Origin of the sequence: Bradyrhizobium sp. 192 (assembly GCF_023100965.1) — a bacterium.
Classification (GTDB): Bacteria; Pseudomonadota; Alphaproteobacteria; order Rhizobiales; family Xanthobacteraceae; genus Bradyrhizobium; species Bradyrhizobium symbiodeficiens.
In genome coordinates, this window is the sequence record NZ_CP064690.1 from 4689270 (window position 1) to 4744350 (window position 55081).

Sequence of the window (55081 nt, forward strand, 5' to 3'; positions counted from 1 at the left end):
TCCCGCCAGCGCGCCGTTCTCCGATGCGCAGCGTTCCTGGCTGAACGGTTTCTTTGCCGGGCTGCTGTCGCCTGACGTGGCAACGCCCTTGTCGGCGGAGCAGGGCGCCGCCGTCATGCAAGCCGGCGACGGCGACGACGGCGAGGCGCCGTGGCACGACCAGACCATGCCGATCGCCGACCGGATGAAGCTCGCCGAGGGGCGTCCCGTGCGCCGCAAGATGATGGCGGCGATGGCGCAGCAGGATTGCGGCCAGTGCGGCTACAATTGCCACGACTATTCGGAAGCGATCGCGGGCAAGAGCGAGGCGCGGCTCAATCTCTGCGTTCCCGGCGGCAAGGAAACCGCGCGGATGCTGAAGTCGCTGTACGAGGAGCTGGACAAGGCCCCGGCGGCCGCCAAGGCGTCTGACAAGACGAACGCGGTGAGCGCGCCGGCGGTGACCGTGACGATTGCAGAGCCGGGCCGCTCGCGCGACAACCCCGTCACCGCGACCTTCCTGTCGCGCCGTCTGCTCAACAAGGGCAAGTCCGAAAAGGAAACCTATCACGTCGAGTTCGATCTTTCCGAGAGCAAGCTCGACTACGTCGTCGGCGACAGCTTTGGCGTGTTCGCGCGCAACGAGGTCGGGCTCGTCGACCAGATCATCGCGCTGCTCGGCGCCTCCCACACCACCAAAGTCAACGGCAAGACGCTGCGCGAAGTGCTGATCGACGACGTCTCGCTGTCGCCGGCACCCGACACATTGTTCGAATTGATCTCCTTCATCACCGGCGGCGCGCAACGCGAGAAGGCGCGGGCGCTGGCGCAGGGCGAGGATCCCGATGGCGATGCCGCCACCCTCGACGTCATGGCGGCGCTGCAGAAGTTTTCCGGCACCCGGCCGCATCCGGAGGCCTTCGTCGAGGCGCTGGAGCCGCTGCAGCCGCGGCTCTATTCGATCTCGTCGTCGCACAATGCGACGCCGGGAAAGCTGTCGCTGACGGTCGACTCCGTGCGCTACGTCGTCGGCAAGCGGAGGCGCCTCGGCGTCGCCTCGACCTTCCTCGGTGAGCGCATCAATGAGGGCGAAAATCTCAAGGTGTACGTGCAGAAGGCGCACGGTTTTGGCTTGCCCGAAGATCCGAAGACGCCTGTCATCATGATCGGCCCCGGCACCGGTATCGCGCCGTTCCGCGCCTTCCTGCTCGACCGCAAGGCGACCGGCGCGCCGGGCAAGAACTGGCTGTTCTTCGGCCACCAGCGCAGCGATTGCGACTTCTTCTACCAGGAAGAGCTCAACGCGATGAAGACCTCGGGGCAGTTGACCCGTTTGTCGCTGGCCTGGTCACGCGACGGCGAAAAGAAGTTCTACGTGCAGGACCGCATGCGCGAGGTCGGCCGCGAATTGTGGACCTGGCTCGCCGAAGGCGCGCATCTCTACATCTGCGGCGATGCCAAGCGCATGGCCAAGGATGTCGAGCGTGCGCTGGTCGACATCGTCGCCCAGTTCGGAGCACGTTCGACGGATGAGGCCGTCAGCTTCGTCGCCGAGCTCAAGAAGACCGGCCGCTTCCAGGCTGACGTATACTAGTCATCCGAGCCGGTTCCGATTGGGTCGGATTTGAACGAATAAGATTCTCGGAACCTGGATCCGAAGAGAATTTACGTCTTCGGTGCAGCCTCCTCACAGGAGGCGCATTGCTATTTCCTCCGGCATCTTGCCTCCCGCCCTGGTTGATCCTTCATACTCCCGCGAATGGGGCGTCGGAGATCGACCATGCGCGAATTATCGGCGGAAGCCAGGCTGCACTTTTACGCGCGTTCGCTCTCGCGTCGGACCGTGGCGAACGCCCATCACCTCGGGCTCTACAGTGCCTTTGCCGTCATCGCGGCGATCGTGTTCGGCACGCTGTCGGTGCATCCGTTCTGATCACGGGCCGCGCTTGAACGGCGCGAGCTCGATCCCCGCATCCTTCAACGCCTGTCGCAAGGTCCGCGCGATCTCGACGGCACCGTGGGTGTCGCCGTGAATACACACCGTGTCCGTGCGCATCTTAATCACCTTGCCTGTCACCGAGACCACCGCGCCGTCCTGCACCATGCGCACCACGCGGTCGGCGATCGCCTTGGCATCGTGCAGCACCGCACCTAGCTTCTTGCGCGAGACGAGGTTGCCGTCGTCCTCATAGGCGCGGTCGGCGAACACCTCGTGCACCATCGGCAGATTGGCGTCCTCGCCGGCTTTCACCAGCTTCGAATTGGCGAGCACGACGAAGATCAGGCTGGGATCGACCGCCCGGATGCCGGCGGCGATGGCTTTGGCGGTCATGTCGTCCTCGCAGGCGACGTTCGAGAGCGCGCCATGCGCCTTCACATGGGTGACCTTGTGGCCGGCCGCGGTCGCGATCGCCTGCAGCGCTCCGATCTGGTAGGCGACGAGGTTCTCGATCTCGGACGCCTTCAGACCGGCGATCGGATGCCGGCCGAAACCGTGAAGGTCGCGATATCCGGGGTGGGCGCCAACCGAGACGCCGCGCGCCTTCGCCAGTTCCACCGTCCGGCGCATGATGTCGGGATCGCCGGCATGGAAGCCGCAGGCAACGTTGACCGAGCTCGCCAGCTCGATCATGGCAGCGTCGTTGCCCATCTCCCACGCACCGAAACCTTCGCCGAGGTCGCAATTGAGATCGATCGTCTTCATGGGTTGCTCTCCGGTCGTCGTGTCGTTTATGGCTCCGCCGTCACCTGCCAGGTCCCGGCATCCACGGCGCTCACCGCATAGCCCGCGACGTTCGCATCGCTGAGCGCCTCGATGTTGAGCGCGACGCTGTCGGCGGTGCGCAGGCGATCGGGCAGGTTGCGGATCAGTTGCGCGAACTTCTTGGCCTCGTCCTGCGCCTCGGCCATGCTGACCGCCTTGAAACGGAACGCGGTTCCCGCCGAGGTCTGGGCGAGGCGGCCGACATCGGCGGTGATCACCGTTGCGATCTTGGGATAACCGCCGGAGGTGCCGCGGTCCATCATCAACGCGATCGGCGCGCCGTTGCCGGGCACCTGGATGCTGCCATTGACGGTACCGTCGGAGACGATGTTGTGGCCGTGCAGATGCTTGATGGCAGGGCCCTCGAGCCGATAGCCCATGCGATCGGAGGTCGCCGAGATCTTCCACTCGCTGTCCAGGAACAGCGCCTTGTTGGCGTCGTCGAACTCGTCGTCCTGCGGGCCCAGCAGGACGCGGATCGGGCCGCTCACCGGCTTCGGCAGTTCGATCCGAAGCTCCGGCGCACCGCTTGCGGCATCGACGCTGAATTCGTCGCCGGCCTGGAGCGGGCGCGGGTAAGGGCTGCCGAGGCCGGCGCGGGCATTGACGGCGAGACTGCCGAACACCGGCTCGCCCTTGATGGCGCCTTCGATCGCGAGATAGGTGAAGGCGCCGCCGCGGGCAAAGCCCAGCGTCAGCGTCTCGCCGTCCTTCAGCGTCACCGAATTGTCCATCGCGACCGGGCTTCCTGCGACGTCCGCATTGCGCGGCGCGCCTGAAATCGCCACGCGCACCGCGCCGTCATGCGCGGTGAAGACGGCGCCGAACGGGCCGATCTCGACAGCGGCTGCGAACGGCGCGTTGCCGACCAGCGTATTCGCCGCGGCCAGCGACAGCCGATCCATGGCGCCGCTGACCGTCAGGCCGTAGCGCTGCGCACCGTGGCGTCCGCCGTCCTGCACGGAGCTGGCCGGGCCGATGCTGGCGACGACGAGGCGGCTCATGCGATCACCTGCTCGGCGACGATCTCGCCGGCTTCCGCAGCGCGATCCAGCTCCTCGAACTCCTTGTGGTCGATGGCGAAAAACGTCACGCGATCACCGGGTTCGGTGAGGAAAGTCGGATTGCGGTGGAGCTGATAGGTTCTGACCGGCGTGCGGCCGAGCAGATGCCAGCCGCTCGGGGCGGCCAGGCACTGGATCCCGGCCTGAACGCCGCCGATCGAGATCGTGCCGGCGGGCGTCAGCAGCCGCGGCGACTGCCGGCGCGACATGTGCAGGGATTTGTCGAGGCCGCTGAGATAGGACCAGCCCGGCGTGAATCCGATCATGGCCACCTTGTAGTCGCCGCCCGCATGTCGGGCGACGATGTCGTCCGGCGTGGTGTCGAGCGCCTTGGCGACATCCTCGAGGTCGATGCCATGCTCGCCGCCATAGGCGACGGGAATGCGCCAGCGGCGCGCCCTGGTCACCGGGGGCGGCGGCTGAATGGCAATCGGCAGCAGCTTCTCGCCAAGCGCATCGAAACCGATCTTGCCGGGATCGTAATGCACCAGCAGCGAGCGATAGGTCGGCACAGTCTCGGTGATGCCATCGATGGGGCTCGCTGCAAGCGCCTTGTCCAGCGCCAGCACGCGCTGGTTGGCATCGTCGTCGATGGTGCGGCTGAACTCGACCGCGACGGCGCTGTCGCCACTGGGCAGAAGGCGGGGCGGAGGGAGCGGCACGGCCATGAGCTGTCGAAGTTGGGCCTTGAGGGAATACGCGGGCTCGATCTTGAGTTCCGCCTCGACCCTGCTTCGCGTAAATGCGCCCGCAAGTCCAATAAATTAATGCAGGGGAAGCCGATAAAGCCTTGTTATCGCGTCGCATAACGGCCCACCGGCCCTGCGTAATTGTTAGCCTCTTGGCCCTTGACGCAAGGGCTGCGGCTCGCAAGATGCGCGCGTTGTTTCCCGCATCTCCGGAGCTCGTCTGTTTCCATGTCGCTGTCCCCCGAAGCCCGCAAGATCCTCGCCGGCATCACCACTGCCACCATCACCACGGTCCTGCTGAAGAAGGGCCTGCGCAATGTGTGGATGCGGGGCGCGCGGCCGCTGCGCCCGGGCCTGCCGCGTCTGGTGGGGCCGGCCTTCACGCTGCGCTTCGTGCCCGCGCGCGAGGATCTGGCGACGCCGGAATCCTGGTCGTCGCCGATCTCGACCCGCACAGCGATCGAGGCGATGCCGGAGGGCTGCATTGCCGTGGTCGATGCCATGGGCATCACCGATGCCGGCATCTTCGGCGACATCCTCTGCGCCCGCATGATGAAGCGCGGCGTCACCGCGCTCGTGACCGATGGCGTCGTGCGTGACGTCGAGGGCGTGCTCGGCACCAATCTCCCGGTGTGGTGCGACGGCTATTCCGCGCCGCCCTCCGTGGCCGGCCTGACCTTCGTCGGCTGGGGCGAGCCGATCGGCTGCGGCGGGGTTGCCGTTTTTCCGAACGACATCGTGGTCGCCGACCAGGACGGCTGCGTGCTGATCCCGCAGGCGATGCTCGACCACGTGCTCAACGAGGGCGTCGAGCAGGAACGCATGGAAGCCTGGATCGTCAACGAGGTGAACAACGGCGCCGTGCTGCCGGGCCTCTATCCCATGAACGCCGAGACCAAGGCGCGCTACGCCGCCAGCAAGAAGTAACGGAAGCGAGGACACCCCATGGAGATCACTGTTGCAGGTACGCGGCCGACCCGCCGCGCGCCCAAGGAAAACTTCACCGGCACCGTGTGGCAGGACCCCGTGATCATGGCGCCCGCGCCGGCACGGCTGAACTGCTCGCGGGTCGCGTTCGAGCCGGGCGCGCGCACCAATTGGCATCACCATCCGCTCGGGCAGACGCTCTATGTCATCTCCGGCGTCGGCCGCGTCCAGACCAAGGGCGGCCCGGTCAGGGAAATCCGCCCCGGCGACACCGTCTGGATTCCGCCGGGTGAGCTGCACTGGCACGGGGCCTCGCCGACCAACGGCATGTGCCACATCGCCATGCAGGAAGCGCTCGATGGCGTCTACTCGACCTGGCTTGAGCCGGTCACGGACGCGGACTACGGGGCGGCGCTGGGCTGACGCCTCGTGTCCCGGTCAAGACGCATCGCCCCAAGGCGATGCGTCGCCGATCCGTGAAGCAGAATGTTCCAGCAACCAAGAGGGCTGGGTCCCGGCTCTGCGCAGCAACGCTGCGCGTTGCAGTGCGTCCTGAACACGGCAAACTTACATCCTCTCCGCCGTCCACGTGCCCTTGCACATCGGCCCGCGCCAGGTGCCGGAGCCAGAGGTGCCGCTGAGCCGGCCGAAGCCGACGGCGCGCTTGATGCCGGTGCTCAAGGTGACGTTGATGCTGCCGGCATCCGCCACGCGGCCCGACGCCGACACCGCGGCGTTGCTCGAGGCGATCTGGCCGTTGCTGATGCCGATCGAGACCGTTGCGCCGTTGCCGCAAGTCTCGCTCGATGACGAGATGCGGACATTCCATGCACCATCGAAATTGGAGGTTGCCGCGCCTGCCTGCGTCAGCGGGAAGGCGACGGCGACAATGGTGGCGAAGAGAGCCTTGCGAAAGCCGTTCATGACACGCCCCTGTGGTTGATCATGCGGGGATCGTGGCACGCGTGCGGAACCGTCGATGTGAGGGCTGTCACGCGGCGACGGGGCTGTGTGAGGTTGCGCACGTCACGATAATGCCGCGACCAAAAGCAAGGGGACCCGGATCACGGGCTCCCTTGTCTCGGTCAGGACGTCCGGCTCGAACTCAATTCACGCGCGTCCAGGTCTGGCCGCCGCAGAACATGCCGCCGAAGGCGCAGCCCTGCACGCGCAGGCGGTCGGTGCCCTTCAGCGCGATCGTCGAATCGTAGGTCGAGCCGGAGTTCGGATCGAGGATGCGGCCGGACCATTTCTGGTCCTTGCCGGGCTTCATGTTGATCAGGACCTGCTCGCCGTTCTGGTTCGATTTGCTGTCGACCGAATAGCCGCAAAGGTTGTTGCCGCATTGCTCGATGCGGACCTTGCCTTCCTTCTCCTCGGTGAGCCAGACGCCGAGCGGTGAATTGAGATCACGCGTGGGCGCGGCTGCAGGCGCTGGCGGCGCGACGGCGGCGGCCTGAACGGGGGGACGAGCCGGCGCGGGCGGAGGAGGCGGGGCTACAGCCGGAGGTGCCGCAGCCACGGTCGGGGCCGGCGGAGGTGCGGCGGGTGCTGCCTGCTGCTCGACCGGCGCGGGGGCCGGAGGAGGCGCGGGCGGCGGCAAGACGGCGGTCTCGGCCGGCGGATTGCTGGCGGTCGCTGGCGGGGGAGCCGACGGTGGTGCTGCGGCCGCGGGGGCAGGCGCGGGCACCGGTGCGGCGGCGGCCGGCGCGGTGGTCGTCGGGGCGGGGGCCGGAGGCGCAGCCGGCGTTTGCGGCTCGACCGTGGCTTGCTGCGGTGCCTGCTGGCCCGGGGTCGCCTCGTTCTTCTTGGCTTTCTTCGCCTTGCCCTGGCCGGTGTTGTCGTACACGCCCGGGATCTGCACGGTGCCGCGGTCCGGGTCGATGCGGATGGTACGCCCGCCATATTCGAAGGTGTACTGCGCCTGCGCAGCAGTGCTCGCCAAAAGGAATGCGGCCGTGGCCAACAGCTTCCTCATTTCCATCTCCTGAACAGTTGGTCCCCGCACCGACGCTTACGCGCCGGCCCGACTGCAAAAAGTGATCTAGATCACTGTCGTCCGTATGAGTCGCCGTCCTGCGGTTTCCGGTTCAATAGACCCGGGGCCGGTCCAAAGTTTGGCGGGGGCAAGCGACACGAGGACGCGGCCTGAAGCGCCGTTCCGGCGTGATCGGAGCCACGTTCCAGCTTCTCAGGTCACCGTGTTTTCCTTGGCGCGAACCGGCACTGAATTCGCGCAAAAACGCTCTAGTCGAACCAGGCGGCGTAGATCTTCTTGTAGCTGCCGTCCTCCATGGAAATGTGCAGCCACTGGTCGACGAAGGCCTTCAGCGCCATGTCGCGCTGGAGCCAATAGGCCTTCTCGGAGAAGTCGAACGGCTTTTCGGGATGCACCGCGCACAGTACGTCGGCATGCTGCTTCTGCTGGTAGCGCGTCTCGGAGGCGTCCGTCATCATCAGATCGGCGTTGCCCTTGGCGATCTCGTCGAAGATCACGGTATTGTCGGAGAAGACGGTGATCTCTGCATCCCTGACGTTGGCACGGGCAAAGCGTTCGTTGGTGCCGCCGGGATTGACGATCACGCGCGTGCCTTTCTTGTCGATGTCCGCGATGCTCTGGTACTTGCCGACATCGGCGCAGCGGGCGATCGGCGTCTTGCCCTCGCGCATGATCGGCGTCGTGAAGAAGCCTTTCCTTTGCCGGTCGAGCGTGACCGAGACGCCGCCCATGGCGATGTCGAACTGGTCGGCCTCGAAATCCTTCATCAGCTTCGGCCAGGCCGTGGGCACGAACTCGACCTTGACCCCGAGCGCCTTGCCGAGTGCTTCGGCCATGTCGACGTCGAAACCGCTGAATTTCTGCGTTGCCTTGTCCAGATAGGTGAAGGGCTTGTAGTCGCCGGTCATGCCGACCCGCAAGGTGCCGCGCTTGACGATCTCGTCGAGGCGCGAGGGCGCCTGCTGCGCGTGGGCCGAAAGATCTGCCAGCAACGCCACGGCCAACGCCGCCAGGATTCGAACAGCCATTCGAACGATCATCTCTTCTCCACCCCTGCGCGAGCTGTCATTGTGCAGCTCTTGAGGGGTGGATTTAGATCAGATGCCAGGCGCTGGCGAGATGGAATTGAAGGGAATTTCGACGTGACGATCTCGATGTACGAAGCCTCTGTCGGCCTCTTCGTCCCGCATTTGCGCAACCTGTCGGGGCTGCTCGACAAGGGCGTGGCCTATGCGGAGACCCGCAAGTTCAATCCGGCGATTCTGCTCGGTATGCGGCTGGCCCCGAACATGTACGATCTGGCGCAGCAGGTCGGCGAGGCCTGCCGGCATGCGGTGGTCGCCCCGGCCTTGCTGGCGGAGCGCGAGCCGGTGGCGCTGCCGGCGCTGGAGCACGACATGGCGGGACTGCAGGCCCGGATCGCAACCTCGATCGAGTTCATCGAAAGCCTGCCGCGCGCGGAGATCGATGCGGCGGCGGAGCGGAATGTCTTCTTCAGGCTGAAGAACGGGACCGAGCTGCCCTTCACCGGGCGAGCGCTGCTGCTGACCTTCAGTGTCCCGCAGTTCTTCTTTCACGTCACGACCGCCTACGACCTGCTGCGGCACGCAGGCGTCGAGCTCGCGAAGAAGGATTATCTCGGCAGGCGGTAGAGCTTACGCTTCGCCCTTGCGCTCGTAATCGGCGAGCGAGCTGCGGCCGGCGATCTCGCTGCGCAGTTCTTCGAAGCGACGGTGTGCCTCGTCCTCGTGCTCGTCGACGAAGCGCATGGCGGCCTCGCTCGTCATCGGGCCGCTAATCACGGGAACGGATTGCTCGCCGATGGTCTCGTGGACGTAGAACTGGTCGTCATCGCCGCGATGAACCGTCCATTTGAGCCGGATCGCGACCATCGGTCCAGGCCCGACCTTGCTATAGCCGTCGCCGTCGATGTGCTCCGGCACCAGCGGCTGCTCTTCGACCACCGGATGCTCTTCGACTGACTGATGCTCGTCGACGACCGGATACTCGTCGACGACCTGCTGTTCGTCGGAGTCCATATGCTCGCGCTCTCCGGTGACCACGATCTCGGTCTCGGTTTTGCGAATGACGAGGACGGGCTCGGGGTGCTCCAGAATGCTGGCTATGGTCGCCAGCGCATGGTCGGTCGGGTCGATTTCTGACAAGGGTCCATCCTCCAGCTCGACGCGCCAGCCAGTCTGTCCCACTGCCGCCGCGCTTCCGGCACCATTACGCGCGTTTGATTAAGGCTGAGTTGGGGCTCGATCTGCACCAAAATGGGACGCATTCTGGCCATCCGAAGGCGGGCATATTGTTCGCCCGCCGTCGGCTTGTTCAGCCGAGCACGTCCTGGTTGATGATGTTCTGCCGGATGGGATCGCCGTCCAGCACACTCAGGATATTGCGCGCGGTCTGTTCGCTCATGCGGCTCACCGCCTCGACGGTGACGCCGGCGACGTGCGGGGCGATGATGACGTTGGGCAGCGCGAACAGCGCGTTGCTGACCGGCGGCGGCTCCACCTCAAACACGTCGATCCCGGCGCCTGCGAGCTTGCCGGAGACCAGGGCGTCGTACAGCGCGGCTTCCTTCACGATGCCGCCGCGCGCGGTGTTGATGAGACAGGATTTCGGCTTCATCCGGCCGATCCTGTCGGCATCGAACAGGCCGATCGTTTCCGGCGTCTTCGGGCAGTGGATGGTGACGAAATCGGCTTGAGGCAGCGCGGCATCGAGGTCGGCGACGGGCTCGCAGCCGACGGCCTTGATCTCGGCGGCCGGCCTGTAGGGATCGTAGACCTGCACGGTCATTTCCATCGCCAGGCACCGCTTGGCGGTACGGGTGCCGATGCGGCCGAAGCCGATGATCAGCACGGTCTTGCCGTAGAGATCGAACGGCAGCATGCCGAGCCGGTCGGCCCATTTGCCGTCCTTGACGCAGGCGTGCAACTCTTTCGCGCGCTTGGCCAGCGTCAGCATCATGAACAGCGCCTGCTCGGCGACCGAGGGCGAGTTGGCGCTGCCCGCGACCATCAGTGGCACCTTGCGGCGGGACAGAGCGGGCACGTCGACGGCGTCGTAGCCGACACCGATGCGGGTGACGACCTTCATATCTTTCGCTGCTTCGAGTTCGGTCTCGCCGAAGGCGGTCGCGCCGAGCGCGACGCCATGAACCGGCGCATGGCTCTTCAGCAAGGCCTCAAAGTCTTTCGCCAAGATCAGGTTCGGAAACTCGACGAGTTCGATATCGTCGCGCTGGGTGAGGAGGGCGCGTGCCCCTTGCGACAAAGTTTGTGTAACGAAAATCTTCTTCTTGTTGGTCGCCATCGTCCCCTGCCTGCGCGAGTTTCTTGGACCGGCGTCACAACACGACGCCGGTCGCCTCGTTTAGCAGGTGCATGTTATTGAGGTCCATCGCCAAACGCATGGGTGCCCCGTCCTTGGCGCCGGCATTGGGATCGACGCGGCCACAGACCGGCGTGCCCTCGAGGCCGAAATAGACCAGCGTCTCCATGCCCATCGGCTCGGTGACGTCGAGCACGGTGTCGAAGGTCTCAACGCCCGGTCCGAGATGCGCGTGCGCCTCGGTGAGATGCTCGGGGCGGAGGCCGAGCAGCAGCTTGTCGGTGCGCGGCAGCGAATTGTAACGCGCCGCGCGGGCCGGCGGCAGCGCAAAGGCGATGCGGTCGGTGAGGCGGATCTGAAGCGTGCCGCCGAGATCCTCGAGCCGGCACGGCAGGAAGTTCATCGCGGGCGAGCCGATGAAGCCGGCGACGAAACGCGTCGCCGGCCTGTGGTAGAGCTCGTTCGGCGTGCCGATCTGCTCGATGCGCCCCTTGTTCATCACCACGACGCGGTCGGCCAGCGTCATCGCCTCGACCTGGTCGTGGGTGACGTAGACCGTGGTGGTGCGGACCTTCTGGTGCACCTTCTTGATCTCGATCCGCATCTGCACGCGCAGCTTGGCGTCGAGATTGGACAGCGGCTCGTCGAACAGAAAGACTTTCGGATTTCGCACGATGGCCCGGCCCATCGCGACGCGCTGGCGCTGGCCACCGGAGAGCTGCTTCGGCTTGCGGTCGATCAGGTCGGTGATGTCGAGCAGGCGGGCGGCTTCCGTCACCCGCGCCTTGATCTCGGCCTTGGGGTAGTGCTTGAGCCGGAGCCCGAACGACATGTTCTCGGCGACCGTCATGTGCGGATAGAGCGCGTAATTCTGGAACACCATCGCGATGTCGCGGTCTTTCGGCGGCACGTCATTGACGACGTCGCCGCCGATCATGATGTCGCCGTCGGTGATGTCCTCGAGGCCTGCGATCATCCGCAGCGTCGTCGACTTGCCGCAGCCGGAGGGACCGACCAGCACGATGAACTCGTGGTCGGCGATATCCAGGTCGATGCCGCGCACGGCTTCGACGTCGTCGTAACGCTTAACCACTTTCCGCAAAGCAACGTCAGCCATCGAACTTCAGCTCCTGGTCATCAACCCTTTGTCGCACCGGCGGTCAGGCCGGCAATGTAATAGTCCATCAGGAAGGCGTAGATGATGAGCGGCGGCGCCGCGCCGAGCAGCGCGCCGGTCATGATCTGTCCCCAGTTGAAGACGTCGCCCTTGATCAGCGTGGTAATGATGCCGACCGGCAGCACGAGTTGATCCGTGGAGGTCGTGAACACGAGCGGATAGAGGAATTGCGCCCAGGACACGGTAAAGGCGAAGATGGTCGCGGCGATCAGTCCCGGCAGCGCCACCGGAATGAAGATCCGGGTCAGCGTCTGGAACCAGGACGCCCCATCGATGATCGCGGCCTCGTCGAGCTCCTTGGGGATCGATGCGAAGTATCCGATCATGATCCAGGTGCAGAACGGGACCGTCAGCGTCGGATAGATGAAGAGCAGCACGTACCAGCGGTTGATGAGCTGGATGCCGGTCCAGTCGCCGAACTGGGCGAACACCTTGAACAGCGGAATGAACAACAGGCTGTCCGGAATCAGGTAGGTCAGGAACACGCCGGTCGCCAGCGTGGCCGACCCCCAGAACCGCATCCGGGCGAGGGCAAATGCCGCGGGCACGCTGATCAGCATCGTGATGGTGACCACGAAAATCGAAACCAGCGCGGAATTCAAGAAGAACCGCAGGAACTGGTTTGACGTCAGCAGGCCGACATAGTTCTCGAGAGTCGGGTGGAAAACCCACCATGGATTGGTCGCCGCCGAGATTTCAGCGCTGCTCTTGAGAGAGGTGATCAGCATGTAAATGGGCGGCAGCAGCGAGAAGATCGCAAACAGCGTCAGAAAGAAGTACGACCATCGCAGCGCCCATTTGCGGTCGCGGCTCATGCTTCCCAACTTGACGGTGCGCCTCGGCGCGGCCTTGTCTATCGTGACTGAGCTCATCAGGCTTCATTCCCGCGCTTGTTGACGTCCCGCAGGATGAATATCGCTGCGACCGCCAGGATCGGCACCATGAACAGGGAGACGCTTGCGCCAAGCGGAATATCGCTTCCTTCGATGCCGATCCTGAAAGCCCAGGTCGCAAAGATGTGGGTGTGGTCGAGAGGGCCACCGGCGGTCAGGATTCTCACGATGTCGAAATTGGCGAAGGTCACGATCAGCGAGAACAACGTCGTGATCGCTATGATGTTGCGCATCATCGGCAGCGTCACGTACCAGATGCGCTGCCACCAATTGGCTCCGTCGATCGCCGCGGCTTCATAGAGCTGCTCGGGCACCGATTTCAGGGAAGCCAGATACATGATCATGAAGAATGGCGCGCCGTACCAGACGTTGACCAGGATCACGGAAAAGCGCGCCCAGTCGGCATCACCCGTCCACGGGATCGGCCCGATCCCGAAAAACGACAGCGTATAGTTGAACGCGCTGTAGGAGGGATCGAACAGCCAAAGCCATGCGAGCGTGCTCATCGCGGGCGGGATGACCCAGGGCACCAGCAGCATGCCGCGCCATTTGCGCTGACCTTTGGCCGGAATGTTATGGACGAAGTGGGCGACGATGAACCCGATCAGCGCCTTGAACAAAACGGCGGTGATGGCGAAGATGCAGGATTGCTTGACGACAAGCCAGAACGTGTCGCGCTTGAACAGGAACTCGAAGTTACCGAAACCGACGAATCTTTGCATCGACTTGTTGAGGGTCGCCAGATGCAGCGAATAGAACGCAGGATAAAGCACCAGAAGTGCAATGAGGATGATCAGCGGCAACGTCATCAGGAACGCCGCGGTGGATTTGCGTTTGAGTGCCTTTTTCAAACCGGAGCGTTTTCGCACCGGTTGCGCTGCGCCGACCGTGTTCGGCTGCAATGCGACATCCGCCATGATGCATTTTCCTTGCGCGATTTGGGCGATCAACCCGACTCTTGGAAGGTGCGAGAACCGAAGCTGCCGGTTCTCGCCAAGTGAGTGAGACGGAGGACTCGCCGCGGACGGCTTCATGCCGTTGCGGCGAGCCTGTCCGGCTTAGCTCCGCATGAAGCCTTCACACTCGCCTTCGGCCCAGGCGAGCGTCTTTTCCATCGCTTCGCCCTGATGATACCGCAGGCACATCTTGGTGAGCGTGGCTTGCGCGTAGATCTGCTGTGCGATCTTCGGCGGCGCGGGAGAGGCTGCAATCGACAACGTCTGATGCTTGTAGGGATTTGGATAGTGAAAGAGCGTCCCTTTCGGCGGACCCTCTTCCTGCCAAACCTTCAGCGTTGTGAGCTTCTCATAAGCGGGCAAATCGTAGCCTCCGCTGGCGTTGACCATCTTTTCGATGGCTGCCGGCTTCGACAACGCGATGAGCAGGCTCTTCGCTGCCTCCTTGTTCTTGGAGAAGTTCCAGATGCTCCAGAAATAGGGCAGGTAGGGTGCAAAGCGCCCCTTCGGCCCTTTCGGGAATCCGTGCGTCCAGCATTGCTCCGCAACCTGCGGCGCGTCGCGTTTGGCGACCGCCCAGGCGCTCGGCGGATTCATGATCATCGCACCTCGGCCGGAGACCAGCCATTTATTGTTGGATGCGTCGTCCCAGGCTGCGACATCGGGCGGCAGGAAGCCGATCAGCTTCTTGTAGAAATCGAGCGCCTGACGAACCGCATCGGTCTTGACGGTGAGATTGCCCTTGGCGTCCACGAGCTGGGCGCCGAACGAAAGGAAAATCGCGCCCGCCGTATCGACGTTGTCGGTGGTCTCGCCGAGGCCGATACCGAACGGGACGCCGGCCTTGTGACAGGCTTCGGCAGCTTTCAGGAATGTTTCGAGCGTCCAGTCATCCGCTTTCGGTTCAGAGCCGGCCGGATACATCGCCTGCACGTCGATGCCGGCGTGCTTCTTCATCAAATCGATGCGGGAGCAGGGCCCCTTGATTTGACTGCCGACGCAGGCCGGGACGCCGAGCCATTTGCTCCCGGACATGCCCAGATATTTGACCGTGCCGTTCACCTCGCCGTTCTCCGCGATGATCGGCCCCATGATGTCGGCAACGTTCTCCAACTGGTCGGCGTTGGAATGGGCCCACCACGTCGGCATCGCGAAAATATCATGACCTGACTTTGCCTGCGCTTCCGCGGCGATGGTCAGCAGGTTCTTGTTGCCCTGGCTTGGGATGTAGTCGATGGAGACTTCGACCTTCTCCTTGGCGGCCCATTCATTGACCAGATCGGTCGAGGCCTTGTTGGCGCCTGGCACCCAATGGTCCCAGAAGCCGATCGAGAGCTTGCCGGCGGCGTTAGCGCCCCGGACGTAAGGCGCTGTCACCAGCGCCGCGGAGGACAGTGCAGTGGCAGCCACAAATTGACGTCGCGTCAGTTTCTTGCGTGACATCTCGTTTCCTCGCCTGGGTGTTTGTTGTTGGAGTTTCCTCTGAGACTTCTTTTCAAGTTTCTTGTGGTTGGATTTTCTTATTGACGCCGTCGGCCCAGGTGAGCAAATCACGCAGGCCGCAGCAAATTGGTAGCGCGATCAGATCATGATTGATCGCGTCTGTCGAGAAAGCCGAACGGCTCACGCCTAGAACTTACGTTGTGTGCTGGATCGCGGGAGCGCTGAGCCGCCCGTCAGTTGCGATCGCTTGTTTTTTGCAACGCACACGTCGGATGAACCGGTCTGGAACGATCGGTGCGCAATTACGCCGCAGTTTCGAATAAGCCTGCATAACCGCTTCGCGCGAAAGCGTTTTCGGGCGTGGACAGCGCTCGGCTGCGTCTGGACCGCGAAGGGACGGAAACGATAGTGTCGCACTTGGCGGGTGACCTCGCCCCAACAGGCCAATCAGATCGACGATGGAGACGAGAATGATCAACCCGGCGCCGTCAGCGCGGCTTCACTTGCGGCGATGGCTCGCGCTGGGGGCCGTGCTTACGCTGCTGCTCGGCGCGCCCACAGTGGCCCATGCTCAAGGCTTGGTCAAAGGCGTTCAGGACGGCGCTGCGGCCGGAAACAAGGCAGCAGGTCCGGTCGGTGGCGTGCTCGGCGGTGCAATCGGCGGCGTGGTCGGCGTCTTCACCGGCGTGCTCGGCGTCGGCAACAATGGCAATCAGGCCCCGGCCGCCAAGGATGCCGGCAAGGATGCCAAGCAGCAGGGCGCGGCCAAGGACAAGGATGCCAAAGACAAGGATGCAAAGGGCGCCAAAGCGGGCAAGGGCGCCAAGGCGAGCAAGGAGGCCAAGAACGCACCTAATCAAGGCAAGGACAATAAGGACGTCACGGTCCTCACCCAGCCCGGCGCGCCGCAGCAGAGCGCGGAACAGATCGTCGCCAACAGCGATTCTTATATCGAGCGGATCAAGACCCAGCTGAACCTCACGGCTGATCAGGAGAAGCACTGGTACGGCTTCTCCAGCGCAATGCACTACCTGGGACATAATGGTGCGGAGCGGCTCAACTTGCGGGTTGCGCGCGCCAAGCGGGATCCACCCGACGACATCATCGAGCAGATGCGCAACGAGGCGCAGTTCCTGATCGATCGCGCCGCCGATCAGCGCAATGTCGCCGACGCTGCCGAGCCGCTGTTTTCGAGCCTCGATGACAAGCAGAAGCAGGTCTTCATTCAGGAGATGGTGCGGCTGAGCCACGAGCGAGGATTGGATTGATCCAGTTGAATCGGATCGGGCGGGCGTGAATTAACGGCGCCCGCACGAATTCGTGAATCTTCTCCGCAATTGAGTTATGATCAACTCTGGAATCTGACTGCGGGGTTGATATGGCGGACGGACTCTCCGTTTTCCTGGTCGAAGACGAGGCGTTGATCCGGATGATGATGGCCGACATGGTGGTGGAACTCGGCCACCACGTCGTCGCGGAAGCGGACAATGTCCGGGACGCGAGCGCGTTCGCCATGACTGCGCAATACGATATGGCCATCCTCGACATCAATCTGATGGGCGTCTACGTCGATCCCGTCGCCGACCTGATCGAACGGCGTGGAAAGCCGTTCATGTTCGCCACGGGGTACGGTCCGGAATTGTTGCCGTCCTTGCTCCGGCGCAGGCCGATCCTGCGCAAGCCGATCGCAATGGATCAGCTCAAGGCGATGATCGATTCCTTGTTTCCGGGAGCCTCGGTCAAAGCGCCGCACTGAGCGACGGCGAAGACGCCGCACTGGTGACGGCGAAGACACCGCACTCGTGACGGCGAAGACGCCGCACTGAGATAGTCCAATGAAAATGGCCGCCCGTCAGGGGCGGCCATTTGGCGACGGAATTTGTCGCGGTCTCACATCAGGCCGGCGCTGAGGTCAATGCCGTACGCCATCAGGCCGAACGAGGTGACCAGGCCCGTGCAGCAGAACAGCAAAATGGTCTTGAAGGACGATTCGGCGAAACGCGTTTCGACGACGGCCGGCATCGCGGCGATCGAAATCATGCTCATGTTTCATTGCCCCCTTGTTGACCCTGAATTGCATCAGGTGGGGGAACGCTAGAGCAGAGAGTTTGACATCGGATTGCGAGGCATCCTTAACGAAATCCGAGTTGGATCCCGCGTTCTCGGGCGCCGCGGGCCGGATTGCAAGTCTCAGTTGCGGCCGTTCTTCAGCACGGTGGCGATGGTGTGGGCCGTCATCGCCGCGCGGTCCGAAGCGCGCTGGGCGGCCAGCCGGTCTCGCGCCTTTTCCTCGATCAGAAGGTCGATCAGGGCCAACCGCTTGCCTTCGTCATCCGCCTGGCTCAGCAGGCGGTGATAGCGGTGATAGTCGAAACCAAAATCCTGCTTACGCATGTCACGCCCCCGCAACTACGCCACACACACGGCAGGATTGTTTCTCATCCGGAACACCCAGGCAAGCACGTTCATGCCTGGAACCGCACGTGCGCCGCAATCAGCTGTGCATGACTGCAGCCGTGAGCGGGGAGGACACCCCAAGTTCAATTCGGGTTGGAGTCGGCGAACATTTTCAGGCCGACGAAGCTCGCATCCGGCTTGATCACGAGCCTGGTCGGGATATTGCGTAGATAATCCCGGAAGCGTCCCTTGGCTTCGAAGCGCGCCCGGAACGCGGAGGCGAGAAGGAACTCGGGAAAGCGCGGCACGATACCGCCGGCGACATAGACACCGCCGCGCGCGCCGAACGTTACCGCGAGATTGCCGGCGACCGAGCCAAGGATGGCGCAAAACATCTCCAGCGCCGCGCGGCTAACGGAACAATTGCCCTCCAGCGCCGCCTTGGTGATGGCGGCAGCCTCGCGATGCGGCACCTGAGCGCCGTCGACTTCGGCCAGGGCTTCGTAGAGGTTTTGCAGTCCTGAACCCGAGAGTGCGCCACGCTCGATGGAGACGTGGCCGAGGCGCCGGCGCAAGCACGCGATCACACGTTCCTCGCGCTCGTTCTCCGCCGGAAGGGTCGCGTGTCCGGCTTCGGTAACGACCGCCAGCCGCGCGCCATGGCGCTCGACCAGGCAGGAGACGCCAAAGCCGGTTCCGGGTCCGACCACCAGGAGCGGCTCTCCGGGCAGGCCATCGCCTCCGCCGAGCGGGATCAGATCGGCGAGCTGCAGGGCGGGCAGGGACCAAGCCACCACCTCGAAATCGTTCAGCACATGGACGCTGTCGAAGCCGAGAGCCGGCTGCAACTCGTTGCCGTCGATGACCCAGGGGCTGTTGGTCATGACGCAGCGGTTGTTGGTGACGGGACCCGCCACGGCCAGCACGGCTCTTTGCGGCGGCGCGCCGCCTGACCGGCGCGCCAGCACGTCTGCGATGGCTTCCCGGACGGTCGGGAAGTCGGCGACCTTGACGTAATCGATCGGCCCGGTCTGGTCGACGTTGCTCAGGTCGCCGTGGCCGAATTCGCTTCGGATCAGCGCGAAGCGCGCATTGGTGCCGCCGATATCGGCGAGAAGAATCTGTCCTGTCTTGCCGATATTCATGACCTCGTGGCTGCCGCCGCCTTGTGGCCCGGCAACCCTGTCCTCCACATCTTCGACCCGCTCCGCGTAGTCGCGGACAGTGCGAGAATCCGCCCTTGGGTGCGCCTAGTCAACACGGACGAGGCCAAACCGTTGCATCCTGGCGGCCGTCCGGTGACCAATTCGCGCGGGGCGTTGCACGGCGCTGGCGGTTGCGAAGCGGCCCGGGAAGGCCGACACTAAGGAGACCTGTCCGGCGCCGGCGCGCCGGGCACATCGAATGAGCCCGACGATGCAGATTTCCGACCGCGACGTGCTGCTGGTGATCGACGTGCAGAACGATTTCTGCACCGGCGGTGCGCTCGCCGTTCCCGGCGGCGAGAAGGTGGTCCCCGCCGTCAACCGGATCGCCCAAAAATTCGCCAATGTGGTGCTGACCCAGGACTGGCATCCGCGCGACCATGTCTCGTTTGCGCCGAATCATGCGGGCAAGCATCCGTTCGAGATCATCGAGCTCGACTACGGCACCCAGGTACTCTGGCCGGCGCATTGTGTGCAGGGTAGCTCGGGCGCGGAGTTCCATCGCGATCTCGATGTGGTCAGGGCGAACCTCGTGATGCGCAAGGGCTTTCGCCGTGGCATCGATTCCTTTTCGGCGCTGTTCGAGAACGACAAGCGGACGCCGACCGGCCTGCTTGGATATCTGCGCGAACGTGAGCTGAAGACCGTGTTCGTCGCCGGCCTCGCGCTCGACTTCTGCGTCCGCTTCTCGGCGGAGGACGCCCGCAAGGCAGGATTCGAGGTCGTCGTCATCGAGGACGCCTGCCGTGGCATCGATCTCGACGGCTCGGTCGCCGCGACCCATCGGAGTTTTCGGGACCTCGGCATCTCCATCGTGAGCCTGGAGGCGTTCCTGTGACGATCGTGAGATAGCCATGGTAAACCAGGCCGGCAAACAGAGCGGTGCGAAGGGGTCCGTCCCGGACGACCCGCTGCTGTGGCCGTTTGCAGCCGCGCGCCTCGCCATGGACAGCTGCTTCTGGTGGCTGGAGCGCGGTCCGGCGGAGCAGGACGAGAGCACCTTGTCCTGGACGACCCCGAGCACCGTGGCGCTCGAACTGGCGACGATGCGCTTGCGCGATTGCTCGCAGACGCGGTCCGGCCAGCCGGCGCTGGTCTGTGCGCCCTATGCGCTGCATCGGGCCCTGATCGCCGATTTTGCCCCCGGTCACAGCGTGGTGCAGTCGCTGCAGACCGGCGGTATCGACCGGGTCTATCTCACCGATTGGCGTTCGGCGACGCCGGATATGCGCTATTTCTCGATCGACAGCTATCTCGCCGATCTCAACGTCGCCATCGACGAGATCGGCGCGCCGGTCGATCTGATCGGCCTGTGCCAGGGTGGCTGGCTGTCGCTGCTTTATGCGGCGCGCTTTCCGGCCAAGGTGCGGCGGCTGGTGCTGGTCGGCGCTCCCGTGGATTTGTCGATCGAGTCCTCGTTGTGCCGGCTCACCCGCAACGCGCCCGAGATGGTCTACGACCAGCTCGTCGCACGCGGCGGCGGCAATGTCCGCGGCGAGGAGATGCTCCACTTCTGGTCCAAGGCGCCGAACCGCGACGACATCATAACGGCGTTGCAGAGAGATCTGTCGGGCGCGGAGGGCGCGGCGCTGCTCGCGCGTTTCGAGCGCTGGAACGCCGAGACGCTCGATCTGCCGGGCAAATATTATCTGGAGATCGTCCACCGGATTTTCCGGGAAAACCAGATCGCCGGCAGCAGTTTCGTTGCTCTTGGCCGCAGGGTCGATCCGAAGGACGTCAAGGCGCCGGTCTTCCTGCTGGCCGGGCTCGACGACGAGGTCGTGCCGGCTGCGCAGGCGCTCGCCACCGCGGCTCTCCTCGGCACGCCGCCGGCTTTCATCGCGGCGGCGTCCGAGCCGAGCAATCACCTCGGCCTGTTCATGGGTGCGCGCACCCACGCGCACGCCTGGCCGCGGATTGCAGAATGGCTGCGCGGCGATTTGTCCGGCGTGCTGGCCCGCAGCGCCTGAGCCAAAGGCGCAGGGCAGACCACCGCGCAAATCCGTTATGCATGACGGCGGATGGCCTGCACGGGACGGGGGCGATGGGCTACATATGGTCTGGAACTGACGGCTTCGGCAGCGAAGATATCAAGGGTACTGCGCTCGATGACTTTCCACTCGATCTACGCCCACGGATTTGCGCGCGTGGCGGCCTGTGTCACCACCTCCCATGTCGCCGATCCCTCGGCCAACGCGAAGGCTGTGTTGGCGGCGGCCAGCGCCTGCCATGAGCAGTCGGTAGCGGTCGCCGTGTTTCCCGAGCTGTGCCTGTCCGGCTATGCGATCGAGGATCTGGTCAAGCAGGATCCACTGCTCGATGCGGTCGAGCGCGGCCTCGCAGGGCTCGTCGAGGCCTCCGCGGGACTGACGCCGGTCCTGATCGTCGGCGCGCCGCTGCGCTTTGGCCATCGCATCTATAACTGCGCCGTCGTCATTCATCGCGGCAACGTTCTCGGCGTGGTGCCGAAGTCTTACCTGCCGACCTACCGCGAGTTCTACGAGGGCCGGCATTTCGCCTCCGGCACCGGCGTGGCCGGAGAGACGATTACATTCGGCGGGTTGCACGCGCCGTTCGGCGTCGACCTCCTGTTCTCGGCCGAGGATGTTCCGGGTCTCACCGTCGGTGTCGAGATCTGCGAGGACATGTGGATCCCGGTGACGCCGTCTGCGGAGCTCGCGCTTGCGGGCGCCAGCGTGCTGGTCAATCTCTCGGGCAGCCCGATTACGATCGGCCGGGCGCGATCACGCGCGCTGCTTTGCCAATCGACATCGGCGCGTTGCCTTGCGGCGTACGTCTATTCCGCCGCCGGCGCCGGGGAATCGACCACGGATCTCGCCTGGGATGGCCAGACCTCGATCTATGAGAACGGCGTGCTGCTGGCCGAGGGCGAGCGCTTCCGCCAGGGCGGCCAGATCACTTATGCCGACGTCGATCTCGACTTGCTCAGGCAGGAACGTGCCTCGATGGGGACGTTCGACGACAATCGCCGCCAGCGCGAGGCGTTTTTCCGCAAGGTGACATTCGCGCTGAAGCCGCCGGCCGCCGACATCGGCTTCCTGCGCAAGGTCGAGCGCTTTCCGTTCGTGCCGAGCGACGAAAGCCTGCTCGAGCAGGATTGCTACGAGGCCTACAACATCCAGGTCGCCGGCCTCGTGCAACGCATGCGCGCCACCGGCACCAAGCGCGTCGTGATCGGTGTCTCGGGCGGCCTCGATTCAACCCATGCCTTGATCGTCGCCGCCAAGGCGGTCGACCTGCTTGGCCTGCCGCGCGAGAACATCCTGGCCTACACCATGCCGGGCTTCGCCACCGGCACCGAGAGCAAGACCCATGCGCTGGCGCTGATGCAGGCGTTGCAGACGAGTTGGCAGGAGCTCGACATCCGCACCACCGCGACGCAGATGCTGAAGGACATCGGTCATCCCTTCGGCAAAGGCGAGAAGGTTTACGACGTCACCTTCGAGAACGTGCAGGCCGGCCTGCGCACGGATTATCTGTTCCGCCTCGCCAACCATCACGGCGGCATCGTCATCGGCACCGGCGATCTCTCCGAACTCGCGCTCGGCTGGTGCACCTATGGTGTCGGCGACCAGATGGCACATTACAACGTCAATGCCGGCGTGCCGAAGACGCTGATCCAGCATCTGATCCGCTGGGTCATCGCATCGAAGCAGTTCAGCGGCGACGTCAACCGCACGCTTGGCTCGATCCTGGTTGCCGAAATCTCGCCCGAGCTGGTGCCGGTGGAGCCCGGCCAGAAGCCGCAGAGCACCGAAGCATCCGTCGGCCCGTACGAGCTGCAGGATTTCAACCTGTTCTACACGCTGCGTTTCGGCATGCGGCCGTCCAAGATCGCCTTCATGGCGCAGCACGCGTGGAAGGACGTCGCCAAGGGCGAATGGCCGCCGGCATTCCCGAATGACCGGCGCAAGGCCTATGATCTCAAGGATATCCGCCGCTGGCTCGAAGTGTTCCTGCGCCGCTTCTTCGCCTTCAGCCAGTTCAAGCGCTCGGCGATGCCGAACGGGCCAAAAGTCTCGGCGGGCGGCTCGCTGTCGCCCCGCGGCGACTGGCGCGCGCCTTCGGATTCGAGCGCGGTGGCCTGGCTCGAGGATCTCGAGCGGAACGTGCCGAACTGATCGGGGCGGATTGTTGGGGAGATGATCGGATGTCGGCCGGGGATGAGGCGAAAGCGGCGGAGGCCAGGGTCGTCAACGGCCTCTACATCTTCGACATCGAAATGCGCGACGGCAAGCGCGGGCAGGCGAGGGGCGTGGTCGTGCTCTGCGACGGACGCATCATGGGCGGCGACAGCTATTTCTACTACACCGGCACCTACACCTTCCGGAACGGCAAGTGGCGTGGCGACTTGATCGTCAACCAGCACACCGAAGCAGTCGGCCGAACGCTGGCGTTCGGTGGCAGGGAGGTCACTTGCGGCTTCTCGGGTGACTATTCCGCCGGCGGCGCCGGCGTCGAAGGCATGGCGCTGGTCGGCAAGACCAGCGTGACGTTCACGGCAAGACTGACGCTAAAAGATGCAATGTGAGCGGGGCTTCAGGGGCCGCTCTCTTCAAACGACAACGCGCCGCCCGGATGCCCCAACCGGACGGCGCGTTGCTGCGTTCAATCTCAGAAAGCTTCGAGGTCCGGAGTGCCTAGGAGTCCGGACCTCGTCACCTTGCCCCAGCCTTCAATCCCCCGCCCCATGCGGTCCCCCAACCCCATGTAGCGCGATCAGAGGGTGATGCCCTTGGAAGTGGCCGCCGATCGATGCACGCGATGTACGTGACATCGCGATAGGATTCCATTCCGGATCACTACGGACACAGATACCGCTTGCGCTGTGTCCGTTCGGCATCGGCGCCGTGATCGTGACGGCACGAAACGGGAGCGCGCCAGGAGATGTCCACATCTCTTCACACTGCGGAACCCGCATTTCACCGGCCTGTCATTGAACTGGTCTAGCGCTGCTCCCGTCATCGCTGACGATCAAGGAGCAAACCATGTCGAAGCCGGTGCTGGGCGCAGCATTGTCCATCAAATCCATCCCCGCGCATCGCGACTGGCTTCTCGATCGGCAGCGCGATCTCGAGATCCAGGATTTCTTCCGCGCCGATCTTCTCGACGGCGACTGGCGCAGCACTGCCGGCGAGATCAAGCAGATGCTCTCCGGTCATACCGGCCGGCTCGGCATCCACGGTCCGTTCTGGGGCTTCAAGATCGACAGCCACGATCCCATGATCCGCCAGGCCGTGACCAAGCGCCTGATCCAGGGCCTTGATGCCGCCGAATTCCTCGGCGCGACACAGATGGTGATCCATTCGCCGTTCACGACCTGGGACCACAACAATCTCGATCTCTATCCTGACAATCGCGGCAATATCGTCGAGCGCGTCAAGGCGACGCTCGCAGAGGTGATCGCGCGCGCCGAGACGATCGGCTGCGAAATCGTCATCGAAAACATCGAGGACAAGGATCCGCGTGACCGGGTGCGCCTCGCCAAGGCGCTCGAAAGCGCCAAGGTCCGCGTCTCGCTCGACACCGGACATGCCAACTATGCCCACATCTCCACCGCCGCGCCGCCGGTCGACTATTACGTCGAGACCGCTGGCGACATGCTCACGCATGTGCATCTGCAGGACACCGACGGCTTTGCCGACCGGCACTGGGCGCCCGGCGAAGGCAACATTCCCTGGGTCGCCGTATTCCGCGCTCTCGGGCGGCTGAATTCCAACCCGCGGCTGATCCTCGAGCTCCGCAACCACGATGACGTCCGCGCCGGTGCTGCCCATCTCGCAGCGCTCGGTCTCGCCGAATAACCGCATCATCTGAGGCTACCGCCATGAGCAAATTCACCCGTCGCACCATCCTGAAAACCGGCGGCGCTGCCGCAGGCACGCTGCTGCTGCCGCGCTTTGCCGTCGCGCAGGGCGACAACCGTCCGTCAGTGACGGTCGCCGTGCAGAAGGTGACGAACGCGAACGTGCTCGACGTGCTGCGCGAGCAGTCCAACGTCGGCGAGCGCGTGTTCTTCTCCTCGATCTGGGAAGGCCTGATCTCCAAGAACTGGCGCGGCAATTTGGAAGCCGTGCCGGGCCTTGCCACCGAATGGCGCCGCATCGACGACCAGACCGTCGAGGTGAAGCTCCGCCAGGGCGTCAAGTTCCACAACGGCGACGAACTGATCGCAGAGGACGTCGTCTTCACCTTCAGCCGAGAGCGCATGTTCGGCGAGACCGAGGCCAAGAGCCGCTCGACCATCCAGGCCTTCGAGAAGATCCCGACGCCGCGGCCGGGCAAGGAATTGCCGCCTGATGTTCCCGCGGTCGCACGCCGGATCTGGCCGGACCTCGTGCGCGTCGATGCCGTCGATAAATACACCGTGCGTTTCTACAACGCGACGCCCGACGTCACCATCGAGGGCCGCCTGTCGCGCTACGGCTCCGACATCATGAGCCGCCGCGCCTGGGACGAATCGGCGAGCTATCTCGACTGGGCGCGCAAGCCCGTGACAACCGGGCCCTACAGGGTCGTCGAGCTCAAGCCCGACGTGTCGCTGACGCTCGAAGCGCACGACGAATATTGGGGCGGCCGGCCGCCGCTCAAGCGTATCCGTTTCCTCGAAGTGCCCGAAGTCGCAAGCCGGATCAACGGGCTCTTGTCGGGCGAGTACCAGTTCGCCTGCGACATCCCGCCGGACCAGATCGCCGGCATCGAGAAAAACGCGGCGTTCGAAGTGCAGGGCGGCACTATCCTCAATCACCGCCTGACCGTGTTCGACAAGAACCACGCCCAGCTCGCCAATCCCTTGGTGCGCCGCGCCTTCACCCACGCGATCGATCGCCAGGCCATCGTCGACAGCCTGTGGGCCGGCCGCACCCGCGTGCCGAAGGGCCTGCAATGGGAGTTCTACGGCGACATGTTCAACGCCGACTGGAGCGTGCCGGCCTATGATCCCAAGCTCGCGCAGGATCTGTTGAAGCAGGCCAATTACAAGGGCGATCCGATTCCCTATCGCCTGCTCAACAACTACTACACCAACCAGGTCGCGACCGCGCAGGTGCTGGTCGAGATGTGGAAATCGGTCGGCCTCAACGTCCAGATCGAGACCAAGGAGAACTGGTCGCAGATCATGGAGCGCGCGCCCACCCGCGCCGTGCGCGACTGGTCGAACTCGGCCGCCTTCAACGATCCCGTCTCCTCGCTGGTCGCCCAGCACGGCCCCAACGGCCAGCAGCAGCAGATCGGCGAATGGACCAATGTCGAGCTGAACAAGCTCTCCGAATTCCTGGAGACTTCGACCGACCGGCCCGCGCGCAAGAAGGCGTTCCGCCGCATGCTGGAGATCGCCGAGCGCGAGGATCCCGCCTACACGGTGCTGCACCAGAACGCGACCTTCACGGCAAAGCCGAAATCGATCAAGTGGAAGGCATCGCCGGCCTTCGCGATGGATTTCCGAGCCGGCAATTTCGAGGCGTGAGCGTGGCACCACTGGTCAACATCGAGGGCCTCAGCGTCGCCTTCAACGGCGTACCGGTCCTGCGCGGCGTCGATCTCGCTCTCGGCAAGGGCGAGGCGCTCGGCCTCGTCGGCGAGTCCGGATCGGGCAAGTCAGTGACGTGGCTTGCCGCGCTCGGGCTGCTGCCGCGGCACGCCAAGGTCATGGGTTCGGTGCGGCTCGACGGACGCGAGATCCTGGGCGCGCCGGCTTCCGAGCTCGACCAGGTCAGGGGCGGGCGCGTCGCCATGATCTTTCAGGATCCGGCGAGCGCGCTCAACCCGGTGCTGACCATCCGCAAGCAGCTCTGCGAAGCGCTGGCGCTGCATCGGGATCTCCAAGGCAACGCCGTGAAGGCGGAAGCGCGGCGGCTGCTCGATCTCGTCGGCATTCCCGACGCGGGCCGGCGGCTGGAGGCCTATCCGCATGAATTCTCCGGCGGCCAGGTCCAGCGCATCATGATCGCGATGGCGCTCGCCGGAAATCCCGACGTTCTGATCGCGGACGAACCGACTACCGCACTCGATGCCACCATTCAGGCGCAGATTTTGGAGCTGCTGTCGTCGATCCGCCGCGAGTTTGCGATGGCGATGGTGCTGATCAGCCACGATCTCGGCGTCGTCGCCGAGAACTGCGACCGCGTCGCTGTGATGTATGCCGGCCGCATCGTCGAGCAGGCCCCGGCCAATCAGCTGTTCGCCGATCCCGTGCATCCCTATGCGCAGGGCCTGATCGGCGCGCTGCCGCCGCTCGATGGCCCCCGCCGCCGTCTCACCGCCATCCCGGGAACGGTGCCCGATCCCGCGATGATGCCTGATGGCTGCGCCTTCGCGCCGCGTTGCGCGCTGGCATCTGATCCCTGTGGTCTCGGCGGCGCGCCGACCCTGGCACCGATCGCGAGCGATCGTGTCGTCGCCTGCATCCGCGCCGAGGCCTCGCGCCACGCGCTGCTCGGGATCGCCGCCGAATGAGCCCGCCGCTCGTCGAGGTCTCCGAAATATCCCGCAGTTATTCGATGCGTTCCGGCATGTTCGGCCGAGCTGCGGCCGTGCATGCTGTCGACGGCGTGTCGCTGACCATCCCCAAAGGCCAGACGCTCGGCCTCGTCGGCGAGTCCGGCTCGGGCAAGTCGACAACCGGCCGCATCGTCCTCGGCCTCGAGCCGCCCGACAGCGGCGAGGTGCGGTTCGACGGCAAGCCGATGGCTGTGCCGGCAACGGCCGCATGGCGTGCGCAACGCGCGCGCATGCAGATGATCTTCCAGGATCCGCTTGGCGCGCTGGACCGGCGTTTGCCGGTCGCGACGCAGATCCGCGAACCTCTGGACATCCACAATCTTGGCACACCCGCCGATCGCGAGGACCGCGTGCGCGAATTGCTGCGTGCGGTCGAACTGACGCCGGCGCATGGCGCGCGTTATCCGGGCGCGCTGTCCGGCGGCCAGCGCCAGCGTATCGTGCTGGCGCGGGCGCTCGCCACACGACCGGATTTCCTGGTCTGCGACGAGCCGGTCAGCGCGCTCGACGTCTCGATCCAGGCCCAGGTGGTGAACCTGCTCTGCGATCTCCAGGCGCAGCTGGGGCTCACGCTGCTGTTCATCAGCCACGATCTGCGCGTCGTCAGGCAGATCAGCAATGTCGTCGCGGTGATGTATCTCGGCCGCATCGTCGAGATCGGCAGCGCGGACGATCTGTTCGCGCGGCCCGAACATCCTTATACGCAAGCGCTGGTCTCGGCTTCGCCCGCGCCGGGCCGCCGCAGCGCAGGCCGCATCGTGCTGGCGGGCGATCCGCCGAATCCGGCCGCGCGCCCACAAGGCTGTGCCTTCCATCCGCGCTGCCCGCACGCCATCGCGCGCTGTGCGCGCGAGGTGCCGGCGTTGTCGACCGTCGGCGGAAACAGGCAGGTCGCCTGTCATCTCGTCACCGGCGCCGAGACGCGGGACGCCGCGTGATGGGACGCTATCTCGCCATTCGCTTCGGCCGCGCCGCGCTGACCATCGTGCTGGTCGTCACCTTCGCCTTCGTCGTGCTGCGGCTGTCAGGCGATCCCGCGCTGATGATCCTGGGACCCGAGGCGCCGCCCGAAGTGCTCGCGGCGTTCCGCAAGGCCTGGGGCCTCGATGATCCCATCTGGTTTCAGTATCTCGACTATTTCGGCGCGATCGCCAAGGGCGAACTCGGCCGCTCCATGCGCGACGGACGGCCCGCGATCGAGCTGGTGCTGGAGCGCATCCCGGCGACCCTGGCACTGACGCTGCCGGCATTCTTCTTCAAGGTCGTGCTCGGTATCCCCGCCGGCATCTACGCCGCGCTGCATCGCGGATCGGCCATCGACCGCGCCGTGATGATGACCGCGGTCGCCGGCTTCACCGTCCCGAGTTTTGTCCTCGCGCTGCTCCTGGTGCTGGTTTTCGCCGTGCAACTCGGCTGGCTGCCGTCGGGCGGACAGGACAGCTGGCGTCACGCGATCCTGCCCATCGTGACGCTGAGCCTCGGCGGCGCCGCGGTGCTGGCGCGCTTCACCCGCAGCGCGATGCTGGAGGTGCTGGGCCAGCCCTATATCCGCACGGCGTCCGCCAAGGGCGTGCCGTGGCGCAAGGTGGTGACCTCGCACGCGCTGCCGAACGCGGCGATCCCGACCGTCACCATTCTCGGTTTCATGGTGGGCACGCTGATCGCGGGCGCGGTGGTGGTCGAGAGCGTGTTTTCCTGGCCGGGAGTAGGGCGGCTGCTGGTCGTCGCCGTCGCCAACCGCGATCTTGCCGTCGTGCAATGCATCCTGCTGCTGGTCGCAATGACGATGGTCACCTCCAATTTGGTGGTCGATTTCCTCTACGGCTTCCTCGATCCGCGGCTGCGCGCCAAAGGAGCGCACGCATGACCGACGCGACGCTAAAGGACACCACCACCCGCCGTCGCATCAGTCTCCCGGCCATTCCGGTGTCAGTCGCCCTTGCGGCGACCTGGATCGTCGCAATGCTGGTGATCGCAGCCTTCGCCGAGAAGATCGCGCCCTATGGCTACACCCAGCTCGACCTGCGCAACCGGCTCTCGACGCCCGGCAATGTCGCGCACTGGCTCGGCACCGACGAACTCGGTCGCGACGTGCTGTCGCGGCTGCTGGTCTCGATCCGCATCTCGCTCCTGATCGCCTTCGGCGCGACCGCGATCTCGGCGATCGTCGGCACCACGCTCGGCTTCCTCGCCGCGCATTTTCGCGGCGCCGTGGAGCAATTCGTGCTGATGCTGACCGACTTCCAGGCCAGCATGCCGTTCCTGATCATGGCGCTCGCCGTGCTCGCCTTCTTCGGCAATTCCCTGCCGCTGCTGATCGGACTGATGGGCATGTTCGGCTGGGAACGCTACGCCCGCATCGCCCGCGGCCTTGCCATCTCCGCCAATGCGCAGGGCTACGCCGCCGCGGTCCGCCAATTAGGGGCGACGCCGCCCCGGATTTACCTGCGCCACATCCTGCCCAACATCGCCTCGACCCTGATCGTCTCGACCACGCTGGTTTTTCCCGAGGTGATCCTGATGGAGTCAGGTCTGTCCTTCCTCGGCCTCGGCGTGCAGCCGCCGATGACCAGCCTCGGCAATATGGTCGGCTACGGCCGCGAGTACCTGACCCGCGCGCCCTGGATCATGCTGGCGCCGGCGGCCACCATCGTCGTGACCACGCTGGCGGTGTCCGTGATCGGCGACTGGCTGCGAGACCGGCTCGATCCGACCCTGCAGTAGGCCGAAGTTGAGCTCCCGTAGCCCGGATGGAGCGCAGCGAAATCCGGGGCCGGTCTTGCAGCGGTTCGCGCTTACCCGGATTGCGCTGCGCTCCATCCGGGCTACGAAAAGCTACGAACAGCCCGCGCCGGGAGCAGGGGAGCCCTGTCCGGCCGAAGTTCCCGTTGCGCCGGGGCAGCCCGTGCGCTATCCGGCCACAAAGGCCTGAGGCGGCATCACATTTTCCCGCCCGGCCGGTCAAACCGAGGACGGAAACCGCCATGCCAGCCTATCGCTCCCGCACCACCACCCACGGCCGCAACATGGCCGGTGCCCGCGGCCTCTGGCGCGCGACCGGCATGAAGGACGGCGATTTCGGCAAGCCGATCATCGCGGTCGTCAACTCCTTCACCCAATTCGTGCCCGGCCATGTCCATCTCAAGGACCTCGGCCAGCTGGTTGCGCGCGAGATCGAGCAGGCCGGCGGCGTCGCCAAGGAGTTCAACACCATCGCGGTCGACGACGGCATCGCCATGGGCCATGACGGCATGCTCTACAGCCTGCCGTCGCGCGAGCTGATCGCCGACAGCGTCGAGTACATGGTCAACGCCCATTGCGCCGACGGCATGGTCTGCATCTCCAACTGCGACAAGATCACGCCCGGCATGCTGATGGCCGCGCTGCGCCTCAACATCCCCGCCGTGTTCGTCTCGGGCGGCCCGATGGAGGCCGGCAAGGTCAAGCTGGCCGGCAAGACCAAGGCGGTCGACCTCATCGACGCCATGGTCGCGGCGGCCGACAGCAAGGTCAGCGACGAGGACGTCAAGGTGATCGAGCGATCGGCGTGCCCGACCTGCGGCTCCTGCTCCGGCATGTTCACCGCCAACTCCATGAACTGCCTGACCGAGGCGCTGGGCCTCGCGCTGCCCGGCAACGGCACTGTCGTCGCCACCCATGCCGACCGGAAGCGCCTGTTCGTCGAGGCCGGCCACACCATCGTCGACATCGTGCGCCGTTACTACGAGCAGGACGACGCCTCGGTGCTGCCGCGCAACATCGCGAACTTCAAGGCGTTCGAGAACGCGATGACGCTCGACATCGCGATGGGCGGCTCGACCAACACCGTGCTGCATCTGCTCGCCGCTGCCCATGAAGGCGAGGTCAAGTTCACCATGAAGGATATCGACCGGCTGTCGCGCCGTGTGCCCGTGCTGTGCAAGGTTGCGCCGTCGGTCGCCGACGTGCATGTCGAGGACGTGCATCGCGCCGGCGGCATCATGGGCATTCTGGGCGAGCTCGACCGCGCCGGCCTGATCGACGCCTCGGTCTCGACCGTGCATGCACCGACCATGAAGGAGTCGCTGGAGCGCTGGGACATCAAGCGCTCGAAGAGCGAGTCGGTCCGCACCTTCTTCCGCGCCTCGCCCGGCGGCATCCCGACCCAGGTCGCGTTCAGCCAGGAGCGCCGCTACGACGAGCTCGATACCGACCGCGAGAAGGGCGTGGTGCGCAATCTCGAGCACGCCTTCAGCAAGGACGGCGGTCTCGCCGTGCTGTACGGCAACCTCGCGCAGGACGGCTGCATCGTGAAGACCGCGGGCGTCGATGCCTCGATCCTGACATTCTCAGGCCCGGCGCGCGTGTTCGAAAGCCAGGACGCGGCGGTGGAAGGCATTTTGGGCGGCAAGGTCGTTGCCGGCGAGGTCGTGGTCATCATCTACGAAGGCCCGCGCGGCGGCCCCGGCATGCAGGAGATGCTGTATCCGACCAGCTATTTGAAATCGATGGGCCTCGGAAAGGCTTGCGCGCTCGTCACCGACGGCCGCTTCTCCGGCGGCTCGTCCGGCCTGTCGATTGGCCATCTGTCGCCGGAAGCGGCCGAAGGCGGCAACATCGGTCTGGTGCGGACCGGCGACCGTATCGCCATCGACATCCCGAACCGCAGCATCACGCTCGATGTCTCCGACGAGGAGCTCGCCAAGCGCCGCGCCGCGGAGGAGGCGAAGGGCGATGCCGCCTGGCAGGCCGTGGGCCGCAAGCGCAACGTCTCGACCGCGCTGCAGGCCTACGCCGCACTCACCACCAGCGCCGCGCGCGGTGCGGTGCGCGAGGTCAAGCGTCGTTCCAAGTAGGCGGGGCACGAAGTCACCGCGCCGACGTCTCGCCGCGAACTGGGACCTCATCCTGAGGGCCCGCCGAAGGCGGGCGTCTCGAAGGATGGCTACGGGGCAGGTCGCTCCTCGCTTCGCCGACACGACTCCGCGGATGGTCAACAAGTCCTGAATGGCCGGCACGAGCCGGCCGTTTGCATTAAGGATGCCCCGATGAACTTCAGCGGCTCGAAATTTTGCGGAGTATGATGCGGCCACCTTCGCAAATCCATTTCGGGCAATTGGGGCACCGCATAATGTCTCGTACTCTCGCCGTTGTTTTCTCCACCGCGGTCGCCGCGATTTCCATGACGGGCGCGGCCTCCGCCGGATGCTACAATTGCTACGCACCGCCGCCGTGCCAGACCTGCTATCAGCAGCAATACGTGCAGCCGCAATACCGCACTGTCGACGAGACCGTGATGGTGTCGCCGGGCGCCGTCGTGGCGCATCGCTCGCCCGCGCAGTACCGCACCGTGATGGTGCCGCAGACCGTGATGGTCGCGCCGCCGAGCGTCCAGTACGAGCGCATCCCCCCGCAATACGCCACGCGCCAGCGCGTCGAGATGGTCCAGCCTGGCTATTCCTATTACGCCCCGGTGCAGATGAACTGCGCGAGCTGCGGCTACTGAGCTGGACGCAGCAACGACAAATCCAGACGGCGCTCCTCACGGGGCGCCGTTTTTCTTTGCACGGCAGCAAACGAGGCCCGGAAACGGAGGCGAATCCAAACCGGGCCTCGCAACCAGCGACGCCCTGGGAGATGTCGCCAGTGTCCGGGATTGCTGATGGGCATAGGTTAAGTGATTAGCCTGACGCTCGCCTGACAGACCCGTGTTTGCGACAGGCGCCAACTTCGCGTTGTCGTGCGCCGTCGACAACGTTAAGCGACAGCCATTGCAGGATTCGGAAGGGTGTCCGAGTAATTTAAGGCTCCGGTCTTGGAATACGTCCTCTGGCATACCGGTTGATATCCACCTGTTTCACTTGCATTGATTGAATTGCGTCTTTTTCTCGCCCTAATCCAAGCCAGTCTGGTTCCAATAGGCTCGTTCTCGGCAGTTTGGGTCCAAAAACGGGTCCAGCAAGGACTGGCCGGAGGAGGCATGATGACCAAGAAAATTGAGGTCACCCGAGAGTTTCGCGGCGTTGGCGACTCCGCCACCCTAGTCCACGTTGAGAAACAACTCACCACGCGCCATTTGGAGCGCGCTGTCGCACCTCAGCAGGTATCGAATCCGAGCGGACAGCCGGCTACTGGATCCGGCCAGGCCCAGCAGCCAAAATCGGAAAAGTGAGTGACCTCTGGCCCTCTTCGGAGAGTGTCCAGTATTGGTCATCAGTTTGCACGATAGTCGGGCTTCCGCTTGCTTGCTTGGCTGTATTCCTGGCCCTGCGCCAACTTTCCTTTGGCCAGCGAGCCGGATCGGCCGCCGCGCTGGTGACGTTGCACGAAGCCAATCGCAAATGTTGGCTCGATTATATCAGTGCCACCGAGGAAAAGAGGGAATTCGCAGCGGCTGAGCTCTTCAATGCGATCGAGGTCGCTTGTGCAGCCGTGTGCGACGGTATTTTTTACGGCGAGACTCGTCGGCTGCTGGACGCCTATCTGCTTCACTCAATCAGCTTGATCGAGCGCGATGAAGATCTTCGTGGCTTCATCATTGGGCACCTGCAAGACCGCGAAACCTTCAAAAACATCCGAATGTTCATCGGGCGGCACCGACAAAAATTTGGGTGGCTGAGAGAATCTGCGCACCTCCGAAGGCCCGCCGACGAACCTGCGGGGCCGACTTGATCAATTTGACAGGTGTCGCATCCACCGTACCAGCGCTAGTAGGAGCCTGTCTCGAACCTATTGCCGCGTCAGCCATCGCACTCGAACCATGCCGCGAGCTGGATCTCATATGCGTATTCGAGCAGCACGCCGATGTCCCGCGCCGTGGCCTGCCGGCATACAACGTTGTTGCTTGATCGGGCGTGCCCGTCCACGTCGTCGCGGAGCGGGTAGGGGACGAGCCGGCGGTGCTCCCGTTCAACTATGCTAAGCGCAACCGGCATCAGACGGCGAACACGGACTTTACGCTCAGATAAGCGCGCTCACCGTAGGCTTTTCTAAATTTTGATCAGACGGGAAGCCAAGCCTGCGGGTATAAGATTGTAAAATTCTGCCCGTCGTTGGATGCCGCAACCCAACCTAGAGGCTCGTGAAAGTAGCCGCGTATCTCCCGACAAGAGTCGCCAGTGGGAAACTCCGTGGCCCATAGCGTTACCTCTTTGTCGCGAGGACAGGAATCCATTGGCTGCCAGCCAGTAGGAGTTGTCATCGATCCCGCTCCTCATAGGCATTGGCCAGCCCCAGCAGTCGGCCGGCTAGGCTCCGCTTTAGCGCTGCGATCGCGCCCGATTGGTCGCCGTGCTGATCTCTGATGCGCCAGGCGCCCGATGCCAAGTCCGCGGCGTCGCTAAGTTGTTGTTTCGCCATTCTGCGGTGTTCGTCGATGATATCTCGAAACATGGCCAAAGATCTCCCATCCTGTTCGAGTTGACGCCACGGATCATCATGCCGAACTTCCGAGTCGCGCAATCAGGGTGCGCGCGGGTGTTCACCGGAAAGCAACGTTGGGCCTGGATGGGTCCCAAGTTCGCGTTGCGTTCGGACTGGCGATCCGCTAAGTGCCTGATCTCGCTGCTAAGGAAGGGTGGCCGAGTGGTTTAAGGCACCGGTCTTGAAAACCGGCGTGCCCGCAAGGGTACCGTGGGTTCGAATCCCACCCCTTCCGCCAGTCAAGGCCAAAAGTGAGCTGCTGCCGGTTTGATGGACACCAGGTTAAGCTAATCCCACCTTACGCTCGAACTCAACGGGGCTGAGATAGCCGATGGTCGAATGACGCCGGACGGCGTTATGGAACCGCTCGATGTAGTCGAACACATCTGCTCTTGCCTCGTTCCTGGTGCGATAGGTCTTGCGCTCGGTGCGCTCGGTCTTCAACGACGAGAAGAAGCTCTCCATCGCCGCGTTGTCCCACACATTGCCGGATCGGCTCATGCTGCAAACGATCCCGCTGTCGGCCATCAGGCGCTGGAACTGTTCGCTGACGTATTGGCTGCCGCGATCGGAATGATGCATCAAAGCATCCGGGTTGCCGCGGCGCCAGACTGCCATCAACAGGGCATCGGCAACCAATTGCGCTGTCATACTAGAGCTCATCGACCAGCCGACCACACGGCGCGAGAACAGGTCGATCACGGCCGACACGTAGAGCCAGCCCTCGGCGGTCCAGATGTAGGTGAAGTCGGCGATCCACTTCTGGTTCGGCCGCTCAGCCACAAACTGACGATCCAGAAGGTTCGCCGGCACGTTCGCTATCTGCCGGTCGCCTTCGTCCTTCGGCAGGCGCCGGCGCCTTGGTCTCGCCCGCAAGGCCTGCAGGCGCATCAGCCGCTCGATTCGATGCAGGCCGCAGTCGACGCCGTCTGCCAGAAGGTCTCTCCAGACGCGCCGTGCGCCATAGGTCCGGTCGCTGGCAACGAAGCTCGCCTTGACCCTCTGGCCTACCGTCTCGTCGCTTCGGGATCTGGCGCTGGGCGATCGGTTCAGCCAGGCATGGAAGCCCGACCGCGATACGCCCATTGCTTCGCATAGCCATGCCACCGGCCAGATGGTCCGGTGCTTCGCGATGAAGCCGAACTTCATGTCGCTTCCTTCGCGAAGTAGGCAGCGGCCTTTTTTAGGATGTCCCGCTCCGCCTTCAGCTTGGTGACCTCGCGCCGCAGCCGCTCGATCTCCAATTGCTCAGGCTTCATTTGCCCGTGGCCGGGGAAGGCCTGAACGGGATCGGAGCCGAACTCCTTCACCCATTTGCGCAGCACGTTCTCATGAACCCCCAGGTCGCGGCCGGCTTGCGCCACCGACACCCCTCGTTCCCTGACAAGCTTGACCGCCTCGACCTTGAACTCTCGACTGAACTTCCGTCTCTGCATGACCACCTCCGGCTTCATGAAACACCCAATCTCGGTGTCCATCAAACCGGCAGCAGCTCAAAGGCAAATATTTTCAATATAGGGCGCTTTCGACTGACCAATAGCGACTAACCAAACCATTTCGGAACAACTGGTGTGAAGCCATTGTAACGGCCTATGCAGCTGCCGCCTAAAAAGGCAGGGATAATTCTCGACGGCGGGACCGATTCCGAACCGCCCAGCGCGCGGGATCAAACCTAATGGCGAAAACCGGCAGACCAAAGATTGTCTATGACGGGATTTTAGCGGAACCCGTTCCGAGGTGGGGCCTCCTGACAGCGCCGACCGACGACGAGCTTCGCAAGATGCACGACGAAAAAATGAAGGCGCTGTTTGTTCATTACAAACTCGATCCCACAGACGCGTTTGAATTCGATCCCGCAAGAACGGCAATTGCTTGGTCCAAACTTGCTTGGCATCTGGCTAGGGACCACGTTCCTGGCTTTAGTGAGCCACCGCGCAAGCGTGGCAAACCAGCGAAGTTGACTGACGAGAATATATCACTTGCCATGCACGTCGAACTCCTAAAGCGTCGGGATGGTTTGTCTGACCGAAAAGCGATCACGATGATAGCTGCCCAAAAGTTAATTCCCGGCTCGGAGCAAGCTCTCCGTCAGCGGTACAAAAGGACAAAAAAGTCCTTTGTCCCGATGGCGGTCTTGTTCGACAACATCGTTGCTGCCAAGGGCAGTAATTTGGTTGTGTCCACATTGGAGGAGGTGCTTTTGCGGGGACATTAAAGTTTGATTTTTGTCCCCGCACTGCATCTGTGAGAGATGAGATTCCGACGCGAAACCTTGCGGAGGCATCCATGTCAGATCATCTTTCAATTGAAGTCCTCGGCATCTTACGTGGTGCTGCCGATGGCCCCCTCGCGATAGGCACTCTGGCCTTGATTGCCCTAACGGTTGCGACTTTTCGACTGCCAAAGCGGTGATCGCATCGGCGACACTGGCTAGTCGTTTGGTGAGTGAAAGTTTATCGTGATGATCATCGCTAGTTATTTCAAGCGTTTGCGCAGAAGCGCGGCGGATGATGTTTCCGCCTACCTTCGGTGCCGTGGATTTCATGGCGGCGTCTGCAGGTTTCGTACCGCTGGACCAATTGCGTTCACAGTCACCCGGCTCGGAATCATTAGCGGGTGTGCTCAGGCGGCCATCCCGCCCCCGTGATGGTCTCGCGGCCACATCGAATATCCGGTGAACCCCGATCTTGTGATGTACGGCATTCTGCCGTACACTCGAAATCGGAGATCGATTCATGCTCAACCCAAAGCGAAATAGCCCGGCCAAGGCTCGGATGGCAAAATCCAAAAAGGCCAAGACCACTCGCAAATCAAAGCTGCCGAAATCCAAGACTGAGGGCGTGTCCCGGCTCGAGGCCCGAATTCCGACGAATGTCTATCGGGATGCGGAGCGGGCTGCGAAGTTACGCGGCCTGACGTTGACCGCGTTCGTCACGACGACCATCAGTGAGGCGGCCCATCGCGCCATCGAGGAGACCAGCATTATCCGTCTGGCGCGAGCCGACCAGATCGCTTTCGCTCAAGCGCTGACGAATCCACCGGAGCCGAACGCAAGGCTGCTTGCTGCCAAGCGTCGTCATGCCGCGCTGATCGGGAAGTGAGCAAACCGCCTTTCAGAATTGAGGCGCTGTCGTCGCACGACCGCGCCTCGTTCAGTTGTGGCAATGACCGGATCGACAAATATTTTCGCGAGACGGTCACCCAGGACACCAAACGCGATCTCGCGCGCTGTTTCGTTGCGGTCGAAAACGGGACGGACAAGCTCGCAGGGTTCTATACGCTGTCGTCGAATAGCGTGCTTCTTTCGGAGATTCCCGACCATCTCAAAAAGAAGCTGCCGCGATATCCGACTGTGGGTGTCGCTCTCATCAGTTGGCTTGGCCGGCATCTCGACTTCAGGGGACGAGGTCTCGGGGAGGCGCTGCTGTTCGACGCCATCAAGACGATCGCCGCCGCGCCGATTGCTTCCCATGCAATCATTGTCGATCCAATCGACGACGACGCAGCCAGATTTTACCGCGAGTTCGACTTCGTGAGCTTGTCCTCCGACGACCGGAGCAGGATGTATCTTCCGGTTGCGACTGCAAGGAAGCTGATCGATGGTTGACGCTCGTTCGTCGGGCTTTCCCCGGGCAGGTGACCAGTGAACCAAACCTCAAATCCAGCCGCGCTCGACAAGCTGAAGCTCCGCATTCAGGCGTTGCGTGCCAAGACGATCGCCAATGGCTGCACCGAGGACGAGGCGCTGTCCGCCGCCGCCAAGGTTGCCGAGTTGCTGGATCGCCACGATCTGTCGCTCTCCGACGTCGAGCTGCGCGCCTCGCCGTGCGAACGGAGGGTCTACGAGACCTATCGCAAGAAGCGAATTCCGCTGGACGACTGCATTGGCGCGATCGCTCATTTCTGCGATTGCCGGGTCTGGCGCGAGAAGAACGCAGGCGGCGACAACATCTATGTGTTCTTCGGTCTCGGCGCGGATGTCGAGGTCGCGCATTATCTGGCCGAATTGATCGATGGCGCCGTACGCGCCGAGCTCGGTCGCTTCAAGACCTCGGTCGACTACAGCAGGTTCCGGCACCAGCAGCGGCATCTCGCCAATGCCTCCTTCGCGCTCGGAATGGTGGCCTCCATCGCGGACCGGCTGGTGGCGATCAAGGCTGGTCGCGATCAGGCCAACGAAGGCACCGGCCGCGGACTGGTGGTCCTCAAGACCTCGGTGGTCGGCGCCGAATTCGACAAGCTCGCCCTCAATCTCAGGAATCAGCGCAGCGGCGGACGGATGGTGTCGATGACGGCCTATGAAGCCGGCGGCGCTGCGGGAGCGTCGCTGGCGATCAATCCGGGCCTTGGCGGCTCGCGGTCAGGGACGACTCCCAAGGGTAACTGACCGCGTGAGCGGCGCGGCTTCGGCTGGAACTGAGAGCACGGCGGTGTCATTCCGGTCGATCAGCAGCCGTCTGCGTGTTGGCCGGTGAGAGGAGGGGGCGTGAACTGCGCTTGGCTCCCAGCCGCCGCCACGCGCGCTCCTGCACCCCCGTCTCTTTTGAACGCAGTAAATTTCAGCTCTTCGGACCCGCGCCCTTTAGCGCGTCCCACGCGGCCTGGTTCGCCTGATCGAACGCCTTCCGGGATTCCGCGAGCGCGGCGCTCAGAACCGACCAGGATTCGCTGCCGGCCTGCTTCAGCTTCTGCAGACGCGCTTCGGCTTCGGACGCATCGGATTTCATTTGCTTGAGCGCGGCATCGACATCGACGGTGCGGGCTGAGGCCACTTTGCCCGCGGCGTCGCGGAATTTGTCCGCCGCTTCGCGCCAGGCCTTGGCCTGGGCTGCTGCAACGTCCTTGAAGGTGGCCTGTTGCTGCTCGAACTGTTTGCCGGCGCCTTCGAAGTAGGTTTTCACCTGGGCCTCGAATCCGGCCCATTGCTTTTCCAGATCGGCCTTGGCCTCGGTCCAGGCGGCTTCACCTGCTTCCGCCTGGGTCTTGAGCATCGCCTGAAATGCGTCGCGGCGCGTCGTCAGATCGGACAGGAGCCGATCGGTCTTGACCTTGGACCCGGCCTTGGCCTGGCCGGCCTTGACTTCGAACGAGGCCAACGCGGCATCCATTTCGTCGATCCGCTCCTTGGCCCAGTTGAGGTAAAAATGCATGCTGCTCTGTTGTGACATGGCGGTCTCCATCTGCTTGCGTGAAGAGGATCCCAGAGCTTTGGCTGGGTCGTATTGACCTGTCTCAATGACTTCGTCGTCTCCGATGTTTGGCCTTCGACAGGAACTCGGCCGTTTCCGGCTTGTTGTTCGCACTCTCGTCCAGCCACGGAGAGCGCTCTTGGAAAGTACGATCATTGGAGAATTCGACACGCGCCGCAATGCCGAGCTTGCGGTTGAGCATGTCGTGCAGGAATGCGGCGTGCCGCGAAGCGACGTCTTTGTCCAGCCAGCGGGCCGTGCGAACACGGCGGGCACGCGTGCGGCAGGTAGCGACGTCAAGGCTGCGCCCGCGCCGGAAGGGCGGGAGAAGCTGGAGGGCGTGATCGAGGTCTCCGTGGATTTTCACGGCGATGCTCCCGAGAAGATTGCAGATGCCTTGAAGGGCGCCGGAGCAAAGACTGTCCGAAGCAAGTAACGTCTGTTGGCTCCGGCACTCGCTTTAACTCCATCGCCTCGTCGCGGCGTGGAACCCGTTGAGCGTTCGGCGCGTTTAGCCGCGAATGCGATTGCGAGGTCCACCTGCTTCAGAGTTCATCGACCCTGATACCCGGCGACACCGTCTGGCGGCGCTGCAAGGCGCGGCGCATGGCGGTTTTGAACGATGCTGCCGATTATTTCGCGGCCCTGCGCGAGGCGCTGCTCGAAGCGCAAGATCTCGTCTACATCGTCGGGTGGGATATTCATAGCGAGACCAGGCTCGCCGGAGCGTCCGGGCGGGCAGGGGACGGCTTGCCGGAACAGCTCGGCCCATTCCTGCGCGCACTCGTGCAGCGCCGGCCGGCCTTGCGGATCAACATTCTCGTCTGGGACTTCGTCTCGTTCTACGCCGCCGAAAGGGAGTGGAATTCAGCGGCCAAATTCACCGCCGACACCGACGGCCGCGTCCGATTTGAACTGGATTCCACGCTTCCGTTCGGTTCGGCCCAGCACCAGAAGATCGTCTGCATCGACGGTTCGCTGGCATTCGTCGGCGGGCTGGATCTCACGATCAGGCGCTGGGACACGAGTGAGCATCGCGCCGATCACGACTCGCGCCGCGATCCCGGGGGCAAGCCATACCCGCCGTTTCACGATGTTCAATGCCTGGTCGAGGGCGATGCCGCCGCCTCGCTGTTCGAGCTTGCGGAGGAGCGCTGGCGTGCGGCGGGCCAACAGACGGATGACCGGCGCGCGCCGAGCAGCATGCGCTGGCCGTCGAATGCACCGGTCGAGGCCGAGCATATCCCCGTGGGCATCGCCAGGACCGAGGTGGTTTGCCCTGGCGGCTCAACCATCAGGGAGGTCGAACGCTCCATGATTGCGGCGATCCGGTCCGCGACGAGCTTCGTTTACATCGAGAACCAGTTCACCAGCGCCATCAAAATCGCGCATGAGCTGGCGCACCAGATGCAGCGCGTGCCTTCGCTTCAGGTTATGGTCGTTGCTCCCAAATTGCATTCCTCATGGCTTGAATCCCAGGCCATGCAGAACGGCCGCGGGGCCTTCATCGGCTGCTTCGATGAGGCGGGAGTCGCTGACCGTATTCGCTTCGTCTACCCGGTCTCACGCGACGGTGACAAGGAAGCGGCCGTGATGGTGCACAGCAAGCTCATGATCGTCGACGATCGGATCCTGAGGATCGGTTCGGCCAATCTGAACAACCGGTCGATGGGCGCCGACAGCGAATGCGACCTGATCTTTGAAGCCGCATCCGACGAGCATCGCAAGTTCATCGCCTCGGTTCGCCGTCGCCTGATCGCCCATTTCTGCGGGCTCGACGAACAGACCGTGACGCAAAACGACGATCGTCTCCCAGCCCTCCTGGACGAAATGTCGAGAGCTGATCGCGCGAAGACGCTGCGGGAGCTGGAGGCTTCCGTCCTGACCAGCACGCTGGCCACAATGGTTCAACCGGTGGCCGACCCTGAGCGGCCTCTTCATCTCGAGAGGGCGGCATCTCGCATGTGGAGCACGAAGACCGTCATCGGGATCGTATCGATCGCGGCCGCACTCTTCGGCCTGGCGATGGCCTGGTCGTACACGTCGTTGAGCGGCTTCGCCGACACGGGTCGCATCTCGACCTTGCTGTCCGCCTATTCCCAGTCCATCTGGGGGCCGCCACTCGCGATCGCGGCCTTTGTCGTCGGCGGGCTTGTGCTGTTTCCGGTGCTCGTGCTGATTGCAGCAACTGCCGCCGCGCTTGGGCCATGGCTGGGTTTCGTCACGGCGACCGCCGGCGTGCTGCTCAGCGCCTTCATCCTTTTCGCGATCGGACGGGCCCTCGGACGGCAGCGTCTCCAGCGATTGCTCGGGCGGCGTGCCGCGCGGATCCAGGACCGTGCCGTCGGCAAGGGTGTTCTGGCCGTCGTCGTCATCCGGATGATTCCCATCGCACCGTTCTCGGTGGTGAATGTCGTGGCTGGCGCGAGCACGCTGCCTCTCAGTGACTTCTTGATCGGGACCGCACTCGGCATGACGCCTGGTATTCTTGCCATGGCGGTTGTCGGAGCCCAGATCGCGGAGTTGGCCACGAATGCATCCTGGAGCAACATCTTGCTGTTTGCGCTGGCGTTCCTGGGCTGGCTCGGCATCTGCGTGGGGGCGCAGTTCGTCGCGACCTGGCTCGCCGGGAGGCGCTGATGCGCTTCATGACCTGGAACGTGCATGGCACCTTCAATCTCAATCCGAAGTTCGAACTGGAGGGGGTCTGCTCCATCCTGAGCAAATGGGCCCCTGATGTCGTCGCGCTTCAGGAGGTAGATTCGCGATCGAGGACTGACGATCCGTTTGCGAAGCTGGCAAGTGTCGTCGGCGATCACCGCGTTCACGCCAAGTCGATTGTCACCGCCGATGGCGACTACGGACAGATGCTCCTGAGCCGCTTTCCGTTCTCCGCAGTGCCCGAGATTGTCGACGTCTCTTACCGCGAGCGCGAGCCGCGCAGAGCCATTGCCACGAGCCTGCTGACACCGGTTGGCGACGTGCGCGTGGTCGCTACGCATCTCGGCCTGAGCGTCCACGAGCGTTATGCGCAGGCTCAGGCCCTTGTCGGCCTGGTCAAGCCGACAAGGACCATCGTCCTTGGCGATTTCAACGACTGGCTCTGGGTCAAATCCGTGCGGCGCGTGCTCGCGCAGGTCTGCCCGAACCGAACCCGCGTGCGCACCTTCCCGGCGCGCTTGCCCGTTCTACGACTCGATCGGATCTACGCGACGCCCGACGGCCGCTTCGGGAAAGTGTGGACCGACGACGAGGCGAGAGCGCTCTCGGACCATTTGCCCGTGATCGCGGATATTGAGTTTTAGGGCCTTGAGGGCTTACAAAAACGCTTTGTTTTACAACAGCTTCGCTACTGTGCATGGGGTTGTTTTTCGATATTTTGGTGGAGCGGCCTTCGGGCAGGGCGGCTGGGTCCGCCTTGTGGAACCTTTCCGCCGCATCTGCGTTGTCTTCGCATGACTGAAGACCTTTCTTACCGACGCAAACCCCTGACCCCCGAGCAGCGCCAGGCGCGCGATGCGACACGCCGGATCGAGGCGGAAAAAGCCATGCGCGACCATGAAGAGGCGCAGAAGGCGTTTTACGCCAACAAGGAGCGGCTGAGGGCCGAGCGGCTGGCGCGTGAATCCGCGGGGGAAAAGGCCTGATCCAGCCTGGGTCCTGCCGGCAATCTTCCGACGCGATGTTTTCGAACGATGCCGCTGGCTAATGCCGGTTCTGCATGCGTGTCGCGCTCCAAACCAGCATCAGAGCCTGGACGGCCCCTGTGAACGCGCGGCGGGGCGTTTGCGCCTCGATGGCTTCGGCTGCGATGCGGCAATCTTCGGCGACCTTGAGCAGTCCGCCTCGCGCGAGGTCCATGGTGGATAGAGCGGCCTGCTCCAGGCAGACCCGTTCAAGCCGTCGAAACTCCCGCAGCTCTCTGTTCATGCGTCAGCTCCCGGTATGCCCCAAACTATGCGGCGCTGAGTCTGCTTAACGATTGGTAAACAGTCTCTACCTAGCCGCGCTGGCTGGCGCCGGGCTGGTGCGGCTCTGCACGCACCGGCGCAGGCGCATCGGCAGGCTTGACGGCGTTTGGCTTCCGCCGGAAGCTTCAACCGATCCCAACTGACGCGAAGCACGGAGACGTTCGCTCCCAGCAAGTCCGATCCATCAGCGAAACCACAATGGAGCTGACCATGACCACGTTCGACAAGCGCGAGCAGGGCTTCGAGGCCAAATTCGCCCACGACGAGGAATTCATGTTCAAGGCTGCCGCCCGGTCCAACAAGCTGCTCGGGCTCTGGGCCGCAGGCCAGCTCGGGCTCGGCGGCGATGCCGCGGCAAGCTACGCAACCGCGCTGGTGACGGACCATCTGGAGAGCCGGACGATGGACGAGGTGCTGGACAAGGTGTCAGGCGATCTCGCCGCCAAGGGCATCGCGCGTGAGCAGGTCGCGGCCAAGCTTCAGGAATGCCTGCACCAGGCGCTGGCGCAGCTCGAAGGGGACAAGCAATAGGGCCGACGTTGGTGCCTCACTCCACATGCTTGCGCCCGCCGGAATCGCCGAGCTTGTCGACGTAGGCAATGCCGATCGCCGAGACGACGAAGGTGAGGTGGATCAGCACCTGCCACATCACGCCGGTCTCGGTGTAGCCGGCGCGGTCCAAGCCGAGATTGCCGGCCTCGATGAAGGTGCGCAGCAGCGCGATCGAGGAGATGCCGATGATGGCCATGGCGAGCTTGATCTTGAGCACGCTCGCATTGACGTGACCGAGCCATTCCGGCTCGTCGGGATGGCCCTGCAGGTCGAGCCGCGAGACGAATGTCTCGTAGCCGCCGACGATCACCATCACGAGCAGATTGGAGATCATCACGACGTCGATCAGCGCGAGCACGCTCATCATGATCTGCTGCTCGGTAAGGTCGATCGCGTGCCAGGAGAGGTGCCAGAGCTCCTTGAGGAACAGCACGATGTAGACGCATTGCGCCACGATCAGTCCGAGATAGAGCGGCAGTTGCAGCCAGCGCGAGCCGAAGATGATCATCGGCAGCAGGCCCAGGCGCGGCAGGGGCGCACGAGGTTCGGCACGAGGTTCGGATTGGGGTGAAGGCTCAACCGACATTCAGGCCGCATCCTCGCAAACGAAGCGATCTCGCTTTCCTCTAGCCCGACAACATGGCCGGCGGAAGACGCAGCGCGCGTCTCGCTTTCGTCGACGCACGCTATTTCGTGCTAGCGTACCGGACGGCCGATCGCGCGACGGCCGGGATCGGAAGGCGGGGAATGACGAGGAGCGGCTTTGGCAGATGGTCCGGCGGGATCGCGCTCGCCGGCCTGATCGTGGTCGGCGTCGGCTCCGCGGAAGTCTCGGCGACACCGCTGACGCCGTTTCGCTACGAGACACAGGCGCAGCGTCATTGCCCGCACGACAAGGTGGTCTGGCTCGATTTCCGCAAAGGCATCTACTACCGCAAGGGGCAGAAGCGATATGGCCAAGGCTTCGACGGCAGCTTCGTCTGCCTGAACGAAGCCCGCGACGGCCTCTATCGCCGCTCCCTGCTGGGCCTGCGCTGAGTGGCGCGTGACGCCGGCTATTTCTGCGCCGGCAGCCTGACCGGCACGTGCGGGGAAATGCTGATGATCCGGGGGCTTCCGTCCGGATAGGTGCGGTCGCCGCGGATCAGAGATTCCAGGACCAGAAAGAATTTCTCGGCAAGCATGTGCGTCACCCCAGTTGGTGATGGCCTCTGGACATGAGTCGAGGCACCGAACGCGGAAATTCAATCAACAGAATGGGAGTGGGACATCGGCGCATGCTGCGCCGCGGTGGAGCCGTGCCGGGGAGGATGAAGCGGCGCTCAGGCGAACGCCAGCGCCACGAGGCTCGAGCAGAGCAGGACCAAACCGCTGGCGGTCAATGCCAGGAAGCCGTCAGATACCAGATCATGGTTGCGCATGGGACACCTGCCGCTCTCGTCTTTGATACCCGGTCGGATCGATCAAAATTGTCCGAACGCACGGTCTTGAAAGAGGTGATGCTTGCCTCTCGCGCGAGTGCCCTCAGGCCCTCGTGCGGTAGCCTTCAAACGCATGGGCCAAAAAGATTCCCACGCTTACCAAACCCATCAGTGCCGAAACCGTCTCGATCATCGTTAAATTCCAAATCCCGCCCTTGCATCCGAGAGAACGCGGACGGCCTTGCACAGTCAAAAGAATTCCAGTGAAGCCGGCGACAATGGGGGTGGAGTGAGGATTTGGCGCAACAGAATGTCCAGCCGTGGCACAGAGCAGGCCATCGCTCCGTAGAACAACGGAAAAATGCGAACGTCTCGTTTACCATCCCGGCGGGATCGCTGCGCGCTCCCCATTTCCGCCGTGTTCGGGTTGCGTTATCGTTACCGCTTCCGATGCGGTGGTGGGCCGCCTCGGATCAAAGGACTGGACAGCGCTCCCCGTCTCCAAAGCGGGTTGGGTACGCCTCCGGCAAAGTGGTATTTGGGGCGCATGGGGATCCGACGTTCAGATTCGGTTTTGCGGGCCGCACGTGGCGTTGCGGCGGTCGCAACCTGCCTTGCGCTGGCCAATTGCGCCTCGTCCAACAAGTTCGCCAGCCGCGTCGATCCGAAATACGGCGTGTCCTCGAGCCCCCGGGTCGTGGCTTTCGGGGAACCGGTCCCGAAGGGCGGCGGCACCTACCGCGTCGGCAAGCCCTACGTCGTGGGGGGTAAGACCTACGTTCCGGAGGAGGACGTCAATTACCGCGCCGAGGGCATGGCGTCCTGGTACGGCGACGACTTCCACGGCCGCCTGACCGCCAATGGCGAAGTGTTCGACATGACCTCGCTGACCGCGGCGCATCCGACCCTGCCGATGCCATCCTATGCGCGGGTGACCAATATCTCGAACGGCAAGTCGCTGATCGTGCGCGTCAACGACCGCGGCCCCTATCACGGCAATCGCCTCATCGATGTCTCGAACAAGGCCGCCGAACTGCTTGAATTCAAAGGCAATGGCGTCGCCAGGGTGCGCGTCGAATATGTCGGCCGGGCGCCGCTCGAAGGCTCCGACGACCGCCAGCTCCTGGCGACCCTGCGCACCGGCGTTCCGGCGCCGTCGCCCTCGATGGTCCGGGTCGCCTCGGCCAAGCCGTTCGTGCCGGAATTGCCGGGATCGAGCCGCGGCGACGTGCCGATGCCGGAGGGACGGCCGTATAATCTCGGCACGACTTCCGCCGACATGGCTTCGCTCAATGCGACCTCGGAAATGTCGGCGTCGAGCCGCAGCCGGGGCCGGGCGGTCCACAACGCCCGCGCCGTGTCCTATGAGGAAGACCGCCGCTACGCCGCGGAGAGCGCTCCCGCGTCGGCCGACGGCGCTGCCGAGGCCCGCAGCATCCTGAGCGGCCGCGGGCTCTATTAGGCCGCACTCTCCTTCAAGAATTTCACCAGCGCCGCATTCACCTCGTCGGGCCGTTCCTGCTGGACCCAATGGCCGGCGCCCTCGATGATCAGCTTTCGCTTCAGGTTGGGCAGCACGCGCTCGAGCTCGTTGACGCGCTTGGCGCCGATCAGGCCGGTAATGACGGCGTCCTTGGAGCCGGCGATGAACAGCGAGGGCTGACGGATCTGCGCATCCTGCCAGGGCGCCGTCAGCTCCCAATTGCGGTCGAGGTTGCGGTACCAGTTCAGCCCGCCGCGAAAGCCGGACTTGCGGAAGCTTTCGGTGAAATAGGCGAGGTCAACTTCGCCGAGCCAGTCGGGCAGCGGCTCATCGGTGGTGGCGTGGCCGAGAAAGCCCGTGCCGTCCTGCACGAACATGGCAGCGCTGGGATCGGCAAGGCCGCGGCCGCCGAGCACGATGCGCATGGTGCGCGCGACGTCATGCTCCAGCTCGGCCTCGGCGACGCCGGGCGTCTGGAAATACTGCCAGTAGAAATTGGTGATGCCGCCCTGGCGCAGCAGGTCGAGCGGCTTGCCGCGGCCGCGGAACGGCGGCGGAACGCTCAGGCCTGCCACCGCCGTGAAGATGTCGGGCCGGAACAGCGCCGCGTGCCAGGCCACCGGCGCACCCCAGTCGTGGCCGACCACCATGGCCTTGGTCTCGCCGAGCGCCTGCACGAGGCCGACGACGTCGCCGACCGTATCGAAGATCGAGTATGCCGCTGCGTCCGGCGGCGCCGAGCTCTGGCCATAGCCGCGCATGTCGGGGGCGACGACATGAAACCCGGCTTCGGCCAGCGCGGGGATCTGGTGGCGCCAGGAATAGGACAGCTCCGGCCAGCCATGGCACAGCACCACCAGCGGACCCTGGCCGGCTTCGCGGATGAAGAGATCGATGCCGTTGGCCTTGATCACGCGGGTAGAAGACATCGCTTTTCCGCCTTGTTTCAGGGGTTTGGTCGAGAAACATAAGACACCACGATAGGGGCGCAGCGAGAATCGTGCAATCTCACGGCAGGCGTCAGCCCCGTGTTGTTCGCACCGGTTCCAACTGTTAGAACGCCGCTCTCAGGGCTTGGCCATGGCATTTCGTCTTTTTTCGTTCCGTCGGACCCGGTTCACCGCCGGAGCGATGGCGCGCGGGATGGTCGCCGCCGCCGTGGCGGCGGGGATCGGCTGGGGCGGGGCTCTCTATGCGGCCAACCAGAGCGTCCAGGGTGCCAAGAAGACGGAGGATGCCGGCTTCGACGGCGATGCTCCGACCGCGATCCTGATCGAGGCCTCCAGCGGCAGCGTGCTGTTCGAGAAGAACGCCGACGAGCTGCGCGCGCCCTCCAGCATGATGAAGCTGATGACGGCCGAGGTCGTCTTCAATGCCATCAAGAAGGGCGACATCAAGCTGACCGACGAATACCGGATCAGCGAGAACGCCTGGCGCAGGGGCGGGGCGCCCTCGGGCGGCTCGACCATGTTCGCGGCCATCAACAGCAAGGTCTCGGTCGACGACCTCCTGCACGGCGCGATCATCCAGAGCGGCAACGACGCCTGCATCGCGCTCGCCGAAGCCATGGCCGGCAACGAGAAAATCTTCGCATCCGACTTCATGACCAAGCGTGCCCGCGAGCTCGGCATGACCAAGTCAACTTTCGGCAACTCCAATGGGCTGCCCGACCCTGGCAACAAGATGACGGTGCGCGAGCTCGGCGTGCTCGCCCGGCACATCATCCTGGACTTTCCGGAGTTCTACAAACTGTTCGGCGAGAAGGAGTACACCTGGAACAAGATCCGTCAATTCAATCGCAATCCATTGCTCAATTCGATGGAAGGCGCCGACGGGCTGAAGACCGGCTACACCAAGGAAGGCGGCTACGGCATGGTCGGCTCGGCCGTGCAGAACGGCACGCGGCTGATTGTGGTCGTCAACGGTTTGGAAGACCACGAGGATCGCGCCACCGAAGCCAAAAAGATGCTGGAATGGGGTTTTCGCAACTTCGAGACCCGCACGCTGATCGCGGCCGAGCAGCCCGTCGGCTACGCCAAGGTGTTCGGCGGCGAGAGCCGCTCGGTCAGGCTCGTCGCCAAGACCCCGGTGAAGGTGATGGTGCACAAGAACGGCAGCGACAAGCTGATTGCGCGTATCGTCTATAGCGGCCCGGTGCGGGCGCCGGTCGAGGCCGGCCAGCGCGTCGGTGTGGTCCGGGTCTGGCGCAGTGGCAACATTGCGGTGGAGACGCCGGTCTATGCGGCCGAAGCGATCGGCACCGGCTCGACCGTGCGACGCGCGATCGACGGTGCCAGCGAGCTCGTGATCGGAATGTTCCGCGCAGGCGCCGAGAAGCTCTGATCATGAGTGAGAGCGCAGGACAGCGGCCGTCCGGACGCGGACGCTTCATAACCTTTGAAGGCGGCGAGGGCACGGGCAAGTCGACCCAGATCAAGAAGCTCGCCGACCGCCTCAAGGCGGCAAAGCTGCGGATCCGCGTCACGCGGGAGCCGGGCGGCTCGCCGGGCGCCGAGATCATGCGTCATCTGGTGCTGTCGGGCATGGGCAGGCTGCTCGGCCCCGAGGCGGAGACGCTGCTGTTTGCCGCCGCGCGCGACGACCATGTCCGCACCGTGATCCTGCCCGCGCTCAACCAGGGCACCTGGGTGCTGTGCGACCGCTTCGCCGACTCGACACGGGCCTACCAGGGCAGCCTCGGCCAGGTGCCTGAGAGCCTGATCAACGCGATGCAGCGGGTCACGATCGGCGATCTCAAGCCGGACCTCACCATCATCCTCGATTTGCCGGTCGAGATCGGCCTGCAGCGCGCCGCCGCGCGCCGCGGCAGCGCCACGCCCGACCGGTTCGAGGGCGAGAAGCTCGGTTTTCACCAGGGCTTGCGCGAGGCCTATCGCAAGATTGCCGCGGACGATCCCGCGCGCTGCGTGCTGATCGACGCCAATTCCGACCCTGACACGGTCGCAGGCCGAGTCTGGACGGTGCTGCGTGACCGTCTCCTTCCCACACCAGCCTCGGTGGTCTCCGCATGAGCCCGCGTCAGACCGAACGTGAAAGCGCCATTCCGCATCCGCGCGAGACATCGAAGCTGTTCGGCCATCGCGGGGCCGAGACCGCGCTGCTGGCGGCCTATCGCAGCGGGCGGATTCCGCACGCCTGGCTGATCGGCGGTCCGCAGGGCATCGGCAAGGCGACGCTGGCCTATCGCATGGCGCGCTTCGTGCTCGCCCACAGCCAGCCGCTGGCGCCCGCCGTGCAGCGCGCCGAAGACCTCGCGATCGATCCTGAGGACGCCGTGGCGCGGCAGGTGGCGGCCGGCTCGCATGGCGGCCTGTTGACGCTGGAGCGCACCGCCAACGATCGCGGCGTGACGCGCACCGTGATCACCGTCGACGAGACGCGCGAGACCATCGGCTTCTTCGGCTCGACTGCCGCGGCCGAAGGCTGGCGCGTCTGCATCGTCGACACCGTCGACGAACTCAATCCGAACGCGGCCAACGCGCTTCTGAAAATTCTTGAGGAGCCGCCGCAGCAATCGCTGTTCCTTCTGGTGAGCCACGCCCCCGCGCGCGTACTCGCCACGATCCAGTCGCGCTGCCGCAAGCTGCGCCTGCGATCGCTCGCCACGAATGACGTGATCGGGGCGGCGGCGGCCGCAGCCGAGCTCGATCCGAACGATCCTGCGCTGCGTGAGGCCGCAGAGGCCTCCGAGGGCAGCGTTGCACGGGCGCTGACGCTGCTCGGCGGCGATGCTCTGAAGCTGCAGCAGCGCACGGCGGCGATGTTGGCGCGACTGCCGCAGGTCGATCCGCGCGAACTGCACACGCTCGGCGATTCGCTTCCCACCAACGACCGCGTCGCGCTCGGCGCCTTCATCGACGGCATCGACCGCTGGATCGCGGAGCGCCTGCATGCGGACGATGCCAATGCCAACCAGAACCTGCCGCGCCTTGCGCGCCTAGCCGAGGTATGGGAAAAGATCGTCCGCGCCGCGCGCGACACCGAAACCTACAATCTGGAGCGCAAGCCCTTGGTTTTCTCGGTGTTCGGCTGGCTGGCGGACGCGACGCGCTGAAGCATGAGCCGGGAAAGTGCGGAGCGGTTTTCCGAAACAATCATGCGGAAGACGACGACCTGACGCAGGTTCGTTTCCCGATTTTTGAGATGCCGACAAAAGGAATTCGTCGTGGCAACGCGAGCTAAGAAAACCGCCAAGGGCAAGAAGAAGGCTGCGAAGAAAGCCGTCAAGAAAGCCGCGAGGAAGGCTGTGAAAGCGCTTGCGCGCAAAGCTGCCAAGACGGGCAAGACGGCCGCGAAGGCGAAGAAGGCTGCCGCCAGGAAGAGCGTGAAGAAGAGCGCCGCGAAGACGGTAAAGAAGGCCAGCAAGCAAGCCGCCAAGAAGCCGGCCGTCGCCAGGAAGGCGGTGAAGAAAGCGGTCAAGAAGCCGGCCAAAGCTCCTGCGAAGAAAGTGGCCAGGAAGGCCAAGGTGACTGCGGCTGCGGTGATCGCCACGCCGGCCCCTGTCGCTGCCCAGCGGGAGGCTGTTAAGCCCCAAGTGTCGAAGCCCAAAGTGTCGAAGCCTAAGGTGCAGCCTGCGCCGAAGCCTGTCGCAGCTCCGCAAGTCCGCGCATCCGTTGCCGCACCCGCGCGCGACAACGTCTTCTACATCACGACCGCCATCGCCTATCCCAACGGCGTCCCGCATATCGGACACGCCTATGAGGCGATCGCGACCGACGTGCTGGCGCGCTTTGCGCGGCTCGACGGCAAGGACGTGTTCTTCCTGACCGGCACCGACGAGCACGGTCAGAAGATGGTGCAGACGGCGGCCGGCGAGGGCATGTCTGCAGCCGACCTCGCAACCCGCAATGCTGGTCGCTTCAAGCAGATGGACGAGCGTCTGAACGTCTCGTTCGACCGTTTCATTCGCACCACCGAGGAGCAGCATCATCGCTCCAGCCAGGAGATCTGGCGGCGCATGGAGGCGAACGGCGACATCTATGCCGACGTCTATGCCGGCTGGTATTCCGTGCGGGACGAGGCCTATTACGCCGAGGACGAGACGCGCTTGAACGATGACGGCGTCCGGCTCGGCCCGCAGGGCACGCCGGTCGAATGGGTCGAGGAGAAGAGCTATTTCTTCCGCCTGTCGGCCTACCAGGACAAGCTGTTGAAACTTTACGCGGACCAGCCCGACTTCATCGGGCCGGATTCCCGCAAGAACGAGGTGGTGAGCTTCGTCAAAGGCGGCCTGCGTGATCTCTCGATCTCGCGCACCACATTCGATTGGGGCGTCAAGGTCCCCGGCGACGAAGAGCACGTGATGTATGTCTGGGTCGACGCGCTGACCAACTACATCACCGGCGTCGGCTTTCCCGACGAGAACGACAAGAACTGGCGCTATTGGCCGGCCGATGTGCACATCATCGGCAAGGACATCATCCGTTTCCACGCGGTGTACTGGCCGGCATTCCTGCTGTCGGCCGGGATTCGGCTGCCGAAGCGGGTCTATGCTCACGGCTTCCTGTTCAGCCGGGGCGAGAAGATGTCGAAGTCGGTCGGCAACGTCGTCGATCCCTTCAACCTCGCCGACCAGTACGGCGTCGACCAGGTGCGCTATTTCTTCCTGCGCGAGGTGCCGTTCGGACAGGACGGCAATTACAACCACGAGGCCATCGTGGCGCGCATCAACGCCGACCTCGCCAACGATCTAGGCAACCTCGCGCAGCGTTCGCTGTCGATGATCGCAAAACAGCTCAGCGGCGTGCTGCCCGAGCCCGGCGAGTTCAGCGACAACGACAAGGCGATTTTGGCGATGGCCGACGGTATGGTCGCCGCGTCCCGCGCGGCCATGGCGACGCAACAGATCCATCACTGGCTCAACGCCGTGTGGGCCGTGGTCGCGGAGGCCAACCGCTATTTCGCGGGCGAGGCGCCGTGGGCGCTCGCCAAGACCGATCCTGTCAGGCAGAAGACGGTGCTCTATGTCACCGCCGAAGTCGTGCGCCAGATCGCGATCCTGGCGCAGCCCGCGATGCCGACCGCCTCGGGATTGCTGCTCGACAGCCTCGGTATTCCCGAGACCGAGCGCACTTTCGCGATGCTCGGTGGGGACAAGCGCATCGCGCCGGGCTCGACGCTGCCGGCGCCGACGCCGGCATTCCCGCGCTACATCGAGCCCGCGGCTTAAACACGACCCGGCGCCCGGGTCCCGGCCTTACGCTTGCCTAGGAGGGCTTGCGCGGGACGCCTGGACCTGCGCAGCCCCTTGCTGACAGGTATTCAGATGGGCGGCTAACCGCGCGACCGACGCCGCGCACGCGATTTTGGTCCGTGTCATTGATCCAGATCAATGCAACTTGAGCGCCAGACTCTGCTTTTCGCACCTAGGCAGGATAGGTGAGAATTGAGTCCACCGGATATCAAGGACGAAGGCAAGTCGCCAAAAAAGCTTGGGAGGTCGCTCAGAGCCGGATTTCGGCAGCGACTGCGTAACCTGAGATTGGGGCAGGGACCCGCTCATCGAGACCGCACAGCGGCCGATTTGCGCGCAAGCGAAGCGAGGTTCAGAGGAGTCCTGGCGGCCAGTCCGGACGCCGTTATCATGATCAGCGTCGCTGGCGTGATCGAATTCGCCAGTGATCGTGTCACCGACATTTTCGGATACGCGCCCGACGAGCTTGTCGGCAGCTCGATCGAGGTGCTGATCCCCGAACGATTTCGCGGCGAACACTCCAATCAGATCAAAGCCTATTTCCGGAAGCCGACCTCTCGAATGATGGGTGGTGGATTGCTGCTGTCTGGGCGTCGTAAGGACACGACGGAATTCCCGGCCGAGATCAGCATCAGTCCGATCATCGTAGCCGACCGGAATGCCGCGATCGCTGCAGTGAGGGACGTTTCCAGCCGCAGAACCCTCGAAGCGCTCCAGCAAGGAGCAGCGGAAGCGTTGCGCGAGAGCGAGGAGCGCCTGAGATATTTCATCAAATACTCGCCCGCCGCGATCGCGATGCTCGATAATGAGCTGCGTTACATCGTCTACAGCGACCGCTGGCTGGTCGACTACGGTCTCATTGGACGCGATCTGCGCGGGCTGTCACATTATGAAGTCTTTCCCGAAATTCCAGAACGCTGGCGCGCGATTCACCGCCGCGCCCTTGCGGGCGAGACACTTCATGCCGACGAGGATTCGTTCACGAGATCCGACGGACGGCTGCAATGGCTGCGCTGGGAGGTACGCCCCTGGTTCGATGCGCTCGGCAACATCGGCGGCGTCGCCTTCCTGACGGAAGACATCACGGACCGCAAGCGGATCGAAGCACAACTCGCACAAGCGCAGAAGATGGAAGCGATCGGCCAGTTGACTGGCGGCATCGCCCATGACTTCAACAATCTGCTGACTGTCGTCCTCGGCAACGCAGAGGTCCTCAAGGATGAGATCAAGAACGACGATCTTCGCAAGCTGGTCGAGCCGATCATCGCCGCCGCCGAGCGCGGCGCGAGCCTGACGCAACTCATGCTCGCCTACGCGCGCCGCCAGGCGCTCGAGCCCAGCACGTTCGAGCTGAATGAGGTCGTGACGCACATGAATGCGCTGTTGCGGCGTACCATCGGCGAGAATGTCGAAGTCGAACTTCGACTTGCGAAGCCGTTGTGGAGCGTGACCGCCGATATCCGCCAAACCGAGACTGCCATTCTCAATATCGTCC

At 64.0% G+C, this 55081-nt stretch carries 59 protein-coding genes and 1 tRNA gene (2 of these 60 only partly in view); 38 read left to right on the top strand and 22 right to left on the bottom strand.

What is annotated here, in order from left to right; genetic code table 11:
• Positions 1 to 1573 carry the 3' portion of a sulfite reductase subunit alpha gene (locus IVB24_RS21410; RefSeq protein WP_247768528.1) on the top strand. 38 nt of this gene lie to the left of the window's left edge, so 1573 of the gene's 1611 nt are visible here — the last part of the coding sequence; its start codon lies off the left edge, out of view; its stop codon occupies positions 1571 to 1573.
• A 186-nt stretch (positions 1574 to 1759) separates the two neighbouring features.
• The gene (locus IVB24_RS21415; RefSeq protein WP_174718688.1) at positions 1760 to 1912 is read left to right on the top strand and encodes a hypothetical protein; all 153 of its coding nucleotides are present in this window, start codon (positions 1760 to 1762) and stop codon (positions 1910 to 1912) included.
• On the opposite strand, the gene IVB24_RS21420 is transcribed toward IVB24_RS21415, so the two are convergent.
• The 3 genes from IVB24_RS21420 to pxpB are packed head-to-tail and all read right to left on the bottom strand — an operon-like array spanning position 1913 to position 4475.
• Positions 1913 to 2683: a 5-oxoprolinase subunit PxpA gene (locus IVB24_RS21420; RefSeq protein ID WP_247768530.1), complete on the bottom strand. Its 771-nt coding sequence runs from the start codon at positions 2681 to 2683 to the stop codon at positions 1913 to 1915.
• 26 nt (positions 2684 to 2709) lie between these two features.
• On the bottom strand, positions 2710 to 3747 hold the full coding sequence (locus tag IVB24_RS21425; protein ID WP_247768532.1) for a biotin-dependent carboxyltransferase family protein: 1038 nt from the start codon (positions 3745 to 3747) through the stop codon (positions 2710 to 2712).
• Entirely contained in the window at positions 3744 to 4475 is a 732-nt protein-coding gene (gene pxpB / locus IVB24_RS21430) for a 5-oxoprolinase subunit PxpB (RefSeq protein ID WP_247768534.1), read from the bottom strand. The genes IVB24_RS21425 and pxpB overlap by 4 nt, the downstream gene beginning before the upstream one ends.
• 249 nt (positions 4476 to 4724) lie before the next feature.
• On the opposite strand from pxpB, the gene IVB24_RS21435 reads away from it, so the two are divergent.
• Positions 4725 to 5423 carry a ribonuclease activity regulator RraA gene (locus tag IVB24_RS21435; protein ID WP_247768535.1) on the top strand — a complete coding sequence of 233 codons (699 nt, stop codon included), beginning with the start codon at positions 4725 to 4727 and terminating at the stop codon, positions 5421 to 5423.
• An 18-nt stretch (positions 5424 to 5441) separates the two neighbouring features.
• Complete coding sequence (locus IVB24_RS21440) at positions 5442 to 5846, top strand: cupin domain-containing protein (protein WP_094973951.1); 405 nt, start codon at positions 5442 to 5444, stop codon at positions 5844 to 5846.
• Between the two features lie 144 nt (positions 5847 to 5990).
• On the opposite strand, the gene IVB24_RS21445 is transcribed toward IVB24_RS21440, so the two are convergent.
• The 3 genes from IVB24_RS21445 to IVB24_RS21455 all read right to left on the bottom strand — a co-directional run bounded on the left by IVB24_RS21445 (position 5991) and on the right by IVB24_RS21455 (position 8450).
• Entirely contained in the window at positions 5991 to 6347 is a 357-nt protein-coding gene (locus tag IVB24_RS21445) for a hypothetical protein (RefSeq protein ID WP_094973950.1), read from the bottom strand.
• 181 nt (positions 6348 to 6528) lie between these two features.
• Positions 6529 to 7401, bottom strand: coding sequence for a DUF2147 domain-containing protein (locus IVB24_RS21450; RefSeq protein ID WP_094974059.1), 873 nt, complete (start codon positions 7399 to 7401; stop codon positions 6529 to 6531).
• A gap of 269 nt (positions 7402 to 7670) precedes the next feature.
• Positions 7671 to 8450 carry a transporter substrate-binding domain-containing protein gene (locus IVB24_RS21455; RefSeq protein ID WP_247768537.1) on the bottom strand — a complete coding sequence of 260 codons (780 nt, stop codon included), beginning with the start codon at positions 8448 to 8450 and terminating at the stop codon, positions 7671 to 7673.
• Positions 8451 to 8576: 126 nt separating this feature from the next.
• Between IVB24_RS21455 and IVB24_RS21460 the strand changes: the two genes are divergently transcribed.
• Positions 8577 to 9074, top strand: a complete 498-nt coding sequence (locus IVB24_RS21460) for a DUF1993 domain-containing protein (RefSeq protein WP_247774145.1) — start codon at positions 8577 to 8579, stop codon at positions 9072 to 9074.
• Positions 9075 to 9077: 3 nt separating this feature from the next.
• Here the strand turns inward: IVB24_RS21460 and IVB24_RS21465 are convergent, their stop codons facing one another.
• From IVB24_RS21465 to IVB24_RS21490, 6 genes are all read right to left on the bottom strand, one after another.
• Entirely contained in the window at positions 9078 to 9587 is a 510-nt protein-coding gene (locus tag IVB24_RS21465; protein WP_247768539.1) for a hypothetical protein, read from the bottom strand.
• Positions 9588 to 9756: 169 nt separating this feature from the next.
• A complete protein-coding gene (locus IVB24_RS21470) occupies positions 9757 to 10746 on the bottom strand; it encodes a hydroxyacid dehydrogenase (RefSeq protein WP_247768541.1) in 990 nt (329 codons plus the stop codon).
• A gap of 34 nt (positions 10747 to 10780) precedes the next feature.
• A complete protein-coding gene (gene ugpC, locus IVB24_RS21475; protein WP_094973946.1) occupies positions 10781 to 11881 on the bottom strand; it encodes a sn-glycerol-3-phosphate ABC transporter ATP-binding protein UgpC in 1101 nt (366 codons plus the stop codon).
• Positions 11882 to 11901: 20 nt separating this feature from the next.
• Positions 11902 to 12813, bottom strand: coding sequence for a carbohydrate ABC transporter permease (locus IVB24_RS21480; protein ID WP_166469329.1), 912 nt, complete (start codon positions 12811 to 12813; stop codon positions 11902 to 11904).
• The gene (locus IVB24_RS21485; RefSeq protein WP_094974057.1) at positions 12813 to 13751 is read right to left on the bottom strand and encodes a sugar ABC transporter permease; all 939 of its coding nucleotides are present in this window, start codon (positions 13749 to 13751) and stop codon (positions 12813 to 12815) included. Before IVB24_RS21485 ends, IVB24_RS21480 begins: the two co-directional genes overlap by 1 nt.
• A gap of 141 nt (positions 13752 to 13892) precedes the next feature.
• A complete protein-coding gene (locus IVB24_RS21490) occupies positions 13893 to 15233 on the bottom strand; it encodes an extracellular solute-binding protein (RefSeq protein WP_166469330.1) in 1341 nt (446 codons plus the stop codon).
• Positions 15234 to 15703: 470 nt separating this feature from the next.
• On the opposite strand from IVB24_RS21490, the gene IVB24_RS21495 reads away from it, so the two are divergent.
• Both IVB24_RS21495 and IVB24_RS21500 read left to right on the top strand, forming a co-directional pair.
• The gene (locus IVB24_RS21495; RefSeq protein ID WP_247768543.1) at positions 15704 to 16501 is read left to right on the top strand and encodes a Spy/CpxP family protein refolding chaperone; all 798 of its coding nucleotides are present in this window, start codon (positions 15704 to 15706) and stop codon (positions 16499 to 16501) included.
• A 110-nt stretch (positions 16502 to 16611) separates the two neighbouring features.
• Entirely contained in the window at positions 16612 to 16989 is a 378-nt protein-coding gene (locus IVB24_RS21500; protein WP_094973942.1) for a response regulator, read from the top strand.
• Positions 16990 to 17123: 134 nt separating this feature from the next.
• Here IVB24_RS21500 and IVB24_RS21505 read toward each other — a convergent pair whose 3' ends face one another.
• From IVB24_RS21505 to glk, 3 genes are all read right to left on the bottom strand, one after another.
• The gene (locus IVB24_RS21505; protein WP_247768544.1) at positions 17124 to 17279 is read right to left on the bottom strand and encodes a hypothetical protein; all 156 of its coding nucleotides are present in this window, start codon (positions 17277 to 17279) and stop codon (positions 17124 to 17126) included.
• A 144-nt stretch (positions 17280 to 17423) separates the two neighbouring features.
• Positions 17424 to 17627, bottom strand: coding sequence for a hypothetical protein (locus tag IVB24_RS21510; protein WP_106950632.1), 204 nt, complete (start codon positions 17625 to 17627; stop codon positions 17424 to 17426).
• 146 nt (positions 17628 to 17773) lie between these two features.
• Positions 17774 to 18775: a glucokinase gene (gene glk, locus IVB24_RS21515; RefSeq protein WP_247774146.1), complete on the bottom strand. Its 1002-nt coding sequence runs from the start codon at positions 18773 to 18775 to the stop codon at positions 17774 to 17776.
• Positions 18776 to 19034: 259 nt separating this feature from the next.
• Between glk and pncA the strand changes: the two genes are divergently transcribed.
• From pncA to IVB24_RS21585, 14 genes are all read left to right on the top strand, one after another.
• Entirely contained in the window at positions 19035 to 19673 is a 639-nt protein-coding gene (pncA, locus tag IVB24_RS21520; RefSeq protein ID WP_247768546.1) for a bifunctional nicotinamidase/pyrazinamidase, read from the top strand.
• 16 nt (positions 19674 to 19689) lie between these two features.
• Complete coding sequence (locus IVB24_RS21525) at positions 19690 to 20805, top strand: alpha/beta fold hydrolase (RefSeq protein WP_247768547.1); 1116 nt, start codon at positions 19690 to 19692, stop codon at positions 20803 to 20805.
• Between the two features lie 138 nt (positions 20806 to 20943).
• The gene (locus tag IVB24_RS21530) at positions 20944 to 22977 is read left to right on the top strand and encodes an NAD(+) synthase (RefSeq protein WP_247768549.1); all 2034 of its coding nucleotides are present in this window, start codon (positions 20944 to 20946) and stop codon (positions 22975 to 22977) included.
• A 29-nt stretch (positions 22978 to 23006) separates the two neighbouring features.
• Positions 23007 to 23387, top strand: a complete 381-nt coding sequence (locus tag IVB24_RS21535) for a GrlR family regulatory protein (protein ID WP_247768551.1) — start codon at positions 23007 to 23009, stop codon at positions 23385 to 23387.
• A 457-nt stretch (positions 23388 to 23844) separates the two neighbouring features.
• Positions 23845 to 24660, top strand: coding sequence for a sugar phosphate isomerase/epimerase family protein (locus IVB24_RS21540; RefSeq protein ID WP_094973935.1), 816 nt, complete (start codon positions 23845 to 23847; stop codon positions 24658 to 24660).
• A 23-nt stretch (positions 24661 to 24683) separates the two neighbouring features.
• Positions 24684 to 26321 carry an ABC transporter substrate-binding protein gene (locus tag IVB24_RS21545; RefSeq protein WP_247768553.1) on the top strand — a complete coding sequence of 546 codons (1638 nt, stop codon included), beginning with the start codon at positions 24684 to 24686 and terminating at the stop codon, positions 26319 to 26321.
• Positions 26322 to 26323: 2 nt separating this feature from the next.
• Positions 26324 to 27310, top strand: a complete 987-nt coding sequence (locus IVB24_RS21550) for an ABC transporter ATP-binding protein (RefSeq protein WP_247768555.1) — start codon at positions 26324 to 26326, stop codon at positions 27308 to 27310.
• Entirely contained in the window at positions 27307 to 28293 is a 987-nt protein-coding gene (locus tag IVB24_RS21555; RefSeq protein WP_247768557.1) for an oligopeptide/dipeptide ABC transporter ATP-binding protein, read from the top strand. The genes IVB24_RS21550 and IVB24_RS21555 overlap by 4 nt, the downstream gene beginning before the upstream one ends.
• Positions 28293 to 29222 (top strand): ABC transporter permease, encoded by a 930-nt coding sequence (locus tag IVB24_RS21560; RefSeq protein WP_162308548.1) that lies wholly within the window; start codon positions 28293 to 28295, stop codon positions 29220 to 29222. The genes IVB24_RS21555 and IVB24_RS21560 overlap by 1 nt, the downstream gene beginning before the upstream one ends.
• Entirely contained in the window at positions 29219 to 30079 is an 861-nt protein-coding gene (locus IVB24_RS21565) for an ABC transporter permease (RefSeq protein WP_247768558.1), read from the top strand. Before IVB24_RS21560 ends, IVB24_RS21565 begins: the two co-directional genes overlap by 4 nt.
• 260 nt (positions 30080 to 30339) lie before the next feature.
• A complete protein-coding gene (ilvD, locus tag IVB24_RS21570) occupies positions 30340 to 32190 on the top strand; it encodes a dihydroxy-acid dehydratase (protein WP_247768560.1) in 1851 nt (616 codons plus the stop codon).
• Between the two features lie 326 nt (positions 32191 to 32516).
• The gene (locus tag IVB24_RS21575) at positions 32517 to 32840 is read left to right on the top strand and encodes a hypothetical protein (RefSeq protein ID WP_247774147.1); all 324 of its coding nucleotides are present in this window, start codon (positions 32517 to 32519) and stop codon (positions 32838 to 32840) included.
• A 474-nt stretch (positions 32841 to 33314) separates the two neighbouring features.
• Positions 33315 to 33506, top strand: coding sequence for a hypothetical protein (locus IVB24_RS21580; protein WP_247768562.1), 192 nt, complete (start codon positions 33315 to 33317; stop codon positions 33504 to 33506).
• Between the two features lie 77 nt (positions 33507 to 33583).
• On the top strand, positions 33584 to 34006 hold the full coding sequence (locus tag IVB24_RS21585; RefSeq protein ID WP_247768564.1) for a hypothetical protein: 423 nt from the start codon (positions 33584 to 33586) through the stop codon (positions 34004 to 34006).
• Between the two features lie 525 nt (positions 34007 to 34531).
• On the opposite strand, the gene IVB24_RS21590 is transcribed toward IVB24_RS21585, so the two are convergent.
• Positions 34532 to 34726, bottom strand: coding sequence for a hypothetical protein (locus IVB24_RS21590; RefSeq protein WP_247768566.1), 195 nt, complete (start codon positions 34724 to 34726; stop codon positions 34532 to 34534).
• 178 nt (positions 34727 to 34904) lie between these two features.
• Between IVB24_RS21590 and IVB24_RS21595 the strand changes: the two genes are divergently transcribed.
• Positions 34905 to 34994: transfer RNA gene (locus IVB24_RS21595), tRNA-Ser, on the top strand.
• 44 nt (positions 34995 to 35038) lie between these two features.
• Here the strand turns inward: IVB24_RS21595 and IVB24_RS21600 are convergent.
• A protein-coding gene (locus IVB24_RS21600; RefSeq protein WP_247768568.1) for an IS3 family transposase occupies positions 35039 to 36192 on the bottom strand; the annotation gives its coding sequence in 2 pieces (ribosomal slippage) (positions 35039 to 35943 and positions 35943 to 36192; 1155 coding nt in all).
• Positions 36193 to 36431: 239 nt separating this feature from the next.
• Here IVB24_RS21600 and IVB24_RS21605 point away from each other — a divergent pair.
• From IVB24_RS21605 to IVB24_RS21620, 4 genes are all read left to right on the top strand, one after another.
• A complete protein-coding gene (locus tag IVB24_RS21605; protein ID WP_247768569.1) occupies positions 36432 to 36971 on the top strand; it encodes a hypothetical protein in 540 nt (179 codons plus the stop codon).
• A 559-nt stretch (positions 36972 to 37530) separates the two neighbouring features.
• The gene (locus IVB24_RS21610; RefSeq protein WP_247768571.1) at positions 37531 to 37857 is read left to right on the top strand and encodes a DUF1778 domain-containing protein; all 327 of its coding nucleotides are present in this window, start codon (positions 37531 to 37533) and stop codon (positions 37855 to 37857) included.
• Positions 37854 to 38363: a GNAT family N-acetyltransferase gene (locus IVB24_RS21615; protein WP_247768573.1), complete on the top strand. Its 510-nt coding sequence runs from the start codon at positions 37854 to 37856 to the stop codon at positions 38361 to 38363. The genes IVB24_RS21610 and IVB24_RS21615 overlap by 4 nt, the downstream gene beginning before the upstream one ends.
• A 36-nt stretch (positions 38364 to 38399) precedes the next feature.
• Positions 38400 to 39143: a DUF2786 domain-containing protein gene (locus IVB24_RS21620; protein WP_247768574.1), complete on the top strand. Its 744-nt coding sequence runs from the start codon at positions 38400 to 38402 to the stop codon at positions 39141 to 39143.
• 172 nt (positions 39144 to 39315) lie between these two features.
• Here the strand turns inward: IVB24_RS21620 and IVB24_RS21625 are convergent, their stop codons facing one another.
• Complete coding sequence (locus IVB24_RS21625) at positions 39316 to 40101, bottom strand: hypothetical protein (RefSeq protein WP_346771336.1); 786 nt, start codon at positions 40099 to 40101, stop codon at positions 39316 to 39318.
• Between IVB24_RS21625 and IVB24_RS21630 the strand changes: the two genes are divergently transcribed.
• From IVB24_RS21630 to IVB24_RS21645, 4 genes are all read left to right on the top strand, one after another.
• Complete coding sequence (locus IVB24_RS21630; RefSeq protein WP_247768576.1) at positions 40085 to 40381, top strand: hypothetical protein; 297 nt, start codon at positions 40085 to 40087, stop codon at positions 40379 to 40381. The two genes, IVB24_RS21625 and IVB24_RS21630, sit on opposite strands and share 17 nt — an antisense overlap.
• Positions 40382 to 40551: 170 nt before the next feature.
• Complete coding sequence (locus tag IVB24_RS21635) at positions 40552 to 42585, top strand: VTT domain-containing protein (protein WP_247768577.1); 2034 nt, start codon at positions 40552 to 40554, stop codon at positions 42583 to 42585.
• The gene (locus IVB24_RS21640; protein ID WP_247768579.1) at positions 42585 to 43250 is read left to right on the top strand and encodes an endonuclease/exonuclease/phosphatase family protein; all 666 of its coding nucleotides are present in this window, start codon (positions 42585 to 42587) and stop codon (positions 43248 to 43250) included. Before IVB24_RS21635 ends, IVB24_RS21640 begins: the two co-directional genes overlap by 1 nt.
• Positions 43251 to 43400: 150 nt before the next feature.
• Positions 43401 to 43592 (top strand): hypothetical protein, encoded by a 192-nt coding sequence (locus tag IVB24_RS21645; RefSeq protein ID WP_094973914.1) that lies wholly within the window; start codon positions 43401 to 43403, stop codon positions 43590 to 43592.
• 58 nt (positions 43593 to 43650) lie between these two features.
• Here IVB24_RS21645 and IVB24_RS21650 read toward each other — a convergent pair whose 3' ends face one another.
• Positions 43651 to 43875: a hypothetical protein gene (locus IVB24_RS21650; protein WP_094973913.1), complete on the bottom strand. Its 225-nt coding sequence runs from the start codon at positions 43873 to 43875 to the stop codon at positions 43651 to 43653.
• Between the two features lie 251 nt (positions 43876 to 44126).
• Between IVB24_RS21650 and IVB24_RS21655 the strand changes: the two genes are divergently transcribed.
• Positions 44127 to 44447: a DUF1476 domain-containing protein gene (locus tag IVB24_RS21655; RefSeq protein ID WP_166469357.1), complete on the top strand. Its 321-nt coding sequence runs from the start codon at positions 44127 to 44129 to the stop codon at positions 44445 to 44447.
• Between the two features lie 16 nt (positions 44448 to 44463).
• Here IVB24_RS21655 and IVB24_RS21660 read toward each other — a convergent pair whose 3' ends face one another.
• Complete coding sequence (locus IVB24_RS21660; protein WP_166469358.1) at positions 44464 to 45054, bottom strand: TIGR00645 family protein; 591 nt, start codon at positions 45052 to 45054, stop codon at positions 44464 to 44466.
• A gap of 161 nt (positions 45055 to 45215) precedes the next feature.
• Between IVB24_RS21660 and IVB24_RS21665 the strand changes: the two genes are divergently transcribed.
• Complete coding sequence (locus tag IVB24_RS21665) at positions 45216 to 45506, top strand: hypothetical protein (RefSeq protein WP_247768581.1); 291 nt, start codon at positions 45216 to 45218, stop codon at positions 45504 to 45506.
• A gap of 17 nt (positions 45507 to 45523) precedes the next feature.
• On the opposite strand, the gene IVB24_RS40060 is transcribed toward IVB24_RS21665, so the two are convergent.
• Entirely contained in the window at positions 45524 to 45652 is a 129-nt protein-coding gene (locus tag IVB24_RS40060) for a hypothetical protein (protein WP_256471477.1), read from the bottom strand.
• Between the two features lie 784 nt (positions 45653 to 46436).
• On the opposite strand from IVB24_RS40060, the gene IVB24_RS21670 reads away from it, so the two are divergent.
• Positions 46437 to 47351, top strand: a complete 915-nt coding sequence (locus IVB24_RS21670) for a septal ring lytic transglycosylase RlpA family protein (RefSeq protein ID WP_247768582.1) — start codon at positions 46437 to 46439, stop codon at positions 47349 to 47351.
• Here IVB24_RS21670 and IVB24_RS21675 read toward each other — a convergent pair.
• On the bottom strand, positions 47348 to 48301 hold the full coding sequence (locus IVB24_RS21675) for an alpha/beta hydrolase (protein ID WP_247768584.1): 954 nt from the start codon (positions 48299 to 48301) through the stop codon (positions 47348 to 47350). The genes IVB24_RS21670 and IVB24_RS21675 overlap by 4 nt on opposite strands.
• Positions 48302 to 48452: 151 nt before the next feature.
• Here IVB24_RS21675 and IVB24_RS21680 point away from each other — a divergent pair, with 151 nt between their 5' ends.
• From IVB24_RS21680 to IVB24_RS21700, 5 genes are all read left to right on the top strand, one after another.
• Positions 48453 to 49715: a D-alanyl-D-alanine carboxypeptidase family protein gene (locus IVB24_RS21680; RefSeq protein ID WP_247768585.1), complete on the top strand. Its 1263-nt coding sequence runs from the start codon at positions 48453 to 48455 to the stop codon at positions 49713 to 49715.
• Positions 49716 to 49717: 2 nt separating this feature from the next.
• A complete protein-coding gene (tmk, locus tag IVB24_RS21685; RefSeq protein WP_166475097.1) occupies positions 49718 to 50404 on the top strand; it encodes a dTMP kinase in 687 nt (228 codons plus the stop codon).
• Entirely contained in the window at positions 50401 to 51447 is a 1047-nt protein-coding gene (locus IVB24_RS21690; RefSeq protein WP_247768587.1) for a DNA polymerase III subunit delta', read from the top strand. Before tmk ends, IVB24_RS21690 begins: the two co-directional genes overlap by 4 nt.
• A 111-nt stretch (positions 51448 to 51558) precedes the next feature.
• The gene (metG, locus tag IVB24_RS21695; protein WP_247768589.1) at positions 51559 to 53562 is read left to right on the top strand and encodes a methionine--tRNA ligase; all 2004 of its coding nucleotides are present in this window, start codon (positions 51559 to 51561) and stop codon (positions 53560 to 53562) included.
• 414 nt (positions 53563 to 53976) lie between these two features.
• Positions 53977 to 55081 carry the 5' portion of a PAS domain-containing sensor histidine kinase gene (locus IVB24_RS21700; protein ID WP_247768591.1) on the top strand. Its footprint extends 752 nt past the window's final position, so the window shows 1105 of its 1857 coding nt (coding positions 1-1105); its start codon is at positions 53977 to 53979; the stop codon falls past the right edge of the window.

Bases quoted from the DNA above. Each gene is read 5' to 3' on its own strand.
- pxpB (WP_247768534.1), bottom strand. From the start codon at position 4,475: ATGGCCGTGCCGCTCCCTCCGCCCCGCCTTCTGCCCAGTGGCGACAGC.
- IVB24_RS21420 (WP_247768530.1), bottom strand. From the start codon at position 2,683: ATGAAGACGATCGATCTCAATTGCGACCTCGGCGAAGGTTTCGGTGCG.
- ilvD (WP_247768560.1), top strand. From the start codon at position 30,340: ATGCCAGCCTATCGCTCCCGCACCACCACCCACGGCCGCAACATGGCC.
- IVB24_RS21675 (WP_247768584.1), bottom strand. From the start codon at position 48,301: ATGTCTTCTACCCGCGTGATCAAGGCCAACGGCATCGATCTCTTCATC.
- IVB24_RS21545 (WP_247768553.1), top strand. From the start codon at position 24,684: ATGAGCAAATTCACCCGTCGCACCATCCTGAAAACCGGCGGCGCTGCC.
- IVB24_RS21425 (WP_247768532.1), bottom strand. From the start codon at position 3,747: ATGAGCCGCCTCGTCGTCGCCAGCATCGGCCCGGCCAGCTCCGTGCAG.
- IVB24_RS21470 (WP_247768541.1), bottom strand. From the start codon at position 10,746: ATGGCGACCAACAAGAAGAAGATTTTCGTTACACAAACTTTGTCGCAA.
- IVB24_RS21510 (WP_106950632.1), bottom strand. From the start codon at position 17,627: ATGCGTAAGCAGGATTTTGGTTTCGACTATCACCGCTATCACCGCCTG.
- IVB24_RS21455 (WP_247768537.1), bottom strand. From the start codon at position 8,450: ATGGCTGTTCGAATCCTGGCGGCGTTGGCCGTGGCGTTGCTGGCAGAT.
- IVB24_RS21605 (WP_247768569.1), top strand. From the start codon at position 36,432: ATGGCGAAAACCGGCAGACCAAAGATTGTCTATGACGGGATTTTAGCG.
- IVB24_RS21435 (WP_247768535.1), top strand. From the start codon at position 4,725: ATGTCGCTGTCCCCCGAAGCCCGCAAGATCCTCGCCGGCATCACCACT.
- IVB24_RS21535 (WP_247768551.1), top strand. From the start codon at position 23,007: ATGTCGGCCGGGGATGAGGCGAAAGCGGCGGAGGCCAGGGTCGTCAAC.
- IVB24_RS21575 (WP_247774147.1), top strand. From the start codon at position 32,517: ATGACGGGCGCGGCCTCCGCCGGATGCTACAATTGCTACGCACCGCCG.
- IVB24_RS21540 (WP_094973935.1), top strand. From the start codon at position 23,845: ATGTCGAAGCCGGTGCTGGGCGCAGCATTGTCCATCAAATCCATCCCC.
- IVB24_RS21450 (WP_094974059.1), bottom strand. From the start codon at position 7,401: ATGAGGAAGCTGTTGGCCACGGCCGCATTCCTTTTGGCGAGCACTGCT.
- IVB24_RS21680 (WP_247768585.1), top strand. From the start codon at position 48,453: ATGGCATTTCGTCTTTTTTCGTTCCGTCGGACCCGGTTCACCGCCGGA.
- IVB24_RS21460 (WP_247774145.1), top strand. From the start codon at position 8,577: ATGTACGAAGCCTCTGTCGGCCTCTTCGTCCCGCATTTGCGCAACCTG.
- ugpC (WP_094973946.1), bottom strand. From the start codon at position 11,881: ATGGCTGACGTTGCTTTGCGGAAAGTGGTTAAGCGTTACGACGACGTC.
- pncA (WP_247768546.1), top strand. From the start codon at position 19,035: ATGAGCCCGACGATGCAGATTTCCGACCGCGACGTGCTGCTGGTGATC.
- IVB24_RS21665 (WP_247768581.1), top strand. From the start codon at position 45,216: ATGACGAGGAGCGGCTTTGGCAGATGGTCCGGCGGGATCGCGCTCGCC.
- IVB24_RS21555 (WP_247768557.1), top strand. From the start codon at position 27,307: ATGAGCCCGCCGCTCGTCGAGGTCTCCGAAATATCCCGCAGTTATTCG.
- IVB24_RS40060 (WP_256471477.1), bottom strand. From the start codon at position 45,652: ATGCTTGCCGAGAAATTCTTTCTGGTCCTGGAATCTCTGATCCGCGGC.
- IVB24_RS21580 (WP_247768562.1), top strand. From the start codon at position 33,315: ATGATGACCAAGAAAATTGAGGTCACCCGAGAGTTTCGCGGCGTTGGC.
- IVB24_RS21505 (WP_247768544.1), bottom strand. From the start codon at position 17,279: ATGAGCATGATTTCGATCGCCGCGATGCCGGCCGTCGTCGAAACGCGT.
- IVB24_RS21415 (WP_174718688.1), top strand. From the start codon at position 1,760: ATGCGCGAATTATCGGCGGAAGCCAGGCTGCACTTTTACGCGCGTTCG.
- IVB24_RS21495 (WP_247768543.1), top strand. From the start codon at position 15,704: ATGATCAACCCGGCGCCGTCAGCGCGGCTTCACTTGCGGCGATGGCTC.
- IVB24_RS21490 (WP_166469330.1), bottom strand. From the start codon at position 15,233: ATGTCACGCAAGAAACTGACGCGACGTCAATTTGTGGCTGCCACTGCA.
- IVB24_RS21660 (WP_166469358.1), bottom strand. From the start codon at position 45,054: ATGTCGGTTGAGCCTTCACCCCAATCCGAACCTCGTGCCGAACCTCGT.
- IVB24_RS21500 (WP_094973942.1), top strand. From the start codon at position 16,612: ATGGCGGACGGACTCTCCGTTTTCCTGGTCGAAGACGAGGCGTTGATC.
- IVB24_RS21525 (WP_247768547.1), top strand. From the start codon at position 19,690: ATGGTAAACCAGGCCGGCAAACAGAGCGGTGCGAAGGGGTCCGTCCCG.
- IVB24_RS21635 (WP_247768577.1), top strand. From the start codon at position 40,552: ATGGCGGTTTTGAACGATGCTGCCGATTATTTCGCGGCCCTGCGCGAG.
- IVB24_RS21590 (WP_247768566.1), bottom strand. From the start codon at position 34,726: ATGTTTCGAGATATCATCGACGAACACCGCAGAATGGCGAAACAACAA.
- IVB24_RS21565 (WP_247768558.1), top strand. From the start codon at position 29,219: ATGACCGACGCGACGCTAAAGGACACCACCACCCGCCGTCGCATCAGT.
- tmk (WP_166475097.1), top strand. From the start codon at position 49,718: ATGAGTGAGAGCGCAGGACAGCGGCCGTCCGGACGCGGACGCTTCATA.
- IVB24_RS21650 (WP_094973913.1), bottom strand. From the start codon at position 43,875: ATGAACAGAGAGCTGCGGGAGTTTCGACGGCTTGAACGGGTCTGCCTG.
- IVB24_RS21530 (WP_247768549.1), top strand. From the start codon at position 20,944: ATGACTTTCCACTCGATCTACGCCCACGGATTTGCGCGCGTGGCGGCC.
- IVB24_RS21625 (WP_346771336.1), bottom strand. From the start codon at position 40,101: ATGATCGTACTTTCCAAGAGCGCTCTCCGTGGCTGGACGAGAGTGCGA.
- IVB24_RS21645 (WP_094973914.1), top strand. From the start codon at position 43,401: ATGACTGAAGACCTTTCTTACCGACGCAAACCCCTGACCCCCGAGCAG.
- IVB24_RS21655 (WP_166469357.1), top strand. From the start codon at position 44,127: ATGACCACGTTCGACAAGCGCGAGCAGGGCTTCGAGGCCAAATTCGCC.
- IVB24_RS21480 (WP_166469329.1), bottom strand. From the start codon at position 12,813: ATGAGCTCAGTCACGATAGACAAGGCCGCGCCGAGGCGCACCGTCAAG.
- IVB24_RS21610 (WP_247768571.1), top strand. From the start codon at position 37,531: ATGGCAAAATCCAAAAAGGCCAAGACCACTCGCAAATCAAAGCTGCCG.
- glk (WP_247774146.1), bottom strand. From the start codon at position 18,775: ATGAATATCGGCAAGACAGGACAGATTCTTCTCGCCGATATCGGCGGC.
- IVB24_RS21690 (WP_247768587.1), top strand. From the start codon at position 50,401: ATGAGCCCGCGTCAGACCGAACGTGAAAGCGCCATTCCGCATCCGCGC.
- IVB24_RS21560 (WP_162308548.1), top strand. From the start codon at position 28,293: ATGGGACGCTATCTCGCCATTCGCTTCGGCCGCGCCGCGCTGACCATC.
- IVB24_RS21440 (WP_094973951.1), top strand. From the start codon at position 5,442: ATGGAGATCACTGTTGCAGGTACGCGGCCGACCCGCCGCGCGCCCAAG.
- IVB24_RS21640 (WP_247768579.1), top strand. From the start codon at position 42,585: ATGCGCTTCATGACCTGGAACGTGCATGGCACCTTCAATCTCAATCCG.
- IVB24_RS21485 (WP_094974057.1), bottom strand. From the start codon at position 13,751: ATGGCGGATGTCGCATTGCAGCCGAACACGGTCGGCGCAGCGCAACCG.
- IVB24_RS21445 (WP_094973950.1), bottom strand. From the start codon at position 6,347: ATGAACGGCTTTCGCAAGGCTCTCTTCGCCACCATTGTCGCCGTCGCC.
- IVB24_RS21670 (WP_247768582.1), top strand. From the start codon at position 46,437: ATGGGGATCCGACGTTCAGATTCGGTTTTGCGGGCCGCACGTGGCGTT.